Raw genomic sequence first — 57,205 nt, forward strand, 5'->3', positions numbered from 1 at the left:
AGCGACGAGGAGTTCAAGCCGGTCGCCAACAGCGATCAGTTCGAGCAGGAAAACCTGGCACTGATCCGTGGTGTGCGCGACACCTTGCAGCAGCGCGGCGTGCAACTGGTGTTGGCCATCGTGCCGGCCAAGGCACGCCTGTACAGCGAATACCTGGGCGAGCAGACCCCGGCCAGCCTGCACGGTGACCTGTACAACGAGTTCCATGCTCAGGCCCGTCAAGCTGGCGTGTTTGCCCCGGACCTGCTGGCGCCACTAACGACAGCCAAAACCCGTGGCCAGTTGTTCCTGCGCACCGACACCCACTGGACGCCAATGGGTGCCGAGGTGGTTGCCCAGCACCTGGCCGAAGCCGTCAACCGCCAGAACCTGCTCAGCGGCGAGCCGCAGCAGTTCATCACCGAGCAGCGTCAGAGCGCACCGTACAAGGGTGACCTGACCAACTTCCTGCCGCTCGACCCACTGTTCAGCAACCTGCTGCCAGCACCGGACACCTTGCAGCAACGCAGCACCCGACCGGCCCAAGCGCCAGCAGAAAGTGGCGATGCGCTGTTCGCCGACAACGAAATCCCGGTGGCGCTGGTCGGTACCAGCTACAGCGCCAACCCCAACTGGAACTTCCTCGGCGCCCTGCAGCAGGCCTTGCGCAGCGACGTGGTCAATTACGCCGAAGACGGCCATGGCCCGCTGTTGCCGATGCTCAAGTACCTCAAGAGCGACGCCTTCAAAGACAGCGCCCCACAGGTGCTGATCTGGGAGTTCCCGGAACGCTATCTGCCAATGAAGAACGACCTCAGCGACTTCGACCCGCAGTGGATCGCTGAACTGAAGAAAACCCGAACTGCCAACCAAGACCTGGCTCTGTCGTCCACCCGGACGCAAAACTGAAGAGGAAACATCCATGACCTTGCACACTACCAAGCACCGCATCGCCAAAGCCTGCGCCCTGGCCGCAGGTCTGAGTCTGCTCTCCCTGCAGGCCTTCGCCGGCGCCGACGCCGCACTGTATGGCCCCAGCGCGCCGAAAGGTTCGAGCTTCGTGCGCATTTACAACGCCAGCAACCAAACGGTCAGCGCCAGCGTCGGTAACACCCAGATCACCGACGTGGCGGCTCAGGCCAGCAGCGACTTCAGCTTCATGCCGCAGGGCGACTACAGCGCCAAGCTCGGCAGCCAGAGCGTGCCGGTCAAGCTCGCCTCCGATCACTACTACACCCTGGTCAACAACGCCTCGGGCCAGCCGCAACTGGTCGAGGAGCCGCCGTTCAAGAACAAACAGAAATCCCTGGTGCGGGTGCAGAACCTCAGCGACCAGGCCCTGACCCTGAAAACCGCCGACGGCAAGACCGAAGTGGTCAAGCCGGTAGCCGCCAAGGCCCGTGGCGAGCGTGAGATCAACCCGGTCAAGGTCAGCCTGGCCCTGTATGAAGGCGACAAAAAAGTCAGCGATCTGAAGCCGGTGGCTCTGGAGCGCGGCGAAGCAGCGGTGCTTTACGTCACCGGATCCGGCAGCAACCTGTCGCCGGTCTGGGTCAAGCGCCCGGTATCGACCCGTTAATCAACTGCCTCTTTCAATCTTCGGAGAACACTCATGATTCCAGTCATCCTGTCCGGCGGTAGCGGTTCGCGTCTGTGGCCCTTGTCGCGCAAACAGTTCCCTAAACAGTTCCTGGCCCTGACCGGTGAACACACCTTGTTCCAACAAACCATTGAGCGCCTGGTGTTCGAAGGCATGGACACGCCACTGGTGGTCTGCAACAAGGACCACAAGTTCATCGTCAACGAGCAACTGAGCAACCTGAAGCTACAAACCCAGGGCATCCTGCTCGAACCTTTCGGTCGCAATACCGCTCCGGCGGTGGCACTGGCGGCAATGAAACTGGTCAATGAAGGCCGTGACGAGCTGATGCTGGTGCTCCCGGCCGACCATGTGATCGACGACCAGAAAGCCCTGCAACGTGCCCTGGCCCTGGCCACCGTGGCGGCCGAACGTGGCGAGATGGTGCTGTTCGGCGTGCCGGCGACCAAACCGGAAACCGGTTATGGCTACATCAAATCAAGCCAGGACGCACTGCTGCCCGAAGGTGTCAGCCGGGTTGCCCAGTTCGTTGAAAAGCCCGATGAGAAGCGCGCCAAGGAGTTCGTCCAGGCCGGTGGTTACTTCTGGAACAGCGGCATGTTCCTGTTCCGTGCCAGCCGCTTCCTCGAAGAGCTGAAAAAGCATGATCCGGACATCTACGACACCTGCCTGCTGACCCTGGAACGCAGCGTCGAAGATGGCGACAGCCTGAGCATCGACGATGCCACCTTCGCCTGCTGCCCGGACAACTCCATCGACTACGCGGTGATGGAAAAGACCCAGCGCGCCTGCGTGGTGCCGCTGAGTGCCGGCTGGAGCGATGTCGGTTGCTGGTCGTCGCTGTGGGACGTGCACGAAAAAGACACCAACGGCAACGTCACCAAAGGTGATGTAGTGGTCCAGGACAGCCGCAACTGCATGATCCATGGCAACGGCAAACTGGTGTCGGTGATTGGTCTTGAGAACATCGTTGTGGTCGAGACCAAAGACGCCATGATGATTGCCCACAAGGACAAGGTCCAGGGCGTCAAGCAACTGGTCAACACCCTCAACGAACAGGGCCGCAGTGAAACCCAGAACCACTGTGAAGTGTACCGGCCGTGGGGCTCCTACGACTCGGTGGACATGGGGGGGCGCTTCCAGGTCAAACACATCACGGTCAAGCCGGGCGCCTGCCTGTCGCTGCAGATGCACCACCACCGTGCCGAGCACTGGATCGTGGTGTCGGGCACCGCCGAAGTGACCTGCGACGAGAACGTGTTCCTGCTCACCGAAAACCAGTCCACCTACATCCCGATCGCCTCGGTGCACCGCCTGCGCAACCCGGGCAAGATCCCGCTGGAGATCATCGAAGTGCAGTCGGGTAGCTACCTGGGTGAAGACGATATCGAGCGTTTCGAAGATATCTATGGCCGCTCGACGCCGCTTGAGCGTGGGATTTCGATCAAAACCATCGCGCAGTAACCCCGGGGCTGGTTTAAAGCCCTTCGCCGGCAAGGCCGGCTCCTACAAATTCTGTGTCCGGTTCAGCATTTGAGTCTGACAAAGATCACTGTAGGGGCCGGCCTTGCCGGCGATGTTTTTTGAGGGCAGGCATTTTTACGGTTAGGATGAAAACACACCCGCACACAAGGCTGTGTTCATGCTTATCGGCGCTTTTCTCGTCCTCACCTGGCTGGTCCTGCTACTGCGCTACCCGGCCAAAGCCCTGCCCATTTCCCTGTCGGCACTCTTCGGCCTGGGACTGGTGGCGCTCTGGGTGATCTGGCAAGACAACCGCGAAACCCGCCAACTGGCCCGCCTGGACCTGCGTCTAACCTACGCTCCTGACAGTTGCCCGGCCGATCGCCCCCTGCACGTGCACATGAAAAACGGCAACGACGTGCCCTTGCAAACATTGCGCTGGCGTGTAGCGGCTTATGCGCCAGGCGATAGCGTCAACCTCAGCGAAAATACCTACGGTGCACCGCGCTATCGTGGCCCAGGTGATCTGCAACCTGGAACCGAATGGAGTGATTGCCTGCCCTTACCTCCCTTGCGCTCGGGTTATCGCCCGCAATCCCTGGAGTTCAGGGCCGAACAGCTGCGCGGCAACTTTTCCAACTAACGAAGGATCGTCCATGCCCATCGTCCTCATCACAGGTTGTTCCAGCGGTATTGGCCGCGCCCTGGCCGACTGTTTCAAACAGGCCGGCCATGAGGTCTGGGCCACAGCGCGTAAAGCCGAAGATGTAGCGCGCCTGCAGTCGGCCGGTTTTACCGGACGACAGCTGGACGTCAACGACGCCCAGGCCCTGCAACGCTTGAGTGCGCAAATCGAATCGGCCCATGGTGGCCTCGACATCCTCATCAACAACGCCGGCTACGGCGCCATGGGCCCACTGCTCGATGGTGGCGTCGAGGCCATGCAGCGCCAGTTCGAAACCAACGTATTTGCCCTGGTCGGGGTCACTCGTGCGCTGTTCCCGGCGTTGCGTCGCAATAAGGGCTTGGTGGTGAACATCGGCAGCGTTTCCGGTGTGCTGGTCACGCCATTTGCCGGGGCTTACTGCGCCTCGAAAGCCGCCGTGCATGCCCTGAGCGATGCCCTGCGTCTGGAGCTGGCGCCGATGGGCATCCGCGTCATGGAGGTGCAACCGGGCGCCATTGCCACGCAGTTTGCCGACAATGCCCAGACTCAGGCGGAACAGGTGCTGGCCGCCGACTCACCGTGGTGGCCGTTGCGCGAACAGATTCACGCCCGTGCTCGCGCCTCTCAAGATCGCCCAACGTCGGCTACGGATTTCGCCCAAGGCCTGCTCGCCGCTGTGCAAAAACAGCCTACGCCAGCATTGGTGCGCCTGGGCAACGGCAGCCGTGCGCTGCCGTTGATGGCCCGCTGGCTGCCGCGCATGCTCCTGGACAGCGTGCTGAAAAAGCGCTTCGGCCTTAGTCGCCCGTTGTAACGGCTGCGGTCATTGCCGGATCGAAGGCCTGCCAGCCACCGCCCAGCGCCTTGTACAAACCCACCAAGGCCTGGGACACGCTCGCGGAGCTCTCCACCCATTGCTCCTCGCTGGCCAGCAAGGCGCCCTGGACGCTGAGTACATTGAGGAAATCCACTGCGCCTTCAACGTATTGTTGCTGCGCCGTCTGCAGGGCAATGCGGTTTTGCCGCACGGCTTCGGCCAACAGGTCGCGGCGCAACTGACTGGCGTTATACAGACGCAGCACATCGTCGATTTCATGCCAGGCGCGCAGTACCACCTGCTGATAGTGCAAGGCCGCTTCCTGCTGCTGCGCTTCACGTAACTGGAGCACGCCACGCAGTCGTCCACCGTCGAAGATCGGCAGGCTCAACTGCGGCCCGATGCCGAAACGGCGCGAATCCCACCCACCAAAGTCGGACAACTGCAGCGCTTGAAAGCCAACGTTGCCTGACAGCCGAATGCTCGGATAGAAATCCGCCTTGGCCACACCGATGCTGGCGGTGGCTGCGTGCAATTGGGCGGCAGCCTGAAGGATGTCCGGACGGCGCTCGGCCAGTTCCGAGGGCACACCAATAGCAAAGCGTCGCTGCGGCGCTGGCATGGCACCCGGCGCCAACAGTTCAGCCTGCAAGCTACGCGGCGGTTCGGCCAGCAACAGGCTCAAGGCGTTGATCAATTGCGCCTGGCGTTCCTCCAAGGTGGGCTGGCGTGCTTCGATCGAAGCCACTTGCGCACTGGCCTGGGCCACGTCCAGGGCCGTGGCGACACCATCGCGCAAACGCATTTGTGACAGGCGCAAACTATGGCGCGAGACCTCAAGGTTTTCCTGCGTCACCGCCAGGGTACTCTGCACCGCACGCAGCTGAATGTAATTGCCCGCCGTCTCGGCCAGCAACGACAACAGCACGCCCCGACGGTCATTCTCGGCGACCTCCACTACTGCGTCGGCGGCTTCGACTTGCCGCCTTACCCGCCCCCACAAATCCAGCTCCCAGCTGGCAGTCAGATCCCCTTGCCACAAGTTGAAGGCTGACTTGCCGCCCTCACCGGACGGATCATTGAGGCCTTGCGCGCTGTTGCGGGCGCGGCTGTAGCCGGTGCCGAGATCGACGGCTGGGGTCTGCTCTGAGGCGATGCTGCTGCGCAAGGCTCGGCTTTGCAGTAGACGTGCACTGGCGATCTGCAAGTCGAGGTTGCGCTGACTGGCACGCTCGATCAGCGCACTGAGCTTGGCGTCATGAAAGTCCTCCCACCAGCGTTGCTGCAGCGGTTCGGCCAGGGCCTGGCTTGGCGCGGGTTTCTCCTGCAGGGGTGCCCAACTGGCAGGTGCCTGGCTGGAAGGTTGGTGAAAATCCGGGCCCAGGGTACAACCGGCCAACACGCTCAACAGCAAGGGGCATAAAGCGAACGCAGGTTTCATCGGCTGCTGACCTCGTTGCCCGCGGCCAATTTGGCACGCGTGTCGATGGTTGCCACCACCGACATGCCCACGCGCAGTCGCTGGAGCAAAGGCTGATCGGCATCGAAGACGATCTTCACCGGAATGCGCTGCACGACCTTGGTGAAATTACCGGTGGCATTGTCCGGTTTGACCGCAGCAAAGGTGACGCCCGTCGCCGGAGCGATACTTTCAACGTGCCCCTTCAGGTACTCATCGGCAAAGGTATCAACACGGATCTGCACCGGTTGCCCAGGCTGTACATGAGTCAGCTGGGTTTCCTGGAAATTACCGAGCACATAAGCGTGTGCCAACGGCACCACCGATAGCAGTTTCGCCCCCGGATTGACGTAGGCGCCGACCCGCAGCGCGCGCTCGCCGACCATGCCGTCGATGGGTGCCACAATGCGGGTGTAAGACAGGTCCAGATGCGCCCGTTCCAGGCTCGCCTGGGCATGCTTCAAACCGCCTTCGGCACTGTCCACTTGCGCGCTGAGAATATCCACTTGCTTGCGCGCAGCAGCCAGCGCCGCGTGTGAATTGCTCAGCCGCGCGCTGGCCTGATCAACCCGGCTGCGTGCCTGCTGAGCGTTTTGCACAGTACCGGCGCCCTGCTCGGCCAAGCGGCTGTGGCGTGTCAACTCATGGTTGGCGAACGCCAATTCAGCCTGATTGGCGTTTACCGCCGCCTGCGCCTGGGCGATCAGCGAGGCCTGCCGTTCGAGGGTAGCCCGGGCATTGTGCTGCTGCGCAGTGGACATCAACAGTTGCGCCTGCGCCGCCGCCAGGGCGGCCTGATAGTCACGGTCGTCAATCAGCGCCAGCACTTGCCCGGCCTTGACCTGCTGGTTGTCGTCGACCAGCACTTGTTTGATGAAGCCCGCCACCTTCGGCGCAACCACCGTGTAGTCAGCTGAAACATAGGCATCGTTGGTGCTCTGCTCGCTGGTGCCACCCAGCAACAGCGGTACACAGAGGCCAGCCAGGCCGGCAAGCACCAGCGCGGCCACGATCAAGGCGGTTTTTCGATGAGTCGTTATTGTCGTCATGTGTATCTCTCAGAACAGGTACCTAGGCCACCGCACGTGGTGGATAGATTCGGGTAGGGACAAAAGGAATCAGCAGGATCAAGGCGCCGGCGAGCACCGCCATGCACAGGTAGAGGTCAGCCGAGGTCAGCACCAGGGCTTGCTCGTGAATGCGTTTGGCCAGGCCGGGCGCCGCGCTGTCGGCCAACGGCGAGTTGCCCAGGTTGTCGACCAGCACGTTGGAATGAAAATGGCGACGCAGCGTAGTCAGGGCTTCAAGTAAACCGGTGGCAACCACCGAGGCCAGGCCTTTGACGGTGTTGAACCAGGCGGAAGCGAACGGGCCGTCCTGCGGGCTCATGCCGCCAGTGGCAAGCATCAGCAACGGCAACACGGCCATCGGTTGACCGAAGATATGCAGCATCTGCAGCAGGTAGAAGTTGTCGCGAATCCACACGCTGGTGAGCTGACTGCCGAGCGCGCAGGACAGCGCCAACATGCCCAGGCCGATGGCCAGGACCCAACGGCAATCCACTGCCCGGATGTTGCACAAGGCGGCGGTCAGTGGCAGCGCGAGCAACTGTGGCAGCGCCACCAGCAGCATCAGCGGCGCGGTCTGCGCCGGGCGATAACCCTGGATCTGGGCAAGGTAACTGGAGGGAATGAGGATCGCCGCAGTCAGCACGATCAACACCCCGAACAGCGTCACCAACGCGTGGGTAAGGTTGCGGGTCTTGAGCATCTGCAGCTTGAAGAACGGCAGTGGCTCGGACCATTCGTTGCACAGGAACACCACCAGCAGCACCAGACCACCGCCCAGCAACCAACAAATCAGCGGCGAGTCGAACCAACCCAGGCGATCGCCCAGGGTCAGGCCGATCACCAGCGAGCAGATCGCCGGTAAACCGAACAGCACGCCACGCCAGTCGAACTGCTTGAAACGCTCCAGGCGCAGCGGGTCCTGCGGCAGGCCCCAGGCCACGCAGGCCATGGCCAGCAACGACGGCACAATGATCTGCCAGAATGCCCATTGCCAACCGACGTACTCCGTCCACAAACCTGCCAACGGCGTGCCCAGGTTGGGCCCGAAGGTGGCCGTCAGGGCATAGCCGGCGAGGCCATAGACCTTGATCCCCGGCGGTAGAAAACGCAGGGCGACACTCATCAGCATCGGTGGCAACGCGCCCGACGCCAGGCCCTGCAAAATGCGCAGCAGCATCAGGCTGGAAAGATTCGGAGCATAGGGTTGCAACAGCCCCAACAGGGCAAAGGCACTGATCGCGCAGAGGGTGAAGCGGCGCAGGGAAAAGGTCACTGCCAGCCACGGCGAGAAGGCCATGGCCGAGACCGAGGCGGCGGCATACACGGCAATCAGCCAGGCGCCTTCATCGGCACCAATGAACATGGCGCCACGGATGTCGGCCAGCGAAGCCTTGGTGACCATCTCATTAAGGCCGGCACAAAGCACCGCCAGCAACACCCCCAATAACCCGACCACGATCCGCAGGCCAAATACTGCAGGCGTTGCGGGGCTGGCCACAGGCACGGGCGCGACAGCAGAGGGCTGCGCGGTTAACGAACTCATTGAAGACATCTCCGGGGGGAACAACTACCGGCAGAAGTCTATGAAGCGGCAATGATGACGAAAACTGACATATTGGCAGTTTACGAGTGCAGCAAACGCAATCCTGGCGTCAAAGGCTCTCGCTACAGCAGGCCTTGAGTGTCTGGCGCAGCCAGCGGTGGGCCGGATCGTTGTCAAAACGCGGGTGCCAGGCCTGCATCACCGTCACCCGCTCCATCGGCAGCGGAATACGGAACGAACGCAGCGGCAGGCCGAGCTTGGTCACACTGGTAAGAATGTTGGCCGGCATTGGCAGCAACAGGTCGGAGTCGGGCAGGGAAAACATCGCCGAGTGAAAGCTTGGGGTGATCAACGCGACGTGGCGTTGCACCTTGTAGTTGGCCAGTTCCAGATCGATTGGGCCATTGGCGCGGCCGCGGCGCGACACGCTGATCTGCGGGTAGGCGGCAAAGCGCTCTGGGGTGATAGGCTCGTCGAAAATCGGGTGATCCTGGCGCGCCAAGCCGACATAGATAGTGTTGAACAGGCTCTGCACCTTGATTTCCGGCCCCAGGTCGATGGTCGAGCTGACAATCAGGTCGTTGCGCCCATCGCGCAAAATCGAGTCGTCATCACCGCCACTTTCCGGCACGAAGCGCAGCACCGTACGTGGTGCTTGCTCATGCATGGTGCGCAGCAACTGCGCGCCATACAGGGCAATAAACAGGTCATTGGTGCGAATGCTGAAGGTCCGCTCCAGGGTGGCCAACTCCACTTCCTCACGGCTGCGAAACACCAGCCCGGCCTGCTCGACCAGCGCCCGCACCTGCTCGTGCAAGGCCAGCGCCCGTGGCGTCGGCACCAGGCCGCGACCGGCGCGGACCAGGATCGGATCACCGATGGCCTCGCGGATACGCCCCAAAGTCCGGCTCATGGCTGCCGGGCTCAGGTTCATGCGCCGCGCGGCGCCGACCACACTGCCTTCATCGAGCAAAGCGTCGAGGGCGACCAACAGGTTCATATCCGGGATCTGCATTGCCAGGTATCCAAGGGGTCAGAAAGGATAATGTTACCAGCTTGGCAGCCACGTCCACGTTGCGCCAGACACAACTACACAGTGCATGGCAGGCCATTTATCTGCGCCGAGCGTTGGCCAACAATGCTCGGCTCGACTTCGTTTTCGTGGAGCCCTGCATGCTCAGCCCCGTCTTGATCGCCATTGATGGCTCCAGCGCCTCGGAAGGTTTGCTGGAGCTTGCACAGCAATACTGTCAACCGGCCAATCACCGCTTGCATGTGGTGCTGGCCATCGACAGCGCGTTTGCCTTGGACCGTGTGACAGCCTTTGAACAGCAGGAGTACCCGGCGGCTACTGACGAACAGCGCCATGCCAGCCAAGCCATGCAGCAAGCCCTGCAACGGTTGGTGACGCTGGGTTTCGAGAGTGAGGGCAAACTGCTTCAGGGCGAACCGGTGGCGGTGATTGTCAGTGAAGCCCGCAGGCTTGATTGTGCCTTGATCATCATGGGCCACCGCCACCTGAACCGCCTGGGGCGCTTGCTGGATCCGTCGATCAGCAACAAAGTCATCGATCAGATGAGCTGCCCTGTGTTGGTCGATTCCCGGCACGTCTGAAGCACATCGCCGGCAAGGCCGGCTACAGTGGCCCCCCTACCCCTGATCTTTTGCTGGCTTGACCACCACGGTGCAGGTCGTCCCCGCTGCCAGCAAAAAGCCTTCCGGCACTTCATCGATATGAATGCGCACCGGCACCCGCTGAGCCAGGCGCACCCAGTTGAAGGTCGGGTTGACGTCGGCAATCAGCTCGCGGCTTTGCGGGTTGTCGCGGTCGTAGATGCCGCGGGAAATACTCTCCACATGCCCCTTGAGCACCTCGCCGCTCATCATCTGCAGGTCCGCCTGATCGCCGACTTTCACATGCGGCAGCTTGGTCTCTTCGAAAAAGCCGTAGACCCAGAAGGAATCCTTGTCGACTACCGCCATCTTCGGCTCACCGGTGCGCGCGTAGTCCCCCCGATGGACGTTGAGGTTGGTCACATAGCCGTCAACGGTGGCAAGAATTCGGGTGCGCTTAAGATCAAGCTCGGCAGCGGCCAGTTGCGCCTGAGCATGCTGATAATCCGCCAGGGCCGAATTGGCAATGTTGCTGGCGTCGTCGCGGTTCTCGCGGGAGATCACCAGGTTGTCCATGTCGGCGCGCCGATGGGCGTTGACCTTACGCATTTCCCAGGTGGCCTTGCGTGAAGCGACCAGAGCCTGGGCCTGTTTGACCGCCACTTCATAATGCTCAGGATCGATCTGCAGCAGCACATCGCCCTTCTTCACCAACTGGTTATCGCGTACCGGCACATCAACCACATAGCCCGGTACATCGGCGGCAACGTTGATGATGTCTGCGCGCACCCGCCCGTCCCGGGTCCAGGGCGTGTTCATGTAGTGCACCCAGAGCTGGCGGCCGATCACCACGGCAGCAGCCAGCACGAGCAAGGTGGCGATCAGGCTGAAAAACTTTTTCATCAACAGGGGTCTCAACGGTAGAGAGTCAGGGCCATGGAACCGAACAGGCAAATAAACAGACACAGGCGCAACAGCGCCGGATGCCAGAAAAACCGGTAGCCGTCATAGCTTGCGATGAATCGGTCCAGGCCCCAGGCGAGCCCGGCGGCGAACAGGAACATCAAGGTCATGGTCGGCATGTAGACGCCGTGGAAGGCGATTTCACGAGGCATGGGGCTGTCCTTGAGCCGGGGCCAGGGCGGCCAGCGGCGACTGGGGGTCGAGCAGCGAAGTACGGATGAAGTGCAGGTAGCTCTGCACACGACGCAGGGCTGAGGTATCGAAGTGCCGGGCAAAAGGTTCGTCGGTGGCCAGCACGCGGCTGATGGCATGGTCTACGGCTACCAAAGCACGCTCGTGGTTGCTCGCACTCGGTTGCAGGAACAGGCGCGTCAGCGCTCGGCCCATGACCCGGATTGCCTGGCGCCAGGGCTGCGACTCGGCGTAACACGGATGCACCGGCAAAATCGCCTGCTCCTTACGCAGTTCAATGATCGCGTGCCCCACCTCAAGCACCAGCAACATCCAGCGCAGCAGGTTGCTCTGCACCATCGGTTTACCGGCAGCCAAGCCATAGGCCTGGTGCAGCAAGTCACGGGTGCGGCTTTCGAAGGCCGAACCGAGACCCCGCAGGCGACCGCTGATGGCGAACAGTACCTGGCTGCGCAAATCCTGCTCCAGGCGACTCCACAACCAGCGGCTGTTGGGCGGCAGAATGATCGCCCCGGCCGCGGCGCACACCAGCATGCCGATGACCATGGCGATGTAGTCGTTGATGAAGTTGTAGGGGTTGTAGACGGTCAGGTTGTCCGGCACGGAGCCGGTGGCAAAGAAGATCAGCAGCCCCAAGCCAACGCCGGCGTAGGCAGGGCGCGAAGCGAGGAAGGCACCGAACACGAACACCGGCGCCAGGACCAGGCACAGCAAGGGAAAGCCATCGATCCAGGGGAACACGAAGAAGGTTTCAAAAAAGCCGACGAAGGCGCCGAACAAGGTCCCACAGGCCATTTGAAAAGACATTCGCTTGGGGTTTGGCGAGGCCGCCGACAGCCCTACAGTGGCGGCCGCAATCAGGGTCATCATCGCCCCGCTCGGCCAAGCTGTAGCGATCCAGAAGCTGCCCAGCACCAGCAAAATGAACGAGGCCCGCACTCCCGCCGCCAACGACACCATCCAGTTGGTCTGCGCTACATAGGGCTCGTCCCACTGCTCGCGGGCATGGTTGTGCTCGGCCAGCGAAGCGTGAGTCAGCGCATAGCTGGACAGGTCATCGACAAAGCGATAAAGCAGTTCGTAAGCGGTGTGAAAGTCCAGCAGGTCAGCATCGCTCGGTCCACTCTCGACATAAGCGGCACGCAAGCTGCGCACCCGCTCCGGCAAGCCTTCCTTGTAGGCGGCCAGTTGCTCGGCCAAGCGTGCGGCATCGGCGCTGGTCAACGCCCGACCAGCATAGCCTTCGAGTAGATCGGCCAGCGCGTTGAGGCCCGGTTCGATCGCCGGGACGATCTGCAACGGACCGCGCAGGCGCAAGCGCTCAAGCAACTGGTGCAAGGCGTTGAAGCGCGTGGTGATGGCCATGAACTCGCTGTTCATGCGCCCCAGCCGGCCATTGCGGCGGCGCATGTGCGGATCTTCGAAGGCGGTGACGTTGCGCAGGCTTTCCAGGCCCACTGCTTCGGCGATGAAACGCACGTTGCTGCTTTCAAAGCGGTCGCGCTGGCTGTCGCCGCGCAAGCCTTCGATAACGAATCCGGCGAACACACCGAAGCGCTGATACAGGGCATTGCGCATCGCCGCGCCCGCTGACTGAGGCAGGATCGCGGCGCTGACCAGGGTTGACACCAGAATCCCCAGAGAGATTTCCAGCACCCGCCAGACCGCCGCCATAAACGCCCCATCGGGGTGTTGCAAGGCCGGCAGGCCGACCATCGCGGCGGTGTAACCGGCAAGTACAAAGCCGTAGGCCTGGAAGGTCCGATAGCGCATGGCACCGGCTGAACACAGGCCCACCCAGATCGCCAGGCTCGGCAGGAACAGTTCGGTGTTCTGTGGAAACAATGCAATCAGCGCGACCATCATCGACGAGCCGGCCAGCGTCCCCAGCAGTCGCCAAAAGCTCTTGGCAAAGACATGCCCGCTCTGCGGTTGCATGACGATGAACACAGTGATCATCGCCGTGCGCGGCTGCGGCAACTCCAGGCGCATGGCCAGCCACAACGTCAGAAACGCCGCGCTGAGGACTTTGAAGATGTAGACCCAGGTCACCCCGTCTGTGCGCGCCCACTCAAAGAAACCACGGCGCCACTCAAGGGTTGCCAGCCAGCGAAACGGTAGTGTCAGTGCGCTCATTCGGCGTGGCTCGGTTTATCGAAAATCGCCAGGGTTGCCGGGGTTTTCGGCGCCTGCTGTTTATCTTCGCCCGGTACGTCCTCACCGGCGCCCAAACCGCCACCCAAGGCGGTGACCAGTTCGGCATGCGCCGTCAAACGCGCGGCCTGCACTTGCTGCTGGATTTGTTGCTGGCGAAACAGCAGGGTTTGCGCATTGAGCACGTTGAGATAATCGGTCAGCCCGCGCTGGAAGGCGATCATGGCGATGTCATAAGTCTTCTGCGCCGAGGCCACCGACTCGGCGGCAAAGTGCTGTTGCTCGTTCATCGACTCACGGCGAATCAACTGATCGGAAATGCCCTTGAGCGCCTCGACCACGGTCTGGTTGTAGCGCGCCACGGCAATGTCATAACCGGCCGAAGCGACGCCCAGTTGCGAGCGCAGGCGACCGCCGTCGAACACCGGCAGGCTGATGGCCGGGCCGACGTTGTAGTTGAATTTGCGCCCAGTGAGAAATTCCAGTGGACCACCGCCAGTGGCCATGAAGCCAAGCCCGCCAACCAGGTCGACGTTGGGGAAAAACCCGGCATGGGCAACGTCGATACCGCGCGCTTGGGCGGCGACTTGCCAACGGCTGGCGACCACATCAGGACGCTGGCCGACCAGCTCGGCAGGCAAGGCCGAGGGTAATTTCAAAGCGGCACCGAGGGCCAGTTGTGGACGCTGCAGTTGCGCCCCCTGCCCTGGGCCTTTGCCCGCCAGGGCCGCCAACTGGTTACGCGCCAGAGCAATTTCTTCGTTCAGGGCATCGAGCTGGCGATGGGTTTCCGGCAGCGGGGTCTGCGCCTGACTGACTTCAAAATGAGTGCCAATGCCACCGGCCAGACGGCGTTCGGCAAGGGCCAGGATCTGCTCCTGCTGCTCAAGCTCAGCCTTGACAATATCGCGCTGGGCAAAGTGCAGGGACAGCTGGATATACACCTTGACGATGTTGTTCTGCAGCTCCAGCTGCGCCTGGCGCAATTGCGCCGCGCTCATGTGGGCCATGTCCACGGCCTGCTCGCTGGCATTGCGTTCGCGGCCCCAAAGGTCCAGGGCATAACTGAAGCCAAGGGCGGCGTTGTTGTCCCAAGTGTTAGCCCCCGACAACGCGCCCGGCCCATAGAACTGATCTTCAGGCCAGTTGTGGCGCTTGAGTGTCGACTCGCCGTTGACCTGCAGTTTCTCGGCCGATTCGACCACCCCGGCCATGGCCTTGGCCTCGCGTACACGAGCGGCGGCCATGGCCATGCTCGGGCTGTTGCTGACGGCCAGGGCGATCCAGCGATCGAGTTGTGGATCGCCATAGGCGCGCCACCACTGCTGCTCAGGCCAGTGGGCATCACGGGCGGCCTCGCGGATCGCCTCGTCGGTAGTCAGGGTATTGGCTTGCAGCGTCTTGCTTTGCGGGGTGATGCCCCAAGTTCCGATACAGCCGCTCAAGGTCAAGCTAAAGGCACAGGCACTGAGCGCATTGAGCGCTCTGATGATGCGACGCGGCACAGCTGCGAATTCCCGACGTAAAAGGTGGATGACGCTTGGAGACGCAATTCTAGGGGGCAGCTGCACTGGCGATAAGCGTGTATTACTGCGAATCTTTGTTACGAAAACAGCGATAATCCGGCTTTAGTCTGAAGACCGCCTCGGTTACTTCATGTCACAATTTGTCGTCTACTTTGAGAGCGACCCATGGACACCCTGCAAAACATGCGTGCTTTTAGTTGCGTGGCGCAAGTCGGCAGCTTTACTGCCGCCGCTGTGCAACTGGATACGACCACCGCCAACGTCTCGCGGGCGGTTTCCAATCTTGAAGCCCATCTGCAAACGCGCCTGCTCAACCGCACCACCCGCCGCATTGCCCTGACCGAAGCCGGTAAGCGTTACCTGATGCGCTGCGAACAGATCCTCACCTATGTCGAGGAAGCCGAAGCCGAGGCCAGCGACGCTCATGCCCGCCCCGCCGGACAGTTGAAGGTGCACTCGATGACGGGTGTCGGCCAGCATTTCGTCATTGATGCCATCGCCCGGTACCGCGAAACCCACCCGGACGTAACCTTCGACCTAACCATGGCCAACCGCGTGCCGGACCTGCTCGACGAGGGATATGACGTGTCCATCGTGCTGGCCAGCGAACTGCCGGACTCGGGCTTTGTTTCCCAGCGTTTGGGGATTACCTACAGCATCGTCTGCGCCTCGCCTGACTACGTCAGTCGCCATGGTGTTGCGCACAAGCCCAGCGACCTGCTCAACCACGCCTGCCTGCGCATGGTCAGCCCAGTGATCCCCCTGGAAAAGTGGCTGTTCGACGGGCCGGAAGGCCAGGAGGTGGTCAACATTACCCAGGCACCGTTCCAGGTGAACTCGGCCGATGCGATGAAAACCGCGATCCGCAGTGGTATGGGTGTCGGTGTTTTGCCGATCTATTCGGCCATAGAAGGGCTGCGCGATGGCTCGTTGGTACGGGTGATGCCCGATTACCGTTTGCAGGAACTGAACCTGTACGCGATCTACCCGTCACGCCAGTACCTGGATGCCAAGATCAAGACCTGGGTCGAGTACTTGCGCAACTCGTTGCCGGAAATCCTCGCCGCCCACGAGGCCGACCTCAAGACCCACGAATTGCTCATCGCCAACTGAAATCTTGCTGCACAGAGGCGGTGGAGAATGATAGCGTGCTACCCATTCTCCACCGCCCGCAGAGATTTCGCCGATGAAAAAGACTGTCCTTGCCTTCAGCCGCATCACCCCGGCGATGGTCGAACGCCTGCAGCAAGACTTCAATGTGATCGTGCCGAACCCCAAGCTCGGCGATATCAGTGCGCAGTTCAATGAAGCGTTGCCCGAGGCCCATGGCCTGATCGGCGTTGGTCGCAAGCTTGGCGAGGCGCAGCTGGCCAATGCCAGTAAGTTGGAGGTGGTATCGAGTGTGTCGGTGGGCTATGACAACTACGACCTGAACTACTTCAATGAGCGCGGCATTGCCCTGACCAATACCCCTGACGTGCTCACTGAAAGCACCGCCGACCTTGGCTTCGCCCTACTCATGGGCTGCGCCCGGCGCGTCGCCGAACTCGATGCCTGGACTAAGGCTGGGCAATGGCAAGGCACCGTCGGCCCGGCGCAGTTTGGCAGCGATGTGCATGGTAAAACCCTGGGTATCGTCGGTTTGGGCAACATCGGTGCGGCCATTGCCCGTCGTGGTCGCTTTGGCTTTAACATGCCGATTATCTACAGCGGCAACACGCGCAAGACAGCGCTGGAACAGGAGCTCGGTGCCCAGTTCCGCAGCCTCGACCAACTGCTCGCTGAAGCTGACTTCGTTTGCCTGGTGGTACCGTTGGGTGCGCAAACCAAACACCTGATCAGCAGCCGTGAGTTGAAGCTGATGAAATCCAGCGCGTTTCTGATCAACGTTTCGCGCGGCCCGGTGGTCGATGAAGCTGCTCTGGTTGAAGCGCTGCGCGATGGCACCCTTCGCGGTGCCGGGCTGGACGTCTACGAGAAAGAGCCGCTGGCCGAATCGCCACTGTTCCAGCTGCCCAATGCCCTGACCCTGCCCCACGTTGGCTCAGCCACCGCCGAAACCCGTGATGACATGGCCAATCGGGCGATGGATAACCTGCGCAGTGCCCTGCTCGGCGAGCGCCCGCGCGACCTGGTCAACCCGCAGGTATGGAAGTAAACACTCCCTTGTAGGAGCCGGCCTTGCCGGCGATGAGGCCCCACAGCCGACAGTTACCTCAAGGCCACCGCAGGTGTAACAACCTTGGCCTTGGGTTTCCTGAACACCAGCACATTGCCCAGCATCACCAGCACCAGGCCAAACAGTGCCGGCGCTGTCCACTGATAGCCCTCATAGAACGCCGAGACATTCAACGCCACCAACGGGAACAGCACGGTGCAATAAGCCGCCCGCTCCGGCCCCATGCGCCCAACCAACGTCAGGTAGGCGGTAAAGCCGATCACCGACCCCGGAACCACCAGATACAGCAACGACCCGATGTAGCGCGAATTCCACTCCATTTCGAAAGGAATGCCGATGAATAAGCAGTACATCGCGAGCATTCCGGCACCGTAAAGCATGCCCCAGGCATTGGTGGTCATCGGCCGCAAGCCGGCCTTCTGTTGCAAGCTGGAGAGCATGTTGCCTGCCGAGAAGCACAGGGTGCCCAACAGCGCCAAGGCCAAGCCAATCAGCGTTTCACGGCTCGCCGCGTGTCCCGACAGTTCCGGCCAGAACAGCAAGCCTAGCCCGCCCAACCCTAACGCGCCGCCACCAAGAACATTGGCGGCGATCTTTTGGCCGAAAAACACCCGAGCATTAAGCGCATTCCACAAAGTCGCCGTGGAGAACACCACCGCGATCAGACCGCTGGGAATCCATTGGCTGGCAGTCAGAAAACACATGAAGTTGACGCAAAACAGACACAAGCCCTGCGCCAGGCAGATGCCATGGCCGCGCCGGTTCATCGGCTGCAGGCGACGACTGAGCAGGAGGATGGCGAACAAAATCAATCCGGCCAAGGCAAAACGGTAGACGATCGACACGGGGATGGCGACCACACCCAATTGTAGTTTCAGGGCGATCCAGGTGGTGCCCCAGATCAATACAGTCAGCAGGTACAACGACAGGTTCATGGCAGCGCTCCTCGCATCCAGGCCACCAGTCTCCTGCCGGTTGGGCGGTATGCGCTTGCACATTCTTGCGCTTTTGCGTTGCCCGCTACTGCCAGGCATTGTCCAGCGGAGTAGGATGACCACCAGAGGTATCGATCATGAATCCGTTGGACCAGCTGCACGTTTTCAAAGCCATGCACGACTCGCCCCATGCTCGCCTGGAACACAGCGCGCACCTGGGTGACGGCCTGGCCGCAGCCCTATGGAACAACCGCCACGATGCCCGCGACTACGAAGCGCCAAGCCATCACACCCTGTCCTGCTACATTGCCGACGGCACCGGCACCTTCCGCCGCGAGCAACCCGCGCACAAAGGCGCGCCGAACAAGCTGTGCATCATGCCGGCCGGCTCGGCGTCCAACTGGGTGGTCAACGGCTCGATTCGCCTGGCGCACCTGTACATCAGCCAGGAGCAATTCGCTCTCGGTTGCGTCAACCTGCTCGACCGCGAACCGCGTGAACTGCAATTGCAGGAAGCGACCTTCCTTGACGATCCCGAGCAAGCCCGGCGTTTTCGTCAACTGATCGCGCTGAACTGGGACGAACCGGGCGAGCGCCTGTTGACCAGCACCCTGGCCCACGAAATTCTCGATCACGCCGTGCTCAGCCAGGTCGGGCTGCGCCAGGGCTTACGCCTCAAAGGTGGTTTGGCCGCACATCAGCGCCGGCAGTTGAGTGATTACATCGAAGGGCGTCTGGACCAGCCCTTGAGCCTGGGTCAGTTGGCGGCGTTGTGTAACCTGTCCGAATACCACTTTGCGCGGATGTTCCGCGAAAGCTTCGGCCTACCGCCACATCAGTACCTGTTGGCCCGGCGCCTGGCCATGGCCCGTCAGTTGCTGCGTTATGGCGAGCTGCCCTTGGGTGAAGTCGCGCTGCAGTGCGGCTTTGCCAGCGCCAGCCACTTCAGCAACCGCTTCCGCCAGGCCCTGGGGGCCACACCTGGCGCCTATCGCGCAGCCTTCAGGCGCTAGCACCGCTTACGCAGCGAGCACCAACACTGGCCCCAGCACCAGGCTAAGCCCCAACAACCCCAACAACACACGCGGTTGATAGGGCAACAAGAACACCCAAAGGGTGACGCCTGCCATCAACACCGCAAACAGCTCGACCAGGCCCATGGCCCAGCCACTGTGGCGCACGGCCAAGCTCAGCGCTGCCAGCAGCAACAACCAACCGCCAATGCGCAGGGTGCGCAAGCGCAACGCGCTGGGCGCCGCACCGAGCAGTTCCTTGTAGTGCTTTTCCATCGCCAGACACAGGCAGGCAAAGCCGGCAAAACCGAACAGGGCAATGGCCAACATCAGCTCACCTCGCTTTCAATCAGCTTGGCACTCGGCGCTTTTGCCGCCTTGGCCGCGCGCTTGGCCGGCACGGGTGGACGCCACATTTTTTTAGCCCCCCAGGCCAGGAACACACCGCAGCCCAAGGCGGTCAGGTCGAACCCGGCCATCGCCCAGTCACCCGCCGAGATCGAATGCACCAGCCCCTGGCCGGTGGTCAATTGATTGAGCAGCGGCAAGCCGGCCCACAGCAGCGCCGCCAGGCCCAACTGCTCGGCCCATGCTCGGCGCCCCGGGCGCAGCATGGCGTGCAACAACGACAACGCCCAGAGCAGGAAGAAACTATTGACCTCCCAGCCAGCACGCCCTTCAAGGCCCACCGGCAACAAGCGGTTGGCCCAGAAGAATGCCGCCGTTCCCAGCAGCAAGCCGCTCATGCTGGCAATGTTCAGCACTTCCACCAGACGCAGCTCGAAGGGTTGCGTACCGCTCTTGGCATGCTTGAGTTGACGCTTGCCCAGCCACAGGACCAGGCCAGTGCCGATCACCGCCGTACCGGCCACCCCGAAGAAGAAGTACAGCCAACGCAACCAGGGGCCAGCAAACATGCCCATGTGCAGGCCGTACATGCCCCCGGATATCAACACCGGTGTCGCTTCATTGCTACTGCTCGTTTGCAGCGTGCCGCGAACCCCATCAAACACCCAGCCACCACCACGCTGGTAGGCAATGCGCTCACCGCCATGGCGAGAGAAGCGTACCCGAGCGTTCTGGTCACCGGGGTTCTGCACCTCGATCCAGCCCGGGCGACTGCCCGGTGCTTGCTCCTGGAACTTCTGGTACAGCGTCGGCAGCGCCAGCAATGGCGCGGCCACACCGGCCACCTTGATTTGCTCTTGGGTACCGAACAGGTCATTGAAATAGTCGCGGGTGTTGTCGCCATAGCTGGCGATGATGCTCGCCGGCATCACCAGCGACATGAAAATCACCAGGCTGCTGTAGCTGATCATCAGGTGAAACGGCAGCACCAGCACGCCGATGGCGTTGTGGCCATCGAGCCAGGAACGCTGGCCTTTGCCTGGGCGGAAGGTGAAGAACTCCTTGAAGATCTTTTTGTGGGTAATGATGCCGGTCACCAGGCCCAAGAGCATGATGAATGCAGCAAAGGTCGACAACCAGCGACCCCAGGGGTGAGGCATTTCCAACTGGAAATGGAAGCGATAGAAGAAGTCGCCGCCACGTGTTTCCCGGGTCTGGATTTCGGCACCCGTAGCAGGGTCCAGGGTTTTCTCGATGAAGCCACGGCGCCCGGCGCCTTCGGCACGCCAGCCGACACTCAGCGCCGGCTCACGCGCTTCAGGCAGGCGGATGAACCAGCTGCCGGCCTTGGGCGCATTTTTCTCCAGGTAATCCTGAGCCAGGACCAGGCTGGTCATCGGGTCTAGCGGGCGGACCTGCACCTCGGGCTGAGCCCAATGATTAATCTCTTCCTTGAAATAGGACATCGTCCCGGTGAGGAAAATCGCGAACAACAGCCAGCCGAAGATCAAGCCGGTCCAGGTATGCAACCAGGCCATGGCCTGGCGAAAGCCCTCTTTCATCCGTTTTTCATCCAGTAGGCCAAGCCATTGATGGCACCCAGTACCAGGCTCGGCAGCAGCACACCCAGCCAGGCCCGCCAGGCGCTCCGACAGGCGAAGCACCAGAGAAAGGCCACCAGGTAGAAGAGGAACGACAGCATCATGCCGCTGATCACCGCTTCTGCTTTGGGCAGCGGCGCCAGCAGGCTGATGCAGACGCTGGCCATGGCCGCCAACAGATAGCCACCGAACACTGCAGCCAGGCAGCGGGAGGTCACGGCCAGGCGATAACTAAACGCCAGCCCGGCAGCTTTGCTTTTCATGGCATCCATCCATTGTGAAGGGCCAGTAATAGTAATGATTTATATTCTCATAAGCAAAACCACCGGACAGCGCCTTAGAACGACAAGTCCATACCCACGGTGTAGCGGCGACCATCAAGCACGGTCTGGTAGTCCTCGTAATCGACTTCCTTGTTGAACACGTTGTACACACCCGCCAGCAGCTTGAGGTTCTTGGTTACCCGGTAGGTGCCGCCCAGATCGACAAAGGTGTACGACGGCGTGCCATCGGACATGGTGGTGCGCCCCAAATAGTCGGAGGTCTTGCCGCGGTAGTTGACCCGCGCCCAGGTACCCAGCTGATCGGTGGTCTGCCAGTCGAGGGTGGCGTTGAACATATGCCGTGGCATCTGGTTCAGTGGCTTGCCCTTCTGCGGCCCGCTCTTTTGCTCGGAGTCGGTGAAGGTGTAGTTGCTGGCCAACTTCAGACTCTGGGTGATCTCCCAATCCAGCGTCGCTTCGATGCCTTGCATCGTCGCCTCGTCAACGTTCACTCGGTCGCTGATGAACTTGTACGAGGTACCGCCAATCTGGCACTGGCCCGAGGCATTTCCGGTGCTGTCGGTGCAGCGGCGGGTTTCGGTGATCTTGTCCTTGAAGTCAGTGTTGAACACGGTAAGGCCGGTAGAGACCCCTTCCAGGCTGTCCCAGACCACGCCGATTTCCTGGCTCAGGCTCTTTTCAGGCTTGAGGTTGGAGTTGCCGACGATGATTGCTGGATCGCCGCCGCCACCGGTGATCTGACCCCAGTCATCCACTGCGGCACGGATATCTGGCGAGCGATAACCGCTGGATACACCGCCCTTGACGGTCCAGTGGTCGGTAAAGTGGTACACCCCGTACAAGCGTGGCGACCAATGCGTGCCGTAGTTTTCGTCACGGTCCATGCGCAGGCCGGCAGTCAGTGCGAAGGCTTCGGTGAGGCGCCATTCGTCTTCGGCAAACAGCGCCCAGGACCAGCGCGTGAGCTGGTTGACGCTGGACGCCGATGCCAGCTGATTGCCTTCGTCAGTGAGGTCTTCGTACTTGTACTGGCCGCCAAAGGTGGTGATGTGCGACTCGCTGAAGTACGACATCTGTGTGTTGAGCACAGTGTTTTCCAGCTCCATGCGCCGGGCCGGGTTTTCGATCTTCTCGCGCTGCAGATAGCTGTCAGTGGTGATGCTTTCCCAACGCCCGGAGTGGGAAATCGAGAAATTGGTGCGATCATAATCCTGTTGGCTGTCGGAAGACCGCGCCGAACGCCCTACGTTGGCATAACGCTCCTGCTCGGATTTTCCGGCTTCGAAGGTGATGTCATTGTGTTCGTCGGGGGTGAACGACAGCTTGGCAGTGCCGCTGTCGGTGCTCTGTTCGTTAAAACCGTTGACGATGTGGTCTTCGTCACGGTGGGAGGTTAGCCCGTACAACTGCAAGCCGACCAGGTTAGGGATCAGCGGCCCGGAAACGAAGGCACTGGTGCTGTTGTAGTCACCCGAATCGGAACGGTCCTGGAAGGTGGCTTCAGTGCGCACACCGCCGTACCAGTTCGGCGTCACCTTGCGGGTGATGATGTTGATCACCCCGCCCATGGCGTCAGAACCATACAGCGACGACATTGGCCCACGTACCACTTCGATGCGCTCGATTGCCTCGAGCGGCGGCATCCAGCCTTGCTCGATACCGGCACCGTCACTGTTGGGCCGGGTCGCCCGCGAATCCTGGCGCTTGCCGTCGACCAGCATCAGTGTGTATTTGGAGGCCATGCCACGAATGCTGATGTCGCTCGAACTGGCACCACCGGTGATCACTACACCTGGGACATCACGCAAGGCGTCGGTGACATCACGATAGGATTTGTTCTCGATCTGCTCGCGGGTAATCACCGAAATCGACGCCGGCGCGTCCTTGATCTGCTGGGAGAAGCCGGAGGCGGTGACCACCACGTTGTCCAGTTCCATAGGCTTTTGGCCTTCGGCACTGGCCTGGCTGGTGTAAAGCGAGCAGAGGGTAAGCGCAAGGCAGGATCGGGTGAAAAGCGGGGCCACGTGAAGCTCTCCCTGAGAAATGTAAAGGTTCGGTAAACCCATCAGGGGGTGAATGCTATTTATTCTCAAATGAGAGTAAAGATTATTTACGTTATTTACATTTTCCGGTCTGAACTTTTCCCGCTAATCAGGCGCTGATTGCCGAGCGGCCTGTGAACACACTACAATGAGAACAATTCTTATTCTGTTGCGCATTCTGGCGCCGGAGTGTTCACGGTGCCCGGTGCCCCCTCTTCCCCACTCGAAGGCCTCTACCACGCCCATCACAACTGGTTGACCGGTTGGCTGCGCCAGCGCCTGGGCTGCCCGGACAACGCTGCAGACCTGGCTCAGGACACTTTCATGCGCCTGCTGCAGGCACGCGAGACACCCGTGCTCCACGAGCCACGGGCGTTCCTTACCACCGTGGCCAAGCGCGTGCTGTTCAACCACTACCGGCGTCAGGATCTGGAGCGCGCCTACTACCAGGCGCTGGCGCAGTTGCCGGAGGCAATGGCGCCCTCGGAGGAACACCGGGCAATCATCTTTGAAACCCTGCTGGAGCTGGACCGCCTGCTCGACGGTTTGGCACCGCTGGTCAAGCGCGCGTTTCTGTTGGCTCAGGTCGACGGGTTGAGCTACGGCGAGATCGCTGCGCAACTGAACATCTCCTTGGCCACGGTCAAGCGCTACCTGAACAAGGCAGCCCTGCGCTGTTACTTTGCCCTGTGAAGGCGTTCTCGCCGCAGGTAGCCGAGCAGGCCGTGCACTGGTTGATCGAGATGCAAGGGGATACCCTTGATCCGCGCCAACAGCAAGCCATGCAACAATGGTTGCAGGCTCATGAAGAGCATCGTCGGGCCTGGGAGCATATTCAGCGAGTCAATCAACGCCTGCGCGGGCTGTCTTCACCTCTGGCCCATGCCGCGCTGCAGGCACCGCGTTCGGCCAGTCGTCGGCGGGCACTCAAAGCCCTGTTGATTCTTGGTGTAGGCGGCGCCGCCGGATTGACCCTGCAACAGCACAACCCGCTGCCGACCTTGCTTGCCGACTATCGCAGCGCGGTGGGCGAGCGCCGCCGCCAACCACTCGCCGACGGCAGCGTGCTGCAGCTGAACACCCGCAGCGCCGCCGATGTGCGCTTCGATTCCAAGCAGCGCCTGGTGCGCCTGCTCGAAGGCGAAATACAGCTCACCGTCGCCGGCGATATGCGCCCCCTGCAGCTACTTACCGATTTCGGCCTGCTGCAACTGAGCAGCGGCCAGTACAACCTGCGCCAATACCCACACTACAGCCACCTTGCGGTCTATCAGGGCGATGCCAGCCTGGCCGGCAATAAACTGGACGCCGGTCGACAAGCTCGTTTCAACGGCCCGCAATGGCAAGCCCAGCAGGCCCTGGACCACAACGCCGGAGCCTGGGCCGACGGCATGCTGGTGGCGGCGCATATGCGCCTGGGCGACTTTCTCGACGAGTTGGGGCGCTATCGCCGTGGTCAGCTCAACTGCGCTCCTGAGGCGGCCGAGCTGCTGATTTCCGGCAGTTATCCACTGGCTGACAGCGAGCGCATTCTCGACCTGCTGGAAGTCGCCTTGCCCGTACGCGTACGGCGTTTTACTCGCTATTGGGTGACGGTCGAAGCTCGCGTCTGAAAGTTTATTGAAATCGCCTGAGCCGTTTTTGCATCTCGCGTGACAGAGAAGGCAGAACCCTTTGCTTTGACCTTCTCAAGGACCCCTTGCATGCCTCCTCGCCCGAGCCCACTCGCCCACTCCCTTCGCGCCCTGCTGTTCGGTGCAAGCTTGAGCGCTGTCGCCGTTCCCACCCTGGCCGAAAACGCCGCCGCGCGCACCTATCGCATTGCTCCGATGTCGCTGGAAAGCGCCTTGAATCAATTCGGCCGGGAAAGCGGCGTGCTGATCTCGTTCGGCTCGCAGGTCACCCGCGGCGTGCAAAGCCAGGGCCTCGACGGCGAGTACAGCGCGCAACAGGCACTGGACATTCTGCTCCAGGGTAGCGGCCTGCAAGCCCGTGCCGAGGGTGAAAACGCCTTTAGCCTGCAACCGCAGGCAGCCACCCATGCCCCTCTCGAGCTCGGCACTTCGACCGTGGTTGGGGACTGGCTGGGTGTGGCCGAGCAAGACAATGTTTTCGAACACCCTGGCGCCCGTGATGTGATTCGCCGCGAGGCGTTCGAACGCCAAGGTGCCATTACCGCGCGAGAAGTACTCAACCGCATCCCTGGCGTCAACGCCCCGGAAAATAACGGCACCGGCAGCCATGACATGGCGCTGAACTTCGGCATTCGTGGGCTCAATCCGCGCCTGGCATCACGGTCCACGGTGCTGATGGACGGCATTCCTGTGCCCTTCGCCCCGTACGGCCAACCACAACTGTCGTTCGCCCCGATCAGCATGGGCAACATGGATGCCGTAGACGTCGTACGGGGTGGCGGCGCTGTACGTTACGGGCCACAGAACGTCGGCGGTATCGTTAACTTCGTGACTCGGGCGATCCCGGATGAACCAACGGTCAAAGCCGGCTTCCAAACCCAGACCAGCCCTTCTTCCAGCCACGATGGTTTCAAGACCAGCGCCAATTTGCTCGCTGGCGGCACCAACGACAATGGTCTCGGTGGTGCCCTGCTCTACTCCGGCACACGTGGCGGCGACTGGCGCGAACACAGCGACACGCAAATCGATGATCTGATCCTCAAAGGCAAGCTGCAGCTCGACGACGCCAACAGCCTGCACGCCATGGCTCAGTACTACGAGGGGGAAGCGCAGATGCCCGGCGGTTTGAACGTGGCCGACTATGATGCCGACCCGTACCAGTCGACGCGTCCGCAGGACAAGTTCTGGGGGCGCCGGACGATGTTCAATTTCGGCTACGACTACAAGGAAGACGCCCGTCAGTTCAGCGTCAACAGCTTCTTCACCAAGACCTTGCGCAGCGGCTATCTGGATCAAGGCAGCTTTGTTTCACTGTCGCCACGCGAGTACTGGGTGCGCGGTATCGAAACGCGCTTCTCCCAGGGCTTTGCCTTGGGTCAAAGCTGGCATGAAGTGGGCGTCGGCTACCGCTACATCAACGAAGCCGGGCACGAATTACGCTACCGCGAACCCATCAGCGCCAACCAGCTACCGACCACCGCCAGCCGCAACGACCGCGACACCCGCGGCGGCACCGAAGCCCACGCGATATTCCTCGATGACCGCATCGACATCGGCCGCTGGACCATTACCCCAGGCATCCGCTACGAGATGATCGACTCCGAACAGAGCAACAAGCTCACGGGCCAGCACTACCAGGGCGACTACAACACCGCATTGCCGGCGCTGAACGTGATGTACCACCTGACCGACAGCTGGAACTTGTATGGCAATACCGAAGGCTCGTTCGGCAGCGTGCAGTACAGCCAGATGCCCAACCGCGTCAGCAGCGGCGAAGTCAAACCGGAAAAGGCCCGCACCTGGGAGCTGGGAACCCGATACGACGATGGCCTGTTCCAGGCCGAGGTCGGCGCCTTCCTGATCAACTTCGACAACCAGTACGAAAGCAACCAGACCAACGACTCGGTGATCGCCCGTGGCGAAACCCGCCACCAGGGAATCGAGACCAGCGTGAAGTACGCACTCGAAGGCCTGAACCCGGCATTGGCAGGGTTTGACGTGTATGCAACCTACGCCTTTGTCGATGCGAAAATCCGCGAAGATGGGCCGAACAAAGGCAATCGCGTGCCGTTCTCCTCTCGTCACAAAGGCACGCTGGGCGTTGGCTACACCGAAGGTCAATGGCAACTGAACCTGGACAGCACTTACCAGAGCGACCAGTTCGCCGACAACGCCAACACCTCCAGCGAAAGTGCCGATGGCAGCAACGGGCGCATCCCTGGCTACATGCTGTTCAGCAGCCGTGCGGCCTATGATTTCGGCCCGCAACTAGCGAACCTGAACGTTGCTGTCGGGGTGAAGAATATCTTCAATCACCAGTACTACACGCGCTCCTTTGATGACAACAACAAAGGTAAGTATGTCGGTGAACCTCGTACGGTATACCTGCAGACCTCTGTCGCGTTTTGATCCAAGGCATGCAAAAGCCCGGCCGACACCGGGCTTTTTGCAACAAGAAATTTATCTTTGCAAAGGGGTTGAAATCTCGCGCCAAGTGCCTGACCTTGTAGTCAAGAGGCGATGATTCTCACAGGCCGCAAAGGCCCCATCGATTCTCTTGCGAGCTAGCTGAATAAGGGATTGAACTATGCAAATCCAAGTCAATAGCGACAACCATATTCAAGGCAACATTCGACTGGAAGAGTGGGTCCGCAGCACCGTAGAAAGCACGCTCGAACGTTTTGACGAAGACCTCACCCGCGTTGAGGTCCACCTGCGCGACGAGAATGGCGACAAGCCAGGTCCGCACGACAAACGCTGCCAGATGGAGGCACGCCCAAAAGGCCATCAACCGATTTCCGTGAGTCATAAATCCGCATCGCTCGACCAGGCTGTCGAGGGTGCTGCCATCAAGCTCAATCATGCCCTGGAGCACTTCTACGGCAAACTGCGCAGCAAACGCGCGGTTGCCCAGCAAACCGCTGACGACGCCCAGAATGACGGCCTGCTACAGGAAGAGTTCCTGGAAAACGAGCAAGCTCGCAGTATTAGTTGAATGACATAACGCAGACGGTAAAAAGGCGGGCCTCAGGGCTCGCTTTTTTTATGGTTGTTCACCGAGCACAACAGCACTTACTGCAGTCGCTGCCGAGGCGCGAGGCTGTGATCGACTGCAAGGCAGTCGCAACGCGTTGGGCCTGACAAATCGCGGTGACCCAGTTTTGCGGCCGTTTCAACGAATGCCTCCGTGTCACGGCGAAACGTCAGGCCGGAAAGGTCATTTGCCTTCCTCAATCTCCTTGCCACTCGCATCAATCGCCTTGGTCGACGGGTACTGGTACGAGGCATAGCGCACTACCAGAATGGCAAACGCCAACAGCAGGATGCCGCCACACACGTACAGCAAGCCGACATCCGGCGCCTTGTGGTGCGAGACGTCGCCGATCAACAGGCGGGTCAGCGCGGTAATCGCCACATAGAGCAGGAAGCGGATCGGCATGTGGTTGGTCTTGAAGTAGATCCCCACCATCGCCCCAAGCTCGAGGTAAATGAACAGCAGTAGGATGTCATCGACGCTGATACCGCCCTTGCTGAGCATATCGATGAAGGTCGCCACTGCCGCATAGGCGGTGATCGCACCAATACCGAACAGGGCCAGGTAGTGAAACGCTTCGACGCAGAGGTTGCCCAGCGAATCCGCCGAGCCATGCAGGCCCTTGCGCAGTTTGTCAGCCCATTTGATGTTCACGATTTCGGTTTCCTTGATACGGCTGGAAGGATGATGCGGCATGCGCATGACGCTTTGTCTGCATGCAGTAAAAAGGCCAGGCACCCTGTTTGAGAAGGCGACCAAATGCCGCAAGGCACAGCCATTGCTGGCTGTGCCTTGTCCTATTCAGCATAACGCGGGAAAAACGCGTTATTCGAGGGCTGACGCTGGGCCGAAGAACTCGTAGCGGCTTTGCTTCTCAGGTACTCCCAAGCCCTTGAGGTGGCGCTTGATCGTCGCCATGAAGCCTTTAGGGCCAAGGAAGTAGGCATCCACATCACGCTCTTGTGGCAACCACTCACCCAGTTGCTCGGCGCTGAGCAGGCCGACGGCATCGGCAGGCTCACTGACGCCATCGTCTTCGGCGTAGCAGTAGAAACGCTGGACTTGCGGATGACGCGCCGCCAATTCATCGACCCAGTCGCGGAAGGCATGCACCGCGCCATTGCGCGCGCAGTGGATAAAGTGCACCAGGCGCCCACTCTCCAGTGCGGCCTCGAGCATCGGCAGGGTCGGGGTGATGCCGACGCCGCCACTGATCAATACCAGCGGTTTGTCGCTAGCGCTCAAGGTGAACTCGCCCGCTGGCGGGAACAGCTTGATAGTGTCGCCTTCGTCCAACTGCTCGTGCAAGTAGTTGGAGACTTTGCCACCCGCTTCGCGCTTGACGCTGATGCGGTACTGACCGGCATCGCTCAGGGCCGACAACGAATAGTTACGACGCTGCTCCTCACCATCAATGAACAGTTGCAGGCCAATGTACTGGCCCGGTAGCGCCTTGAGAATCGCGCCACCGTCGACCGGGACAAAGTAGAAGGAGGTGATTTCACTGCTTTCTTCGACGCGCTGCACCAGTTTGAAATCGCGCGCACCACGCCAGCCGCCAGGGGCAGCAGCTTTTTGATCGTACATATCGCCTTCAGCACCGATGAGGATATCGGCCAATTGCTGATAGGCAGCGCCCCAGGCCGCGATCACCTCGGGCGTGGCGATTTCCTTGCCGAGGACTTCTTCGATGGCGCGCAGCAGGCAGCTACCAACGATCGGGTAATGTTCCGGAAGGATCTGCAAGGCCACATGCTTGTTGATGATCTGACCGACCAGACCGCCCAGCTGTTCGAGCTGGTCGATGTGCCGGGCGTACATCAGTACACCGTTGGCCAGAGCCCGTGGCTGGTCACCGCTGGCCTGGTGCGCCTGGTTGAACAGCGGACGCACCTCGGGGTATTCGCTGAGCATCAGCTTGTAGAAATGAGTCGTCAGCGCTTCACCGCCGCTTTCCAGCAGGGGAACAGTGGCTTTGACGATCGCACGATCCTGGGCATTGAGCATGGATGACTCCTGAGCCTGTGGCTTCTTGATGAATGCCTTTGCTATTACAGTTTCCATGCCAACTTTAAATACCTTATAAATCAATAAGTTATAAATTAGTGAGTCATAAAGACAACAGCTGATATATAGTCAAATAGACCAATTGGAGTCTTTATGACCACAAAACCTCTACTCACTGCCTTGCTGCCACTGGTCAGCGACCTGGCCCGCGATTTGCCCGAGCGCGAGCGCTACCGCCGCTTGCTCGAAGCCATGCGCAGCCTGTTGCCCTGTGATGCGGCTGCCTTACTGCGCCTGGACGGTGAGTGGCTTGTGCCACTGGCAGTTGACGGCCTGAGTACCGACACCCTTGGCCGGCGCTTCAAGGTTAATGAACACCCGCGCTTCGCGGCGATTCTGGGCAACGACGCGCCCACCCGTTTTGCCAGCGACAGTGAACTGCCCGACCCCTACGACGGCTTGGTCGAAGGCCTGCACCAACATCTGGAAGTCCATGACTGCATGGGCTGCCCGCTGTTCGTCGATGAGCAGCCATGGGGCCTGATCACCCTTGACGCCCTGGACCCTGAGCAATTCCAGCAGGTCGAACTCGATGCCCTGCAAGCCTTTGCCAGCCTGGCGGCGGCCACGGTCAATGTTGCCGAACGCATCGAACGCCTGGCCTTGCGCGTTGAAGATGAGCATGAACGGGCCGAGTTGTATCGCCAGGCCAGCGGCCAGCAACACAAGGAACTGATCGGTCAGAGTAAAGCGCATAAACGTCTGCTGGAGGAAATCCAGCTGGTTGGCAGCAGTGACCTGACGGTGCTGATCACCGGGGAAACTGGCGTCGGCAAGGAACTGGTCGCCCAGGCCATCCATCAGACCTCGAGCCGCGCCGACAAGCCGATGATCAGCCTCAATTGCGCCGCCTTGCCCGATACCCTGGTGGAGAGCGAGCTGTTTGGTCATGTCCGGGGGGCCTTTACCGGCGCTGTCGGCGAGCGACGCGGCAAGTTTGAGCTGGCCAACGGTGGCACACTGTTTCTCGACGAAGTCGGCGAGTTGTCTCTGACAGTACAGGCCAAGCTGCTGCGGGTATTGCAGAGCGGGCAGTTACAACGCCTGGGTTCGGACCAGGAGCACCGCGTTGATGTGCGTCTGATCGCTGCCACTAACCGCGACCTGGCCGATGAAGTACGGGCCGGACGCTATCGCGCTGATTTCTACCACCGCCTGAGTGTCTACCCGTTGCTGGTGCCGCCCCTGCGCGAACGCGGGCGTGATGTGTTGCTGCTCAGCGGCTACTTTCTCGAACAGAATCGCTCGCGTATGGGCCTGGGCAGCCTGCGCCTGAGCAACGAAGCGCAAGCCGCCTTGCTGGCCTATGACTGGCCGGGCAACGTGCGTGAACTTGAGCACTTGATTGGTCGCTCGGCGCTCAAGGCGCTTGGTCAGCACCGCCAACGCCCGAAAATCTTGACTCTGGACGCCACTGACCTGGACCTTAAACCACTCGAACCGGTACTCCACCACGCCCCTGCGGCGTTGCCTGCCGATGCAACGCTGCCTGGCGGCGACCTGCGTCAGGCCCTGGATGACTACCAGCGTCAGCTGATCCAGGCGTGCCTTGAACGTCATCAACACAATTGGGCCAGCACCGCCCGCGAATTGGGCCTGGACCGGGCCAACCTCGGTCGCCTGGCCAAGCGCTTGGGTCTACGCTGATTTGAGATTAAAGCCAGGGGGTGGTGGGTCGATAACCTGGCATCTCCCGCTAATTCAACCTGTCCTGAAGGTGCCTATGGCCTCGCACAATGCCCGCGCCGACTCGCTGTCGCTGCTGCTGTTCACCCTGCGCAGCGGAAAGCTGATGGCAATCAACCTGCTCAAGGTCAGTGAAATCATCCCCTGCCCGGCGCTGACCAAACTGCCGGAGTCGCACCCGCACGTCAAAGGCGTGGCCAGCCTGCGCGGCAACACCCTATCGGTAATCGACCTGTCCCGCGCCATCGGCGAACGGCCGCTGGAAGATCCTCAGGGCGGCTGCCTGATCGTTACCGATATCAGCCGTTCCAAACAGGGCCTGCACGTTCAGGCGGTGAGCAAGATCGTCCATTGCCTGAGCACTGATATCAAGCCGCCGCCCTATGGCTCGGGAAACAAATCGTTCATCACCGGGGTCACCCGGGTCGACAACACGCTGGTACAAGTCCTGGATATCGAAAAGGTCATCCATGGCATCGCCCCGCCTGCCCACGAAGTGGTCAACAGCGAGTTGAGTGCGGATGACGCCGCAGTGCTTGCCGCCACCAATATCCTCGTGGTCGATGACAGCCAGGTTGCCCTGCAGCAATCGGTGCACACCCTGCGCAACCTTGGTATCGAATGCCATACCGCACGCAGCGCCAAGGATGCGATCAACACCTTGCTGGAGCTGCAAGGCACCGATCAGGAGATCAATGTGGTGGTCTCGGACATCGAAATGTCCGAAATGGACGGCTACGCCTTCACCCGCACCCTGCGTGACACGCCTGACTTCAAGCACCTCTATGTACTGCTGCACACCTCGCTGGACAGCGCGATGAACAGTGAGAAAGCCAGACTCGCCGGGGCCAATGCCGTGCTGACCAAGTTCTCCTCGCCAGAACTGACCGATTGCCTGATCGTCGCCGCACGAGCGGTGGCGTTCGAAGAGACCTGACACACAACCGATGCGTGCGGTGCTTGAATGTGCCTGAACCTCAGGCACAATCGAGCCCAATGTCTATCGGGTCACTGCCATGAAAGCTTTTGGTTTCATCCTGCTCGGCTGCGCTGCATTCACGTCCCTCGCCCAGGCCTCCAGCGAACAGGCCTGGGATGACTACTACGCGCAGATGAACGAGCACTGCATCGCCGCCAGCGGACTGAAAAACGTCAATGTTCTGGGTAAGCCCGCCGAATTCGACGACCGTGTCGGCTACAGCGCGCTACTGCTCGAGGGCCACTACCCGCAGAAGCATATGAACAACCGCAAGGGCACCGAGCTGTGCCTGTACGAACGGCAGCGAAAAGCCGCCTTCGTCACCGAATGGGCCCCCGCCAATCCGTGAACACTGTCCAAACCAGCGATATCCGTTTTGACTGCACCGGCTGCGGCAAATGCTGCACCGGCCATCATGTGCCTCTGACCCTGAGCGAGGCCCGTCAGTGGGCCGGTTCCGGTGGCCAGGTCATCATCCTCATCGAAGCCTTCCTGGCCAATGGCCTGGGCTTGCCTGCCGACCAACGTGAGCACGCTATGCGTCGCTCCTGGCCGGTCCCTTGCGGCAGCACCGAGGCCCATGTGGCAATCACCTTCGCTGCCTTCAACCCGGAGCGCTGCCGCAACCTGGATGCTGACGACCGCTGCACCATCTACGAAATCCGGCCATTGGTCTGTCGCATCTACCCGATGGAGATCAACCCACATATTCCCTTGCGCCCTGAAGCCAAGGATTGCCCCAGCGAAGCCTGGCAAAGCGGCCCGCCGCTGATTCATGGCCAGCAGTTGGTCGACCGGCGCCTGGCCGAGCTGATTGAACGCTCGCGCCAGGCGGACCGTGACGATATCCGCGGCAAGGTCGCCATCTGCCAGGCCCTGGGCATCGACACCAGTGCCCTGAAGGGCAACGGCTTCACCGCCTACCTGCCCGATACCCAGGCCTTGACCCAGGCTCTGCAACAGCTGCAGACAGACGCGCCGATCAGCCCCTGGACCCTGCATGTGCTTGACCCACAGTTGTGGGAGCAACTGACGGCATGCGGCGCCCAGGTGCGCAGCGAAGCAGCCGACTACTACAGTTTCATCGGCTTCTGATTACCCTCAGTGACAGCGCCGCCAAAACTCGGCGGCCAGCCGTCGCAGATCTTCGGCCAATGCCGCCACGTCGCTGGCACTGAGGTGGCTCTGTTGGCCGACCTGCACCGTTGACTCACTGGCCTGGCGAATACTGATGATGTTGCGGTTAATGTTGTCGCTGACCTGGCTCTGCTGCTCTACGGCTGCCGCAATCTGCAAGCTCATCTCGCTGATCTGATTGACCCGCAGGCTGATGCCATCCAATGCGCTGGCAGCTCGCCGGGCTTGATCGACACTGTGCCCGGCGTGTTCGCTACTCTGCTGCATCACTTGCACCGCCTCGCCTGTAGCGCTCTGCAGAACGCTGATCATGCGCTGGATCTCATGGGTCGATTGCGCCGTGCGCTGCGCCAAGCCGCGCACTTCATCGGCGACCACAGCAAAACCGCGGCCCTGATCACCGGCGCGAGCGGCCTCGATGGCGGCGTTCAGTGCCAACAGGTTGGTCTGTTCGGCAATCCCGCGGATCACCTCCACCACCCCGGTGATCTCGCTGCTGTGATTTTGCAGGGTGTGGATAACCTCGGTGGCGGCATTCAGCGAGTTGGCCAGTTCCTGAATCGCACTGCGGTTGAGGTCAACCAACTGATGACCAGCACGGGTTTCCCCTTCGGCTTGATCGGCCGCTTGCGAGGCTTGCTGGGCGTTGCTGGCGACCTGAGCAACGCTGGCCGCCATCTGATTGATAGCAGTGGCAATCTGCTCGGCTTCGCCTTGCTGCTCCAGGTTATTGCTGTGACTGCTGTGCAGTGATTGCGCCAGCGAGCCGCTGTGCCCGGCCAGACGTCGGGACGTATCACCGATACGACCGACCACCGCACCGAGCTGGCCCTTGAGCATGCGCAGGGCAAAATCAATCTGGCCGATGCCATCGCGGCGCCCGCTGTACAGTTGCTGACTGAGTGGGTTGTCAGCGATCGCCACAGCCTCGGCACACAAGCGCTGAAACGGCTTGAGGACAGCCAGGATAACCAAGGCGCTGAGGCCACTGGCCAGCAGTACTTCCAGCACACCTTGCCACGGCATCACCGGCGGCAACAGCCGGCTGAGCGTCGACACCAGCACCAGGCCAACGGTCACCCCAGCCCACAGTTGCCAGCCCAGCCCGAGCACCGGCAAGCGTTGCCACCAGGGCTGTCGACCGCTGCGCAGTTGCGCATAACAGCGCTCGGCAGCTTCGATCTGCTCGGTAGTGGGCTTGGTTCTGATTGACTGGTACTCCACCGTCTGGCCTTGGCTGGCGATCGGCGAAACAAAGGCACTGACCCAGTAATGGTCGCCGTTCTTGCAACGGTTCTTCACCAGGCCCATCCACGACTGGCCGCTTTTGAGGGTGTGCCACATCTGTTCGAATGCCTGTGGCGGCATGTCCGGATGACGGACGATATGGTGCGCACTACCCACCAGCTCTTCACGGCTGAAACCACTGATCTTGACGAAGTCGTCATTGGCGTAGGTGATCGCACTGGAGAGGTCAGTGGTGGAAAGGATATTGGCGTCACCGGGATAATCCACATTGCGACCGGTCACAGGCAAATTGCTCTTCATCGGAGGCACTCGTTGTTGTTTGGAGAATCGGCAGGGCGTACGACTCTAGTGGCAAATTGCCTTGATTCCTTGATCCAGCTCAGGATATTGGCAATTGGCCATTACCTGAGTTTGAGCGGTGGGGATGTTGTGGGCGTTGGTCGATTTCATCACCGACAAGGCCGGCTACATAGTTCCTGCAGGTTTGAAGGCTTTAGCTGACAGCGCTGTCAGCTAGCGGTCACCCTACCGACCCGATCTGCCAGCTATATACTAGGCATCGCCCTGAGATCTCACCTATGCGTATCCAACCCCGCTCTCTCGTGGTCTGCCTTGTATTGTTTGCACTGGCAGGCACCGCCGTCTGGTTGTTCGGCCGCTCAGGCGAGGAAAAAGCCGTGCGTACCAGCGTCACTCCTGTACGGGTTGTGGCGGTCAAACAGCAGAACGTGCCGCGCTATGTCTCAGGCATCGGTTCGGTGTTGTCACTGCACAGCGTGGTGATCCGCCCGCAAGTCGAAGGCGTGCTGACACGCTTGCTGGTCAAGGAAGGTCAGTGGGTCAAACAAGGTGATCTGCTGACCACCATCGACGACCGGGCGATCCGCGCCAGCCTCGAGCAAGCCAAAGCGCAGTTGGGTCAGAGCCAGGCGCAGCTGAAGGTCGCCGGGGTCGACCTCAAGCGTTACCAACTGCTCAGCACCGACAACGGCGTATCGCGCCAGACCCTGGACCAACAGCAGGCACTGTTCAATCAGTTGCAAGCCACCGTGCTGGGCAATCAGGCAGCGATTGCCGCCGCACAGGTGCAATTGTCCTATACCCGGATCCTCTCGCCGGTGACCGGCAGGGTCGGTATCCGCAATGTCGATGAGGGCAATTTTCTTCGCGTAGCCGATGCCCAAGGGCTGTTCAGCGTCACCCAGATCGACCCGATCGGGGTCGAGTTCTCGTTGCCACAAAACATGCTGCCAACCTTGCAAGGGCTGCTCAAAGCGCAACCCGCAGCCGTGGTTCAGGCCTACCTGGAAGGGGACGGCGACAACAGCGGGACCTTGTTGGCTGAAGGTCATCTGACCCTGATCGACAACCAGGTGGCGGCCAACACCGGCACCATTCGGGTCAAAGCTGAATTTGCCAATGCCGACGCACGCCTCTGGCCTGGCCAACTGGTTACCTTGAAGTTGCAAACGGCCCTTGAGCAGAATGCGTTGGTGGTACCCCCACAAGTGGTGCAGCGCGGCATCGATGGCCACTACGTCTACCGCCTGGTCGACAACACAGTCGAAAGCGTGCCGGTCAACGTGGTGTATCAGGACAGCACCCTGAACATCATTGCCGGGGTCCGCAAGGGTGACAAACTGGTCTCCGATGGTCAGTCGCGGCTCAAACCGGGCGCCACCGTTGAAGTGGCGGCTGAAACCGCCGCCCCCGAAGAAGTTGCCAAGCGCCGGGAGCAGCCATGAACGCTCGCGGCTCGATCTCGGCCTGGTGCATCGACCGCCCAATCGCCACCCTGCTGCTGACCTTCGCTCTGGTTCTGCTCGGCGTCATTGCCTTTGCGCGCCTGCCGGTCGCGCCCTTGCCCGAGGCTGACTTTCCGACGATTCAGGTCACCGCCCAACTGCCAGGGGCCAGCCCGGAAACCATGGCCTCCTCGGTGGCGACACCGCTGGAGGTGCAGTTCAGCGCCATTCCCGGCATGAGCCAGATGACCTCCAGCAGTGCTTTGGGTTCAACCAACCTGATCTTGCAGTTCACCCTGGAAAAAAGCATCGACACCGCTGCCCAGGAAGTTCAGGCAGCGATCAACACCGCCACTGCGCGCCTACCCCAAGACATGCCCAGTCCGCCTACCTGGCGCAAGGTCAATCCGGCTGACAGCCCGGTGCTGATCCTCACGGTCAGCTCGAACCAGATGCCGGCCAACGAGCTGAGCGACTACGCCGAAACGCTGCTGGCCAGGCAATTGAGCCAGATCAATGGCGTCGGCCTGATCAACATTACCGGCCAATTGCGCCCAGCGATCCGCGTCCAGGCCCAGCCGGAAAAACTCGCCGCCCTCGGCCTGACCCTGGCCGACCTGCGCCAGTCGATCCAGCAGACCAGCCTGAACCTGGCCAAAGGCGCGCTGTATGGTGAAAACAGCGTTTCGACCCTGGCCACCAATGACCAGCTGTTTCACCCCGACGAATATGCCCAACTGATCGTTTCCTACCGTGACGGTGCGCCCGTCCACCTCAAGGACGTCGCCAAGGTCATCAACGGTGCCGAAAACGCCTACGTCAAAGCCTGGTCCGGCGACCAGCAGGGCCTGAACCTGGTGGTGTTCCGCCAACCCGGGGCGAACATCGTCGAGACGGTGGACGGCATCATGGAGGCCTTGCCACGGCTGGAGCAGATGCTCCCGGCGGCGGTTCAGGTCTCGGTACTCAATGACCGCACCCAAACCATCCGCGCCTCATTGCACGAGGTGGAAATCACCCTGATGATCGCGGTGATGCTGGTAATCGGGGTGATGGCGCTGTTCCTGCGCCAGTGGTCGGCAACCTTGATCGTCTCCAGCGTGCTCGGTGTCTCCCTGATTGCCACCTTCGCCCTGATGTACCTGTTCGGTTTCAGCCTGAACAACCTGACCCTGGTGGCCATCGTCATTGCCGTGGGCTTTGTCGTCGATGACGCGATTGTGGTGGTGGAGAACATTCACCGGCACCTGGAAGCCGGCGACAGCAAGCGCGAGGCGGCAATCAAGGGCTCCGGCGAGATCGGCTTCACCGTGGTCTCGATCAGTTTCTCCCTGGTTGCAGCGTTTATTCCGCTGCTGTTCATGGGCGGTGTGGTCGGTCGTCTGTTCAAGGAGTTCGCCCTCACCGCCACGTCGACCATCCTGATTTCAGTGGTGGTCTCGCTGACCCTGGCGCCAACCCTGTGCGCCTTGTTCATGGAGCGGCCCGTCCACCATGAACAACACAAGGTCACCTTTGGCGATCGCTTGCTGGCCTGGTACGAGCGCATTCTGGTCAAGGCGCTAGCTCACCAGCGCCTGATGATGAGCATCTTCGGCGTCACCCTGGCCTTGGCTGTAGCCGGTTATGTCGCCATTCCCAAGGGCTTTTTCCCGGTGCAAGACACCGGCTTCATCCTCGGCACCTCGGAAGGCGCTGCGGATATCTCCTACCCCGACATGATCAAAAAGCACCAAGCATTGGCCAAAGTCATCGAAGCCGATCCGGCAGTGCGGGCTTTTTCTCATGCAGTGGGGGTTACCGGCAGCAACCAGACCATCGCCAACGGCCGATTCTGGATCGCCCTGAAAGACCGCAGCGAACGGGACGTCTCCGCCAGTGAGTTTATCGACCGCCTGCGGCCGAAACTGGCCAAGGTACCTGGCGTGGTCCTTTATCTGCGCGCCGGCCAGGACATCAACCTCAGTTCCGGCCCCACCCGCAGCCAGTACCAGTACGTGCTAAAGAGCAACGACGGTGCTGCCCTGAACCTCTGGACCCAGCGCCTGACCGAACGCCTGAAAGACAGCCCGGCCTTTCGCGATTTGTCCAACGACCTGCAACTGGGCGCCAGCGTCACCCATATCGAGATTGATCGCCGCGCCGCAGCACGTTTCGGCCTGACCACCACCGATATCGACCAGGCACTGTATGACGCCTTCGGCCAGCGCCAGATCAGCGAGTTCCAGACCGAAACCAACCAGTACAAGGTGATCCTCGAACTCGACGCCCGCCAGCGCGGCAAGGCCGAAAGCCTCAACTACTTCTACCTGCGCTCACCGTTGACCGGCGAAATGGTGCCGTTGTCGGTGCTGGCCAAGGTCGCGCCGCCAAGTACCGGGCCGCTGTCGATCAGCCATGATGGCCTGTTCCCGGCAGCCAACCTGTCATTCAACCTGGCCCCTGGCGTGGCACTGGGTGACGCCGTGCAGATCCTTGAACGCACTCAACGGGAACTGGGCATGCCCGATTCGATCATCGGCAACTTCCAGGGCGCCGCCCAGGCGTTCCAGAGTTCGCTGTCGAGCCAGCCGTGGTTAATCCTCGCGGCATTGGTGGCGGTGTACATCATCCTCGGCGTGCTCTATGAGAGCTTCGTCCATCCGCTGACCATCATCTCCACCCTGCCTTCCGCCGGGCTCGGGGCGCTGGCGCTGCTGTGGTTCAGTGGGCAGGACTTCAGCATCATGGGCCTGATCGGCATCGTGCTGCTGATCGGTATCGTCAAGAAGAACGGCATCCTGTTGATCGACTTCGCCCTGGATGCTCAGCGCACCCTCGGCTTGAGCCCTGAGCAGGCCATCCATCAAGCCTGCCTGACGCGTTTTCGGCCGATCATGATGACCACCCTCGCCGCCTTGCTCGGCGCCGTGCCGTTGATGTTCGGCATGGGCGCCGGAGCCGAACTGCGCCAGCCATTGGGCATCGCCGTGGTCGGTGGATTGCTGGTCAGCCAGGCGCTGACACTGTTCACCACGCCAATCATATACTTGGCCCTGGAACGTCTGTTCCATCGGCGCCAGGCGCCGCAAAGCGTGGCGCAGCCCACTGCCAGTTGAGAAGCAATCATGCGTGTGCTGATTATCGAAGATGAACAAAAGACCGCCGACTACCTGCATCGCGGTTTGAGCGAACAGGGTTTTACCGTCGACCTGGCGCGTGACGGCATCGATGGCCTGCACCTGGCCCTGGAAGGTGACTACGCGGTGATCGTGCTCGACGTCATGCTCCCCGGCCTGGACGGTTATGGCGTGCTGCGCGCACTGCGGGCACGCAAGCAGACGCCAGTGATCATGCTCACCGCGCGTGAACGGGTCGAAGACCGCATTCATGGCTTGCGCGAAGGCGCCGATGACTACCTGGGCAAGCCCTTCTCGTTTCTCGAACTGGTCGCTCGCCTGCAAGCCCTGACCCGCCGCAGTGCCAATCAGGAACCGGTGCAAATCCAGGTTGCCGACCTCTGGGTCGACCTGATCAGCCGCAAAGCCACTCGCGCCGGCCAACGCTTGGATCTAACGGCCAAGGAATTCTCACTGCTCAGTGTGCTGGCCCGCCGTCATGGCGAAATCCTCTCCAAGACCGCCATCGCCGAACTGGTCTGGGACATCAATTTTGACAGCGACGCCAACGTCGTCGAAGTGGCGATCAAACGCTTGCGCGCCAAACTCGACGGTCCCTTCGATACCAAGTTGCTGCATACCATCCGAGGCATGGGCTATGTTCTGGAAAACCGTGCTGATTAACTCCATCGCCCTACGCCTGAGCGCCCTTTTTACCTTGGTGGCACTGGCGGTGTTCCTGCTGATTGGCAGCGCGCTGTACAAGCAGGTCGACCGTAGCCTGGACTTGCTGCCAGTGGCGGAACTGGAAGCACGCTTCAGCGTCCTGGAGTCGTCGCTCACCCGTTATGACACCACCGAGCACTGGGCCAAGATCAGCAACAAGCTCAACCTGCTCAGCGAAGAAGACCGACGCATTCGCTTCTGGGTAGTCAGCGGCCAGCAGCCTTTTGAGTACGGTCATCCCGGTGCCAGCATCCGTGCCTTCGCCCAAGGCCCGTTGGGCATGCGTGATCTGCGCCTGGCCGACAGCCCCTACCCGTTCAAAGTGCTGGTCAGTGAATTGCCAGCCATGGGTGCGCGCCCGGCGCTGCGCTTCTTGATCGCTATCGACACCGAAACCTTCTGGCAGACCCAACATACCCTGCTGGTGGCAATTATCAGCTTGTCGGTGTTTGGTGTGGTGCTCGCCTCGTTGCTCGGCTACTGGGTCGCACGGGTTGGCTTGCGGCCGCTGCGCAGGCTGTCCGCCGAAGCCCAGAAACTGGCCCCCCCTCGCTTGAGCGGGCGCTTGCAGCTCGCGGACCTGCCACCGGAAGTAGCGCAATTTGCCAGTGCCTTCAACTCCACCCTGGAGCGCGTCGACCTGGCCTATAGCCGCCTGGAGGCCTTCAATGCCGATGTTGCCCATGAGTTGCGTTCGCCGCTGACCAACCTGATCGGCCAGACCCAGGTGGCCCTGACTCGCGGACGCAGCGCCGAGCATTACTTCGAAGTGCTGCAGTCGAACCTTGAAGAGCTGGAACGCCTGCGTACTATCATCAACGACATGTTGTTCCTGGCCAGCGCCGACCAAGGCAGCAAGGCCACGGCACTGACCTGCAGTTCGCTGGCCGAAGAAGTGGCGGCGACCCTCGATTATCTGGATTACATCCTTGAGGACGCACAAGTGCGTGTCGAGGTCAGTGGCGACGCGCAGGCACACATTGAAAAAGCCCAACTGCGCCGGGCCTTGATCAACCTGATCAACAACGCCGTGCAGCACACTGACGCCCAGCAGGTTATCCAGGTGCGCATCGAACAACACGACGGACAAATCAGCATCGCCGTGAGCAACCCCGGGCCGGCGATTGATGAAGAGCACCTGCCGATGCTGTTCGAACGCTTCTACCGGGTCGATGCGGCGCGCACCAGCGGCAGTGGCAACCATGGCCTGGGCCTGGCCATCGTCAAGGCCATTGCCCTGATGCATGGCGGCAGCGTGTTTGTGCGCAGTCAGGCCGGGGCCAATACCTTCGGGATTGTATTGCCCGCTTGATCATTGCTTCTGACGCAACAGTACTTCTCGAAAATGTAACTTTTTCTAGCGGACATTTCCGACTAATTTAGTCAAACCTACTTAACACTTGCACCGCAAGAAGGTTGTTGTAAATGTCCAATAGTATGGGTGTGGCCAGCGTATTCGTCCTGTCTTCCCTGTTATTGTCACCGCTGGCCATGGCCGAGGAATCATCGGCGTTTGTCGCGCGCAATGCAGAACTTTCCGCCGTTCATGATCAGGCGCGCCAGGCCTTCGCCGCGCAGTCTGATAAGTCATCAGAAGCCGCAGAACAGACAGCTTCCCAGGTTATTTCGAGTGACGCTGCAGAGAGCTGACCGCCCCTGCGTTTCTCCCTTCGACTCCTTTGGCTCCCACACAGGTGACTTGTGCGCTTGTGCGGTTGTCTTTCAAAGCCGCTGATCATCAGCGGCTTTTTTTTCGTGTGTCGAAAAGTGCCAGTGCACTGGCCCATTTGTTCATAAAAAGATCAGCTTTCGCACAATAAAAATTGCCTTACCTTCACCTCAAGGAGTCCACACCGGTGAACACCGCTTTACGCATCACCCCCCTGTTCGTTGCATTGACTGCAACGATCCCGCTCAACGCCCAGGCTGATGAGGACAAAGCCGAAGGCTTTATCAACGGCTCCAGCTTGAACGTGCATGCACGCAACTACTACCTCAACCGCAATCAGCTGGATCGCGGTGTGCGTGACAACCGGGAATGGGGACAGGGTTTTCTCGGCAAATTCGAATCAGGCTACACCGGGGGCACCATTGGCTTCGGCCTGGACGCTCATGCCATGCTGGGGCTGAAACTCGATGGCGGCGCGGGCACCTCCGGCACCAGCATCCTGCCGATCAACACCCAAGGCGATGGCGAGCCGGGCAAAGCCCCTGATTCGTTCTCGACTGCCGGTGCCGCGCTCAAACTCAAGGCCTTCGACACCGAACTCAAGGCTGGCGACCTGTTTCTGACCAACCCGGTGATCGCCGGCGGTGAGTCGCGCATGCTGCCGCAGACGTTCCGCGGCGTCAGCCTGACCAACAACAGCTTCGCAGGCCTGATGCTCGAAGCTGGCCAGGCGAGTTTCACCAAGCCTTACAACCAGAGCGGCCACCGCCGTATCGACACCTACTACGGCGCCTTACCGGACGACCGCGAGAGCCGTCACCTGAACTGGGCCGGCATGGCCTGGAGCGGCGTGCCGAACCTGACCTCGAGCCTGTATGCCTCAGAACTCAAGGACATCTGGAACCAGTACTACTTCGATCTCGACTACACCTATGAGGTCAATGACCTGGTCAGCCTCAACCCAGGCCTGCACTTCTATCACACCCAGGACACCGGCCAGGCGCTGCTGGGCAATATCGACAACAACACCTACAGCCTGCACTTCACTGTCAATGTCGGCTACAACAGCCTCACCGCGGTGTACCAGCGGGTCAACGGCAACACCCCGTTCGACTACATCAACCAGGGCGACAGCATTTACCTGGACAACTCGAACATGTACTCGGACTTCAACGGCCCCAACGAGCGCTCGTGGAAGCTGAAGTACGCCTATGACTTCACCGGTCAGGGGATTCCCGGGTTGACCTCGGTCATTTCCTACTCCAGCGGCGAACTGGACCTGACCAAGGTCGACCCCAACAGCGTCGGCTACGGTGAACACTGGTACAACCCAGAAGGCAAAAATGCCCGTCACTGGGAGCGCGACTTCGACCTGCAGTACGTGTTCCAGCAAGGCAACCTCAAAGACCTCTCGGTGCTGCTGCGCTGGGCCAGCCACCGCGGCAGCCAGGGCTACTCGCAGATCGACAACGATGTCGACGAGTACCGGGTAATCATCGACTACCCGCTGAACATCTTCTGATCCCTCCACGCCCACAAGAGCTGGCGCTCTAGCCAGCTCTTTCCGTCGGTTCGCAGCCAAAGTTTCTTGTTCGCCAATCGCCCGGCACCTAGAATACCGCCGCCGCGTGACCACGCCGCGACTCTTCTGACGGTCTTCGCCTGTTGCGACCATGACTTTGCCTTCCCGATCCCAGCGATCCGCCCTGTACAAGTCTCATCCTGAGCTGTTCCTGAATCTGGGCAGTTGCCTCGCCGTGCTCGCAATCGTCGCCATCGTCAGCTACCTGGTGGCGCGTGAACGCAGCAACATCGAACAGAGCGCCGCACGCTCGGCGAGCAACATCGTCCAGCTGATCGAAAGCGACATCGTGCGCAACGTCGAACTCTATGACCTGTCCTTGCAAGGCTTGATCTGGGCGGTGAAGCAGCCGCAACTGCGCACGCTACCTGCCCAAGTGCGCCAGCAGGTATTGTTCAACCAAGCCTTTACCACACCGGTACGCGGCGACATCCTTTGGCTCGACGCTCAGGGTAATGTGACGGCCGACTCCACCAGCGTGGTCCCGCGCCAAGCCAATTTCGCTGACAGCAAGGTATTCCAGGCCCATCGCCAGAATGCCGACCTGGGCTTGGTGATCAGCCCGCCCTTCAAAGCACGCCTGGGTACCCCGGACTGGTGCATTAGTTTCAGCCGACGCATTTCCGGGCCCCACGGCGAGTTTGCCGGAGTGGCGGCCGGTGCCTTACGCCTGTCGTACTTCACCGAGCTGTTCAAGCGCTTGGATATTGGCCATGACAGCAGCATCAACCTGATCAACACCGACGGTGTTCTGCTGGCACGCCAGTCGGCGAGTCCGGACGATTTGCTAATCGGCGCCAACTTCGCCGAGCGCCCGAACTTCAAACGCTTGCTGGCCGATGGCAACGGCAGCTTCAGCGCTCATTCCGGGATCAATGGCAAAACACGGCTGTACACCTTTGCCCGAGTTGCCGAGCTGCCACTGATCGTGGTGGTGACACATTCGGGTGATGAGGTGTTCGCCTCCTGGCGGCGCACGGCGTTGCTGGTCAGCTGCGCAACCGGCGTGCTGTGTGTCGGTATCCTCTGGCTGACCTTGTTGCTCGGACGCGAACTGCGTCGTCGCCACTGCGCCGAACAAGACCTGGCGGAACTGGCGGCCACCGACAGCCTCACTGGCCTTGCCAACCGCCGCCAGCTCGATCAGGTGCTGCGCCGCGAATGGTCACGGGCACAGCGCAATCACCGTGCGCTGGCGGTGCTGATGGTCGATGTCGATCACTTCAAGGCCTTCAATGAGCGTCATGGTCACCAGGGCGGTGACCAAGCCTTGCGCGCAGTCGCCGCCGCCATTGCCCACAGTATCCGCCGACCGGCGGACTTGGCAGCACGCTACGGTGGCGAAGAGTTTCTGGTGGTCTTGCCTGAAACCGAACGCCATGGTGCCCAGGTGCTGGCTGAACGCATTCGCCGCAGTGTCGAAGCGCTGCCAGCGTTTGCTGATGACACCACGCCGGTGACGGTGAGTATTGGTATCGGCTGCTACACGCCAGGCACCCAGCAAGATCTGGCGACCTTGCTGGGCAGTGCTGACGATGCGCTCTATTGCGCCAAGCGCAATGGCCGCAACCAGGTGGTTAGCGCGCCTTAAGCACGGGCCCTTGCTTCGTTGCGCAGGGCCTTGACCTGGTCATGATTGCGCTGCACGCCATGGTACTGACGTTCGACCAGGGCATAGGCCTCACTGCCTGGAGCCATGGTCAGTTTGCTGAGTTTTTCCAGGGCGTCCTTGTAAGCTTTCAAGGCATGGTCTTCGCCGCGTTCTACTTCATTGAGCACAGCAACTTCATCCTTGCTCGTGAACATCGACTTAAGGTCGACCCACTTACGGTGCAGGTCACCGCTGACGCTGGTGGAGTCTTCCGGATCACCGCCCAGTGCCCGCACTTGATGCTGTAGCTCGGACGCTGCGGTGCCACACTCTCCGGCGCGCTGCAGGAAGTAGGTTTTCAGCTGGGAATTTTTCACATCTTCGGCAGAGGTTTTGAAACCCTTTTCACCGTCCTTGCTGAACTCGATCAGTTCGTTGAGAACCGAAATAACGTCTTTGTTTGGGCTGGTCATGACACGACTCCTTTGCATGATGAAAGAAAGATGCAAAGAAACGGAGCAGTGTTCGTGCCAGGTCAGAATTAAAAAATATTTTCTTATTTTTCAATTAGTTATGATTAATTGAACTCTCATGAGGCAAGCGTTCTGCATGAACTGTCCTTTGGCCTTCATGCAGATTGCATGTATGTTCGAACCTTCTCCTTAAGAACCACCCTCGATGAATCCGGAAACACTCGAACTGCTGGTCACCCGGGAAATGCCCTTTGGTAAATACCAGGGCCGACTGATCGCCGATTTGCCCGGCCATTACCTGGCCTGGTTTGCTCGCCAGGGCTTTCCCAAGGGCGAGCTCGGTGGGATGTTGGCGCTGATGCACGAGATCGACCATAACGGCCTCGGCGAGCTGCTGGTGCCGCTGCGCAAGAAGCACCGACGGTAGGCAGGCGCGAACCTGCAGTTACCCACAGGCTCTGTGCTCAAGCCTTGACCGGTTGCACCGTCAGCTCAACCCCTTCGCTGCGCTTGACCAGCGCATACACCACCGCCGTCAACAGGCTACCTGCGAGGATCGCCAGCAGGTACAGCAAGGCATGGTTGATGGCGTTGGGAATCAGCATGACGAACAGCCCGCCGTGCGGCGCCATCAATTTGCAGCCGAAGTACATCGACAACGCCCCGGTCAGTGCGCCACCGGCAATGCTCGCCGGAATCACCCGCAACGGGTCTTTGGCGGCAAACGGAATCGCCCCCTCCGAGATAAAACACAAGCCCAGCACAAACGCCGCCTTGCCGGCTTCGCGCTCGCTTTGGGCAAATTTGCGCCGAGCGATGAAGCTGGCGATCCCCAGTCCAATCGGTGGCACCATCCCAGCGGCCATGGTCGCCGCCATCGGGGCGTAGCTCTGCGATGCCAGCAAGCCCACGGAAAAGGCGTAAGCGGCCTTGTTGATCGGCCCGCCCAGGTCCACACACATCATCGCGCCGAGTAACACACCGAGCAGAATCGCGTTGGTGGTGCCCATGCTGTCGAGAAAGTGGGTCAGGCCTTCGAGCATCCCCGCTACCGGCTTACCGACCACATAGATCATCACTAAACCGGTGAACAAGCTGGCCAGCAAGGGAATGATCAGAATCGGCTTGAGTGCATCCAGGCTACTGGGCAAGCGCACCCAGCGGCTGATCGCCTTGGCGCTGTATCCGGCGAGAAAACCCGCAACGATGCCGCCGATAAAACCTGCACCGAGGGTGCTGGCCAGCAGGCCGCCGATCATTCCCGGCGCCAGCCCCGGACGGTCGGCAATCGAGTAGGCGATGTAACCGGCCAGGAGCGGCACCATCAATTTGAATGCCGCCTCGCCACCGATCTGCATCAGCGCTGCGGGCAAGGTGCCGGGCTCTTTGTAGGCTTCGATGCCAAACACAAAAGACAGGGCGATCAACAACCCGCCGGCCACCACCATCGGCAACATGAACGAGACACCGGTAAGCAGATGCTTGTACACCCCGGTTTTCTCGCTTTTGCTCGTACTGGCATCAGCGCTTTGCCCGGCAGCCTCTTCGCGACCTTCCGCCAGGGCTTTGTTCAAGGTGTTCTGGGCCTGTTTCAAGGCAATGCCAGTGCCACAGCGATAGATACGCTTGCCGACAAAACGCTCGGTGGGCACCTCGATATCGGCAGCCAGAAGCACCACATCAGCCTCGGCAATGGCCGCAGGTGGCAAGGGATTGCGCGCCCCCACGGAACCTTGGGTCTCGACCGTCAACTGATAGCCCAGTTGCTGCGCAGCTTGCTGCAAGGCTTCGGCGGCCATGAAGGTGTGGGCAACACCTGTCGGGCAGGCAGTAATGGCGACGATTTTTGCGCTGCGCTCGACAGGCGCTGATTGCGCCTCACTGACCGGCTGATACACCTGGGCCTTTTCTGCCGCCTCAGCGAGAAAATGCTGAGCATCCACCAAAGCCTTGGCCGGGGTGCTCTGGAACAGACGCTTAGCGGCAAAGCGCTGCAAGTCCAGCGGGCCGGTGCTGACCACCAGCACCCAGTCGGCAGCAGCAATCACCGCCTCGGACAATTGCCCCAGCGGCTGCTGCGGGTCATGCACTTCTACGCTGGTGTTCCAGCCCAACCGCTGCGCGGCGGCTTCCAGCAAGCGGGCACTGAGCACACTGGACACCTGGCCATTGGGGCAGGCGGTGACGATGGCAATGTTCATCTGCAGCCCTCTTGTTGTTCTTCACTCAGGCGCACGTCGCGCTCAAGTTGCGCCAGCTGGGTGCGGTCATTGATACCAAAACCGATCTGGGTCACCGCCTGCGCGGCAATCGCGGTGGCCAGGCGCAAGGTCTGCTGCCCGGTAGCGCTGCTGAGCAAACCATGCACCATGCCGGCCAGTAGCGAGTCACCGGCGCCGACCGTGCTGGCCACCTTGACCCGCGGAGGCACGGCAGTCAGCGCGCGCTGTTGGTGGAACCAATTGACCCCCTGCTCACCCTGGGACACCACCACATGCTCGACGCCTTGGGCGATCAGCTGACGCGCCGCCGCTTGCTGTTCGGCAAAGCTGTGTACCGGGCTACCGAGCACTTCGCCCAGTTCATCGGTGTTGGGCTTGACCAGCCAAGGAGCCGATTGCAGCCCGGCGCGCAGGGCTTCACCGCTGCTGTCCAAGGCGACCTTCAGGCCCATGGCCTTGAAGCGCTCAAGGAGCTGCTGCAGCCATTGCGGGCTGATGCCACGCGGTAGGCTGCCGGCCACCACTACCGCGTCATGACCAGGGGCGATTCGGCTCAGCCTGGCGAGCAATTGCGCACAGGCCTGCTCATCGACCTGCGGGCCGGGGCCGTTGATGTCGGTGACACGGCCATCGGCTTCCACCAGTTTGATGTTGCAGCGGGTTTCACCTGGCACGCGAACAAAGCAATCGGCAAAGCCACGGCGGGCAATCAGCGCTTCGAACGGCTGCAGGTTGTCCGCACCGAGGAAGCCGGCGACGGTAACGCTATGACCAAGGTCGGCGAGCACCTGCGCAACGTTCAGGCCCTTGCCTGCGGCGTGGCTGTGCTGGGACAGACTGCGGTTGACCTGGCCGCTGTGCAAGGCGTCCAGGCTGACGGTCAGGTCCAGCGCCGGGTTGAGGGTCAGGGTGAGTATCTTGGCCATTCAATCGTTCTCCACCAGCGCCCGTACGGCGCTGGCACTGCCCTGCAGCAACGCTTGCTGGGCAAGCTGCCGGGCGTGTTCATAATTCAGTTCGCGGACCTGCGCCTTGACCTCGGCAATGCTGCGCGCCGCCACGCTCAGTTCGTCGACGCCCAGCCCCAGCAGCACGGCAACCGCTTGCGGATCTGCCGCCAATTCGCCGCATACCCCCACCCATTTGCCATGGGCATGGGCGGCGCGCACGGTCATGTCGATCAGCTGCAACACTGCCGGGTGCAGGCCATCGGCCTGCGCCGACAGGCTTGGGTGACCACGGTCGATGGCCAGGGTGTATTGGGTCAGGTCATTGGTGCCAATGCTGAAAAAATCCACTTCGCGGGCCAGCACTGGCGCCAGCAAGGCCGCCGAAGGCACCTCGATCATGATCCCCAGTTGTAGGTCGCTAACGCTGATTTCTTCGCGCAGGCGCTCGACCATGGCCCGCGCCTGCTGCCACTCTTCAAGCTGACCGACCATGGGAAACATGATCCGCAGCGGTCGGTCATCCGCCGCACGCAACAAGGCGCGCAACTGGCTCTCCAGCACCTGTGGGCGTTGCAAGGTCAGGCGAATGCCACGCACGCCGAGGAACGGGTTTTCTTCCTTGGCAATCGGCCAATACGGCAGCGGCTTGTCACCGCCGACATCCAGGGTACGAACCACCAATGGCCGCCCGGCGAGGCCATCGAGAACACGACGGTACTCGGCCTCCTGCAGCGCTTCGTCCGGAGCCTGTTGATGGGCCATGAAAATCAGTTCCGTGCGCAGCAAGCCGACGCCTTCGGCGCCATGATCGACCACCGCGTCGATACCCTTGCTGTCGCCGATGTTGGCGAACACTTCAATGGCATGCCCATCGCAGGTCACCGCGGGCTCCAATCGATGTTCGCGGGCCAACTGCAGACGCTGCTCACGACGCTCACGTTCAGCCAGGGCACGCTGCAGCTCATCGGCGCGCGGCGCCACGTGCAGGCGGCCACGCTGGCCATCGAGCAACAGCGAAGTGCCCGCAACAATCAACAGCACTGCATCGCCGGCGCCAACCACCGCCGGAATGCCCAGGGCGCGAGCGACAATGGCGCTGTGCGCGGTAGCGCCACCACGAGCGGTGAGAATTCCGGCGACGCGGGCTGGATCCAGGCGTGCGACATCCGACGGGCCGACCTCTGCCATCACCAGCACGTAAGGTTGCTCGGGCGCCGGGGTGTCAGCTTCGCCACACAGTTGCGCCAGCACGCGGCGGCCAATGTCACGCAGGTCAGCGGCGCGCTCGGCAAGCAAGGCATCCTGCAGAGCCTCCTGCTGGCGCGCCGCGTTGTCGATCACCGCCATCCACGCTGCCGGAGCACTTTGGCCCTGACGCAAACGCTGGTCGACTTCGTCAGCCAGGTCGGGATCGGCAAGCATTTCCTGGTGGGTGATGAAGATTTCGCCGATGGCCTTGGCCTGGCTACGCTGGATCAGTGCTTCGATCTCGGCATTGACCGTCGCCAGTGCCTGCTGCAAACGCTGACGCTCCATCGGTAGCGACTCACCGCGCAGCGGATAGTCGAACTCGCGCAGCACCTGAATATGCGCCGGACCGCTGGCAATCCCTGGTGCGGCAGCCACGCCCTGAATCACCGCGCCGTCCAGCGGGGCAACCAACTCCGGCTCCGCGAGCATTGCAGGTGCGGTATCTACCGTTGTCGCCAGCGCCTCGACTTCTTCGCCCAAACCCTCTTCGATCGCCGCCAGCAAGGCCGGTAACGCATCGGCGGCGACACTGGGTTCGGCAATGATTTCCAGCACCTGACCACGGCGGGCACCGAGGCTGAGTAACTTGCTCAGACTCTTGGCGGAAACGGCTGCCAGACCACTGTCGACCAGACGCAAACGAATTTCACCGTCAAAGACCTTGGCCAACTGTGCCAACACCTTGGCCGGGCGCGCATGCAGGCCATGGGCATTGGCCAGACCGATACGCGCACTGGGCCAATCGGCCGGCACCTCGCCGCCCAGCACTTCAAGCACCGCACGGCGGCTGGTGGCGCGGCACAGTTCCTGGCCTCGGCCTTCAATCAACAGCGTGCACAAACGTTCGAGCAAAGCCTGATGGGCCGCGCCAAGGCTGGCCAGACAGAACACACCCTGCACAGGCTGCTCGTTAAAGCGCAGAGGTTGCTGCGGGGTGACAAACGCCAGCCCCGGTTGACGCACCGCCTGCTCGCTGTGCAGCCACCACAGGCCTTCGCCCAGTGGCAGGGGCTCAACCTGTTGCAGCACCCCGGCAAAAGCGCCGCTGACACAATCAGCACGGTGCAACAAGCGTGCTGCACGCCAGACCAACTCGTCAAAATCCTCGGCCGGCACACCTAAACCAATCATCTGCGCATCCAGCGCCAACTCTTGTGGCGCACCTTGCAGCAGCTTCAGCAGCGCTTCGCCAGAGCTGGCCCGGCGTAGCGCTTCGGCCAAATCGGTTTCGCCCAAGGCACGGGTCAACAACTGCAACAGGCGCAAATGCTCATCGGAACGTGCGGCAATACCAATGGCCAAATACACCCGCTGGCCATCACCCCAATCCACACCTTCAGGAAACTGCAGCAGACGCACGCCAGTGGTAAACACCTGATCGCGGGTTTGCGGCGTGCCGTGCGGAATGGCAATACCTTGGCCAAGAAAGGTCGAGCCCTGCGCCTCACGCGCTTGCAGGCCCGCCAGGTAGCCGTCGGCAACCAGGCCATCACGCACCAGGTGCTCGGCCAGAAGCTGCAGCGCCGCCGACTTATCCACAGCCGACTGGCCCATGGATATCTGCTCTACAGTGAGCTCGAGCATGACCTTCTCCTTTGCAGCACCAGGCGGGTGCTGAGGTATTGTTGTGAATTTTTCAACATAGGGCCAGCTACTGGCAGCCCTCAGCAAGCGTTGGTTCGGCAGAAAAGTCGCCTGCTGAAACGATTAATCTGGAATTGTGAGCACGTTACTCGATAATCTGCGATCAATGAAGCCCCATCTTGTCGGACACTTGCGACAATGGTCGTCTGCGCGTTGATCTCAGGATCGGCGACAATTCCCGGTCAGGCTGCGCAAGCAGCCGCGGTATAACAAGGAATTTGCGGTGAAACTCAGCGATATCGCCCGTCTGGCCGGTGTGTCCGTGACCACTGCCAGCTATGTCATCAATGGCAAGGCCGAACAGCAGCGCATCAGCAGCAGCACGGTGGAGCGTGTGCGTTCGGTCGTCGACGCCCATGGCTTCACCCCCAACCCACAGGCTGCGGGCTTGCGTAGCCGCCACACCAAGACCCTGGGGTTCATTCTCCCGGACCTGGAAAACCCCAGCTACGCACGCATTGCCAAACAACTGGAACAAGGCGCCCGGGCCAAAGGCTACCAACTGCTGATTGCCAGTAGCGACGACCAGCCCGAAAGCGAGCGCCAGTTGCAGCAGCTGTTCCGTGCCCGCCGCTGCGATGCGCTGTTTGTCGCCAGTTGCTTGCCGGCCGGTGATGACAGCTATCGCCAGTTGCAAGCCAAAGGCCTGCCGATCATCGCCATCGACCGTAGCCTGGACCCGGCGCATTTCTGCTCGGTGGTCAGTGATGACCGCAACGCCAGCCTGCAACTGACCCGCAGCCTGCTCGACAGCGCGCCCCAACACATCGCCCTGATCGGTGCACGCCCGGAACTGAGCGTCAGTCAGGCCCGTGCCGGTGGTTTCGACGAAGCCTTGCAAGGGTTCAGCGGCAAAATCAGCCGCTACCAGGGCGAAGCCTTCAGCCGTGAATGCGGCCAGCGCCTGATGCACGAACTGATCGCCGAGCTCGGTGGCCTGCCCGATGCCCTGGTCACCACTTCCTACGTACTGCTGCAAGGGGTGTTCGACGTGCTTCAGGCACGCCCGGCCGACTCGCGCAGCCTGCGCCTGGGCACCTTCGGTGACAACCAGTTGCTCGACTTCCTGCCGCTGCCGGTCAACGCCATGGCCCAGCAGCATGGGGTAATGGCCGAAACCGCCTTGAAGCTGGCCCTGGCTGCCGTTGAAGAAAAGCACTACGAACCTGGAGTACATGCCGTAGGTCGTACCTTCAAACAGCGAATCAACAAGGCCTGAACATGCGCCTGATCGACACCCACACCCATCTGGATTTTCCAGATTTCGACCTCGACCGCTCGGCCTTGCTAGCCAATGCACGGGCCGCGGGTGTCGAGCGCATGGTGGTGTTGGGGGTGTATCAGAACAACTGGCAGCGTGTGTGGGACCTGGTATGCAGCGATCCTCAGCTGTACGCCGCCTTTGGCTTGCACCCGGTTTACCTCGAGCAACATCGCCCAGAGCACGTGCGTGAGCTGGGCGACTGGCTCAGCCGCCTGCGCGGCGAACGCCAATTGTGTGCCGTCGGCGAGTTCGGCCTGGATTACTATTTGCCTGAGCTCGACCGCGAGCGCCAGCAACAACTGTTCGAGGCGCAACTGCAACTGGCCGTCGACTTCAACCTGCCTGCCCTGCTCCATGTGCGCCGTAGTCATGCGGCGGTGATTGCCACGCTCAAGCGCTTCAAGCTGCAACGCGGCGGCATCATCCATGCGTTCGCGGGCAGCTATGAAGAAGCCCGCGAGTACCACAAGCTCGGTTTCAAACTCGGTCTAGGTGGTGCGGCCACCTGGCCACAAGCCCTGCGCCTGCACAAAGTGCTGCCGCAGTTGCCGCTGGACAGCCTGGTGCTGGAAACCGATGCCCCAGACATGGCCCCGGCAATGTTCCCAGGGGTGCGAAACAGCCCCGAGCACTTACCGCAGATTGCTGAGGCACTGGCACAGGTGATTGGCATTGGGGTGGAGCGGTTGGCCGAGGTGAGTACGCGCAATGCGTGTGAAGTGTTTGGGTGGTAGCTCACAGACTGCCACACCGACCGTAACCAGGCGAGGTTCAAAGCGTCGTCGCCTGCCCCTTGCGATCCAGCTCAAACACCTTGTTGCCCTGCAACCGTTCTTTCAGCCAGCGCTGCGCTTTGTCCAACGAGCGTTGCCGGGTCCACAGCAAGTCGACACCTACGTGCCAATCGGTAAAGGGATAGGCCGACAACTGCAGTTCCACCAACTCGCCTCGGGCCAGCTCATTCTGAATCAACTGTTGAGGCAAGGTGGTCCAGCCAAGGCCAGCACGAACCATTTCCAGCAACGCCAGGTAGCTTTCCGCTTGCCAGATCTGCGTCGAACGCAGGTATTCACTGCTGGGCAACTTACTGGCATGGGCACTGAAAGCCAGGCGCCGATGTACATGCAGGTCGTCAAAGGTCACCTGGGCTTTCTGCGCCAGCGGGTGGTTGGCGTGGCAGACGTGCAGCATGATCAGCTTGCCCAACTGCTGAAACGCCAGTTCCTTGGGGTATCCAGGCTGGGAAAACGCCACCCCGAGTACCGCCTCGCCCCTGGCCACTAATTCGCTTACGTCACCATGAACCGGGTGACGGATGATCAAGTCCACGTAGGGAAAGGTCTGTTCAAACGCTTTGAGTACCGGCATGAGCGGACCGAAGGGCGTTTCGATCGCCAGGGTCAGGCTCGGCTCGACGGCGTCAGACAAGCAATCCGCATGCGCCTCCAGCGTCAGGCAGCGCTCAAGGATAGCTTCGGCCTGCACCAACATTTTGTAGCCACTGGCGGTCAGCGTCGGGCTGCGGCTGGCCCGGTCGAACAGTTCAACGCCAAGGTCGGCTTCCAGGTTGGCAATAGCGGCACTGATCGTTGACTGCGTCTTGCCCAACTTGCGCCCGGCAGCCGAGAACGAACCGCTTTTTACTGCTTCGACAAACATCAGCAACTGATCCAGTGAAAAACGCAAGGTGCCCGCTCCTGAAGCCGAAAGTGAAAATGCCCACCGTTCCGGCGATCCTGCCTTTGGCCAAGCCTATGTGCAAGGGACTCTTCCATCGACCCAGCCGATGGTTACTAACTTGTCTCATCGCCCTCGGCGTTCAACTATAGCCACGACGTCAGTAGTTCCTGCCCGCACGCCCCAACAACAATAAAGCTGCACCCTCAGGAGACATAGGACATGAGCACAAAACGCGTTCATCCAGTGGACGAGGTCTTGCCCCTGCGCCAGCTGTTCACCTTCGGCCTGCAACATGTGCTGGTGATGTATGCCGGCGCGGTGGCGGTACCGCTGATTCTCGGCAGCGCGTTGGGCCTGAGCTCGGCGCAGGTGATTCTGCTGATCAATGCCAACCTGCTGACTTCCGGCGTCGCGACGCTGATTCAGACCATCGGCTTCTGGAAATTCGGCGCGCGCCTGCCGATGATCCAGGGCTGTTCATTCATCGCACTGGCGCCGATGATCATGATCGGCAAGGAGTTCGGCCTCAGCCAGATCTTCGGCGCGGTGATCGCCGCGGGCTTTATCACCATTGCCCTGGCGCCAATCTTCAGCCGTCTGCTGCGCTTCTTCCCGCCCGTGGTGATCGGCAGTTTGATCACCATTATCGGTATCTCGTTGATGCCCGCCGCGGCAATCTGGTTGGGCGGCGGCAACCCTGGCGCCGAGGACTTCGGCAAACCCGCCAACCTGCTGCTGGGCCTGGTGACCGTGGCCATTACCCTGGTGATCTACGCCAAGTTTTCCGGCTTTATCGGCAACCTCAGCGTGCTCATCGGTTTGTTCGCCGGCAGTTTGATTGCCGCCGCTTTCGGCATGACCAACTTCAGCCGGGTCGGTGATGCAGCCTGGTTCGAACTAAGCCCACCGATGGCCTTCGGCGCGCCAGAGTTCTCGCTGATGCCCATTTTGATCATGACCTTGGCGATGCTGGTGATCATGGCCGAGACCACCGGCAACTGCCTGGCGATCGGCAAGCTGACCGGCAAGCCGACTACCCAACAGACGCTGGGCAACGCTTTTCGCGCCGATGGCCTGTCGACCATGCTCGGCGGCTTGTTCAACAGTTTCCCCTACAACGCCTTTACCCAGAACACCGGTTTGATTGCGCTCTCCAACGTCAAGAGCCGCTTTGTGGTTGCCGCTGCGGGCGCGATCATGGTGCTGATGGGCTTGTTCCCCAAACTCGGCGCCTTGATTGCTGCCGTGCCTACCCCGGTGCTCGGCGGTTGCGCAATCGTCATGTTCGGCATGACCACCGTCGCCGGCATTCAAGAGCTGTCGCGCGTGCAATTCGAAGGCACCCGCAACGGCATCATCGTCGCCGTTTCGGTGAGCGTCGGCGTGCTGCCGATGTCCTTCCCTGCCCTGTTCGAACACGCCAACGGCACCCTCAAACTGATCCTTGAGAGCGGCATCTTCCTCGGTGCGATCACCGCCATCGTGCTCAACGTACTGCTCAACAACGACAAGAAATCCACCGTCGACGTCAACGCCGATGCCGTGGAACTGACGGACTGATAGACCCCATTAGACTGCCAAGGAGTTACCTATGACCCACTTCACTCAGCTCATCCCCGCAGGCGTTTCCGAGCTCGACCTGCTGTTGCTGCGCCGCAGCATTACCCTGTCTACCGCCGCCCGCGAGCGCGGCCGCCACCCTTTTGCGGCACTGGTTGCCGACCGCGACGGCAATGTAATTGCCGAAGCCGGCAACAACTCCATGCCCCCTGAAGGTGACCCGACCCAGCATGCGGAACTGGCGGCTGCAGCACTGGCGGCCAAAAAGCTTTCGCCACAAGCACTGGCCGACTGCACCCTGTACACCAGCGCCGAGCCGTGCTGCATGTGTGCTGGCGCGGTGTACTGGACCGGTATTGGCCGGGTGGTCTATGCCCTGTCTGAGCATGCGCTGCTGGGCCTGACCGGCGATCACCCGGAAAACCCGACCTTCTCCCTGCCCTGCCGTGAAGTGTTCGCCAAAGGCCAGCGCACAATCAATGTGCTAGGCCCGCTGCTGGAGGAGGAAGCGGCCG

The 57,205-nt window shown here is 61.0% G+C and carries 50 protein-coding genes and 1 pseudogene (2 of these 51 running past the window's edge); 29 read left to right on the top strand and 22 right to left on the bottom strand.

What is annotated here, in order from left to right; translation table 11 throughout:
- The 5 genes from ACQRAX_RS12910 to ACQRAX_RS12930 form a co-directional block, all read left to right on the top strand.
- Positions 1-888 carry the 3' portion of an alginate O-acetyltransferase gene (locus tag ACQRAX_RS12910; protein ID WP_412039848.1) on the top strand. The gene continues 270 nt to the left of window position 1, outside the view, so the window shows 888 of its 1,158 coding nt (coding positions 271-1,158); the start codon falls outside the window, past its left edge; the stop codon is at positions 886-888.
- 13 nt (positions 889-901) lie between these two features.
- Positions 902-1,558 carry an alginate O-acetyltransferase AlgF gene (locus tag ACQRAX_RS12915; protein ID WP_412039849.1) on the top strand — a complete coding sequence of 219 codons (657 nt, stop codon included), beginning with the start codon at positions 902-904 and terminating at the stop codon, positions 1,556-1,558.
- A 33-nt stretch (positions 1,559-1,591) separates the two neighbouring features.
- Positions 1,592-3,043 carry a mannose-1-phosphate guanylyltransferase/mannose-6-phosphate isomerase gene (locus tag ACQRAX_RS12920; protein ID WP_412039850.1) on the top strand — a complete coding sequence of 484 codons (1,452 nt, stop codon included), beginning with the start codon at positions 1,592-1,594 and terminating at the stop codon, positions 3,041-3,043.
- 178 nt (positions 3,044-3,221) lie between these two features.
- On the top strand, positions 3,222-3,686 hold the full coding sequence (locus ACQRAX_RS12925) for a multidrug transporter (protein WP_412039851.1): 465 nt from the start codon (positions 3,222-3,224) through the stop codon (positions 3,684-3,686).
- 13 nt (positions 3,687-3,699) lie between these two features.
- Positions 3,700-4,524, top strand: a complete 825-nt coding sequence (locus ACQRAX_RS12930; RefSeq protein WP_412039852.1) for an SDR family oxidoreductase — start codon at positions 3,700-3,702, stop codon at positions 4,522-4,524.
- On the opposite strand, the gene ACQRAX_RS12935 is transcribed toward ACQRAX_RS12930, so the two are convergent.
- From ACQRAX_RS12935 to ACQRAX_RS12950, 4 genes are all read right to left on the bottom strand, one after another.
- Positions 4,508-5,968 (bottom strand): efflux transporter outer membrane subunit, encoded by a 1,461-nt coding sequence (locus ACQRAX_RS12935; protein ID WP_412039853.1) that lies wholly within the window; start codon positions 5,966-5,968, stop codon positions 4,508-4,510. The two genes, ACQRAX_RS12930 and ACQRAX_RS12935, sit on opposite strands and share 17 nt — an antisense overlap.
- Positions 5,965-7,026: an HlyD family secretion protein gene (locus ACQRAX_RS12940; RefSeq protein WP_412039911.1), complete on the bottom strand. Its 1,062-nt coding sequence runs from the start codon at positions 7,024-7,026 to the stop codon at positions 5,965-5,967. Before ACQRAX_RS12940 ends, ACQRAX_RS12935 begins: the two co-directional genes overlap by 4 nt.
- Positions 7,027-7,057: 31 nt before the next feature.
- Positions 7,058-8,599, bottom strand: coding sequence for an MFS transporter (locus ACQRAX_RS12945; RefSeq protein ID WP_412039854.1), 1,542 nt, complete (start codon positions 8,597-8,599; stop codon positions 7,058-7,060).
- Positions 8,600-8,708: 109 nt separating this feature from the next.
- Positions 8,709-9,614, bottom strand: coding sequence for a LysR family transcriptional regulator (locus ACQRAX_RS12950; RefSeq protein ID WP_412039855.1), 906 nt, complete (start codon positions 9,612-9,614; stop codon positions 8,709-8,711).
- A gap of 158 nt (positions 9,615-9,772) precedes the next feature.
- On the opposite strand from ACQRAX_RS12950, the gene ACQRAX_RS12955 reads away from it, so the two are divergent.
- Positions 9,773-10,213 carry a universal stress protein gene (locus tag ACQRAX_RS12955; protein ID WP_412039856.1) on the top strand — a complete coding sequence of 147 codons (441 nt, stop codon included), beginning with the start codon at positions 9,773-9,775 and terminating at the stop codon, positions 10,211-10,213.
- A 36-nt stretch (positions 10,214-10,249) separates the two neighbouring features.
- On the opposite strand, the gene ACQRAX_RS12960 is transcribed toward ACQRAX_RS12955, so the two are convergent.
- From ACQRAX_RS12960 to ACQRAX_RS12975, 4 genes are read right to left on the bottom strand one after another with little or no spacing between them, the layout of a single operon-like run.
- The gene (locus ACQRAX_RS12960) at positions 10,250-11,116 is read right to left on the bottom strand and encodes an efflux RND transporter periplasmic adaptor subunit (RefSeq protein WP_412039857.1); all 867 of its coding nucleotides are present in this window, start codon (positions 11,114-11,116) and stop codon (positions 10,250-10,252) included.
- An 11-nt stretch (positions 11,117-11,127) separates the two neighbouring features.
- A complete protein-coding gene (locus ACQRAX_RS12965) occupies positions 11,128-11,328 on the bottom strand; it encodes a DUF1656 domain-containing protein (RefSeq protein WP_038607063.1) in 201 nt (66 codons plus the stop codon).
- Positions 11,318-13,504 (bottom strand): FUSC family protein, encoded by a 2,187-nt coding sequence (locus ACQRAX_RS12970; protein WP_412039858.1) that lies wholly within the window; start codon positions 13,502-13,504, stop codon positions 11,318-11,320. Before ACQRAX_RS12970 ends, ACQRAX_RS12965 begins: the two co-directional genes overlap by 11 nt.
- Complete coding sequence (locus ACQRAX_RS12975; protein ID WP_412039859.1) at positions 13,501-15,027, bottom strand: efflux transporter outer membrane subunit; 1,527 nt, start codon at positions 15,025-15,027, stop codon at positions 13,501-13,503. Before ACQRAX_RS12975 ends, ACQRAX_RS12970 begins: the two co-directional genes overlap by 4 nt.
- A 186-nt stretch (positions 15,028-15,213) precedes the next feature.
- On the opposite strand from ACQRAX_RS12975, the gene ACQRAX_RS12980 reads away from it, so the two are divergent.
- The gene (locus ACQRAX_RS12980) at positions 15,214-16,161 is read left to right on the top strand and encodes a LysR family transcriptional regulator (RefSeq protein WP_412039860.1); all 948 of its coding nucleotides are present in this window, start codon (positions 15,214-15,216) and stop codon (positions 16,159-16,161) included.
- 73 nt (positions 16,162-16,234) lie between these two features.
- On the top strand, positions 16,235-17,206 hold the full coding sequence (locus tag ACQRAX_RS12985) for a 2-hydroxyacid dehydrogenase (RefSeq protein ID WP_412039861.1): 972 nt from the start codon (positions 16,235-16,237) through the stop codon (positions 17,204-17,206).
- Positions 17,207-17,259: 53 nt separating this feature from the next.
- On the opposite strand, the gene ACQRAX_RS12990 is transcribed toward ACQRAX_RS12985, so the two are convergent.
- A complete protein-coding gene (locus ACQRAX_RS12990) occupies positions 17,260-18,162 on the bottom strand; it encodes a DMT family transporter (RefSeq protein ID WP_412039862.1) in 903 nt (300 codons plus the stop codon).
- Positions 18,163-18,299: 137 nt separating this feature from the next.
- On the opposite strand from ACQRAX_RS12990, the gene ACQRAX_RS12995 reads away from it, so the two are divergent.
- A complete protein-coding gene (locus ACQRAX_RS12995) occupies positions 18,300-19,175 on the top strand; it encodes a helix-turn-helix domain-containing protein (protein ID WP_412039863.1) in 876 nt (291 codons plus the stop codon).
- Positions 19,176-19,181: 6 nt separating this feature from the next.
- Here ACQRAX_RS12995 and ACQRAX_RS13000 read toward each other — a convergent pair whose 3' ends face one another.
- The 4 genes from ACQRAX_RS13000 to ACQRAX_RS13015 all read right to left on the bottom strand — a co-directional run bounded on the left by ACQRAX_RS13000 (position 19,182) and on the right by ACQRAX_RS13015 (position 23,432).
- Positions 19,182-19,505, bottom strand: a complete 324-nt coding sequence (locus ACQRAX_RS13000) for a DUF3325 domain-containing protein (RefSeq protein WP_412039864.1) — start codon at positions 19,503-19,505, stop codon at positions 19,182-19,184.
- On the bottom strand, positions 19,505-21,085 hold the full coding sequence (locus ACQRAX_RS13005; protein ID WP_412039865.1) for a PepSY-associated TM helix domain-containing protein: 1,581 nt from the start codon (positions 21,083-21,085) through the stop codon (positions 19,505-19,507). The genes ACQRAX_RS13000 and ACQRAX_RS13005 overlap by 1 nt, the downstream gene beginning before the upstream one ends.
- Entirely contained in the window at positions 21,082-21,387 is a 306-nt protein-coding gene (locus ACQRAX_RS13010) for a DUF3649 domain-containing protein (protein ID WP_412039866.1), read from the bottom strand. Before ACQRAX_RS13010 ends, ACQRAX_RS13005 begins: the two co-directional genes overlap by 4 nt.
- Positions 21,388-21,461: 74 nt before the next feature.
- Entirely contained in the window at positions 21,462-23,432 is a 1,971-nt protein-coding gene (locus ACQRAX_RS13015; protein ID WP_412039867.1) for a ligand-gated channel protein, read from the bottom strand.
- 216 nt (positions 23,433-23,648) lie between these two features.
- Between ACQRAX_RS13015 and ACQRAX_RS13020 the strand changes: the two genes are divergently transcribed.
- The 4 genes from ACQRAX_RS13020 to ACQRAX_RS13035 all read left to right on the top strand — a co-directional run bounded on the left by ACQRAX_RS13020 (position 23,649) and on the right by ACQRAX_RS13035 (position 28,079).
- Entirely contained in the window at positions 23,649-24,143 is a 495-nt protein-coding gene (locus tag ACQRAX_RS13020; protein WP_412039868.1) for a sigma-70 family RNA polymerase sigma factor, read from the top strand.
- A 32-nt stretch (positions 24,144-24,175) separates the two neighbouring features.
- Positions 24,176-25,063, top strand: coding sequence for a FecR domain-containing protein (locus ACQRAX_RS13025; protein ID WP_412039869.1), 888 nt, complete (start codon positions 24,176-24,178; stop codon positions 25,061-25,063).
- A gap of 90 nt (positions 25,064-25,153) precedes the next feature.
- Complete coding sequence (gene fecA / locus ACQRAX_RS13030) at positions 25,154-27,493, top strand: TonB-dependent Fe(3+) dicitrate receptor FecA (RefSeq protein ID WP_412039870.1); 2,340 nt, start codon at positions 25,154-25,156, stop codon at positions 27,491-27,493.
- Positions 27,494-27,671: 178 nt separating this feature from the next.
- On the top strand, positions 27,672-28,079 hold the full coding sequence (locus tag ACQRAX_RS13035; RefSeq protein WP_045183690.1) for an HPF/RaiA family ribosome-associated protein: 408 nt from the start codon (positions 27,672-27,674) through the stop codon (positions 28,077-28,079).
- Between the two features lie 222 nt (positions 28,080-28,301).
- Here the strand turns inward: ACQRAX_RS13035 and ACQRAX_RS13040 are convergent, their stop codons facing one another.
- Together ACQRAX_RS13040 and hmpA are read right to left on the bottom strand one after the other, a co-directional pair.
- Complete coding sequence (locus ACQRAX_RS13040) at positions 28,302-28,772, bottom strand: phosphate-starvation-inducible protein PsiE (RefSeq protein ID WP_045183769.1); 471 nt, start codon at positions 28,770-28,772, stop codon at positions 28,302-28,304.
- A 171-nt stretch (positions 28,773-28,943) separates the two neighbouring features.
- Complete coding sequence (gene hmpA / locus ACQRAX_RS13045) at positions 28,944-30,125, bottom strand: NO-inducible flavohemoprotein (RefSeq protein ID WP_412039871.1); 1,182 nt, start codon at positions 30,123-30,125, stop codon at positions 28,944-28,946.
- 153 nt (positions 30,126-30,278) lie between these two features.
- On the opposite strand from hmpA, the gene norR reads away from it, so the two are divergent.
- The 4 genes from norR (at position 30,279) to ACQRAX_RS13065 (ending at position 33,945) form a co-directional block, all read left to right on the top strand.
- Positions 30,279-31,832 carry a nitric oxide reductase transcriptional regulator NorR gene (norR, locus tag ACQRAX_RS13050; protein WP_412039872.1) on the top strand — a complete coding sequence of 518 codons (1,554 nt, stop codon included), beginning with the start codon at positions 30,279-30,281 and terminating at the stop codon, positions 31,830-31,832.
- A gap of 76 nt (positions 31,833-31,908) precedes the next feature.
- Positions 31,909-32,808: a chemotaxis protein gene (locus tag ACQRAX_RS13055; RefSeq protein ID WP_412039873.1), complete on the top strand. Its 900-nt coding sequence runs from the start codon at positions 31,909-31,911 to the stop codon at positions 32,806-32,808.
- 79 nt (positions 32,809-32,887) lie between these two features.
- Complete coding sequence (locus ACQRAX_RS13060; protein ID WP_412039874.1) at positions 32,888-33,199, top strand: hypothetical protein; 312 nt, start codon at positions 32,888-32,890, stop codon at positions 33,197-33,199.
- Positions 33,178-33,945 (top strand): YkgJ family cysteine cluster protein, encoded by a 768-nt coding sequence (locus ACQRAX_RS13065; RefSeq protein ID WP_412039875.1) that lies wholly within the window; start codon positions 33,178-33,180, stop codon positions 33,943-33,945. The genes ACQRAX_RS13060 and ACQRAX_RS13065 overlap by 22 nt, the downstream gene beginning before the upstream one ends.
- Before the next feature lie 6 nt (positions 33,946-33,951).
- Here ACQRAX_RS13065 and ACQRAX_RS13070 read toward each other — a convergent pair whose 3' ends face one another.
- Both ACQRAX_RS13070 and ACQRAX_RS13075 read right to left on the bottom strand, forming a co-directional pair.
- Entirely contained in the window at positions 33,952-35,013 is a 1,062-nt protein-coding gene (locus ACQRAX_RS13070; protein WP_412039912.1) for a methyl-accepting chemotaxis protein, read from the bottom strand.
- Positions 35,014-35,217: 204 nt separating this feature from the next.
- Positions 35,218-35,535: pseudogene (locus ACQRAX_RS13075) on the bottom strand (PAS domain-containing protein); the annotation flags it as partial.
- Between the two features lie 278 nt (positions 35,536-35,813).
- Between ACQRAX_RS13075 and ACQRAX_RS13080 the strand changes: the two are divergent.
- From ACQRAX_RS13080 to ACQRAX_RS13110, 7 genes are all read left to right on the top strand, one after another.
- Complete coding sequence (locus ACQRAX_RS13080) at positions 35,814-36,980, top strand: efflux RND transporter periplasmic adaptor subunit (protein WP_412039876.1); 1,167 nt, start codon at positions 35,814-35,816, stop codon at positions 36,978-36,980.
- A complete protein-coding gene (locus tag ACQRAX_RS13085) occupies positions 36,977-40,078 on the top strand; it encodes a multidrug efflux RND transporter permease subunit (protein WP_412039877.1) in 3,102 nt (1,033 codons plus the stop codon). The genes ACQRAX_RS13080 and ACQRAX_RS13085 overlap by 4 nt, the downstream gene beginning before the upstream one ends.
- A 9-nt stretch (positions 40,079-40,087) precedes the next feature.
- Positions 40,088-40,762, top strand: a complete 675-nt coding sequence (locus ACQRAX_RS13090; RefSeq protein ID WP_412039878.1) for a heavy metal response regulator transcription factor — start codon at positions 40,088-40,090, stop codon at positions 40,760-40,762.
- Positions 40,737-42,116, top strand: coding sequence for a heavy metal sensor histidine kinase (locus tag ACQRAX_RS13095; RefSeq protein WP_412039879.1), 1,380 nt, complete (start codon positions 40,737-40,739; stop codon positions 42,114-42,116). Before ACQRAX_RS13090 ends, ACQRAX_RS13095 begins: the two co-directional genes overlap by 26 nt.
- 113 nt (positions 42,117-42,229) lie before the next feature.
- Complete coding sequence (locus ACQRAX_RS13100) at positions 42,230-42,454, top strand: hypothetical protein (protein ID WP_412039880.1); 225 nt, start codon at positions 42,230-42,232, stop codon at positions 42,452-42,454.
- 206 nt (positions 42,455-42,660) lie between these two features.
- Positions 42,661-43,995 (top strand): OprD family porin, encoded by a 1,335-nt coding sequence (locus ACQRAX_RS13105; protein WP_412039881.1) that lies wholly within the window; start codon positions 42,661-42,663, stop codon positions 43,993-43,995.
- 157 nt (positions 43,996-44,152) lie between these two features.
- Positions 44,153-45,646, top strand: a complete 1,494-nt coding sequence (locus ACQRAX_RS13110) for a GGDEF domain-containing protein (RefSeq protein ID WP_412039913.1) — start codon at positions 44,153-44,155, stop codon at positions 45,644-45,646.
- Here ACQRAX_RS13110 and ACQRAX_RS13115 read toward each other — a convergent pair.
- Positions 45,643-46,119 (bottom strand): PA2169 family four-helix-bundle protein, encoded by a 477-nt coding sequence (locus ACQRAX_RS13115; RefSeq protein WP_412039882.1) that lies wholly within the window; start codon positions 46,117-46,119, stop codon positions 45,643-45,645. The two genes, ACQRAX_RS13110 and ACQRAX_RS13115, sit on opposite strands and share 4 nt — an antisense overlap.
- A 205-nt stretch (positions 46,120-46,324) precedes the next feature.
- On the opposite strand from ACQRAX_RS13115, the gene ACQRAX_RS13120 reads away from it, so the two are divergent.
- Complete coding sequence (locus ACQRAX_RS13120; RefSeq protein ID WP_045183717.1) at positions 46,325-46,546, top strand: DUF3820 family protein; 222 nt, start codon at positions 46,325-46,327, stop codon at positions 46,544-46,546.
- A 37-nt stretch (positions 46,547-46,583) separates the two neighbouring features.
- On the opposite strand, the gene ACQRAX_RS13125 is transcribed toward ACQRAX_RS13120, so the two are convergent.
- From ACQRAX_RS13125 to ptsP, 3 genes are read right to left on the bottom strand one after another with little or no spacing between them, the layout of a single operon-like run.
- A complete protein-coding gene (locus ACQRAX_RS13125; protein WP_412039883.1) occupies positions 46,584-48,320 on the bottom strand; it encodes a fructose-specific PTS transporter subunit EIIC in 1,737 nt (578 codons plus the stop codon).
- Complete coding sequence (pfkB, locus tag ACQRAX_RS13130; RefSeq protein ID WP_412039884.1) at positions 48,317-49,267, bottom strand: 1-phosphofructokinase; 951 nt, start codon at positions 49,265-49,267, stop codon at positions 48,317-48,319. The genes ACQRAX_RS13125 and pfkB overlap by 4 nt, the downstream gene beginning before the upstream one ends.
- Positions 49,268-52,126 (bottom strand): phosphoenolpyruvate--protein phosphotransferase, encoded by a 2,859-nt coding sequence (gene ptsP / locus ACQRAX_RS13135; protein WP_412039885.1) that lies wholly within the window; start codon positions 52,124-52,126, stop codon positions 49,268-49,270.
- Between the two features lie 283 nt (positions 52,127-52,409).
- Here ptsP and cra point away from each other — a divergent pair, with 283 nt between their 5' ends.
- Complete coding sequence (cra, locus tag ACQRAX_RS13140; RefSeq protein WP_412039886.1) at positions 52,410-53,405, top strand: catabolite repressor/activator; 996 nt, start codon at positions 52,410-52,412, stop codon at positions 53,403-53,405.
- Positions 53,406-53,407: 2 nt separating this feature from the next.
- Positions 53,408-54,184 carry a TatD family hydrolase gene (locus tag ACQRAX_RS13145; protein WP_412039887.1) on the top strand — a complete coding sequence of 259 codons (777 nt, stop codon included), beginning with the start codon at positions 53,408-53,410 and terminating at the stop codon, positions 54,182-54,184.
- A gap of 37 nt (positions 54,185-54,221) precedes the next feature.
- On the opposite strand, the gene ACQRAX_RS13150 is transcribed toward ACQRAX_RS13145, so the two are convergent.
- On the bottom strand, positions 54,222-55,136 hold the full coding sequence (locus tag ACQRAX_RS13150) for a LysR family transcriptional regulator (RefSeq protein WP_412039888.1): 915 nt from the start codon (positions 55,134-55,136) through the stop codon (positions 54,222-54,224).
- Positions 55,137-55,349: 213 nt separating this feature from the next.
- Here ACQRAX_RS13150 and ACQRAX_RS13155 point away from each other — a divergent pair, with 213 nt between their 5' ends.
- Together ACQRAX_RS13155 and ACQRAX_RS13160 are read left to right on the top strand one after the other, a co-directional pair.
- On the top strand, positions 55,350-56,690 hold the full coding sequence (locus tag ACQRAX_RS13155; protein WP_412039889.1) for a nucleobase:cation symporter-2 family protein: 1,341 nt from the start codon (positions 55,350-55,352) through the stop codon (positions 56,688-56,690).
- A 31-nt stretch (positions 56,691-56,721) separates the two neighbouring features.
- On the top strand, positions 56,722-57,205 hold the 5' portion of the coding sequence (locus tag ACQRAX_RS13160) for a deaminase (RefSeq protein ID WP_412039890.1). Its footprint extends 26 nt past the window's final position; 484 of the gene's 510 nt are visible here — the first part of the coding sequence; it begins with the start codon at positions 56,722-56,724; the stop codon falls past the right edge of the window.

It is taken from the genome of Pseudomonas sp. UM16, assembly GCF_050312595.1.
Taxonomy (GTDB): Bacteria; Pseudomonadota; Gammaproteobacteria; order Pseudomonadales; family Pseudomonadaceae; genus Aquipseudomonas.

Excerpts from the sequence above, each read along its gene's own strand:
- ACQRAX_RS12915 (WP_412039849.1), top strand. The coding sequence starts at position 902 with ATGACCTTGCACACTACCAAGCACCGCATCGCCAAAGCCTGCGCCCTG.
- ACQRAX_RS12920 (WP_412039850.1), top strand. The coding sequence starts at position 1,592 with ATGATTCCAGTCATCCTGTCCGGCGGTAGCGGTTCGCGTCTGTGGCCC.
- ACQRAX_RS12925 (WP_412039851.1), top strand. The coding sequence starts at position 3,222 with ATGCTTATCGGCGCTTTTCTCGTCCTCACCTGGCTGGTCCTGCTACTG.
- ACQRAX_RS12930 (WP_412039852.1), top strand. The coding sequence starts at position 3,700 with ATGCCCATCGTCCTCATCACAGGTTGTTCCAGCGGTATTGGCCGCGCC.
- ACQRAX_RS12935 (WP_412039853.1), bottom strand. The coding sequence starts at position 5,968 with ATGAAACCTGCGTTCGCTTTATGCCCCTTGCTGTTGAGCGTGTTGGCC.
- ACQRAX_RS12945 (WP_412039854.1), bottom strand. The coding sequence starts at position 8,599 with ATGAGTTCGTTAACCGCGCAGCCCTCTGCTGTCGCGCCCGTGCCTGTG.
- ACQRAX_RS12950 (WP_412039855.1), bottom strand. The coding sequence starts at position 9,614 with ATGCAGATCCCGGATATGAACCTGTTGGTCGCCCTCGACGCTTTGCTC.
- ACQRAX_RS12955 (WP_412039856.1), top strand. The coding sequence starts at position 9,773 with ATGCTCAGCCCCGTCTTGATCGCCATTGATGGCTCCAGCGCCTCGGAA.
- ACQRAX_RS12960 (WP_412039857.1), bottom strand. The coding sequence starts at position 11,116 with ATGAAAAAGTTTTTCAGCCTGATCGCCACCTTGCTCGTGCTGGCTGCT.
- ACQRAX_RS12965 (WP_038607063.1), bottom strand. The coding sequence starts at position 11,328 with ATGCCTCGTGAAATCGCCTTCCACGGCGTCTACATGCCGACCATGACC.
- ACQRAX_RS12970 (WP_412039858.1), bottom strand. The coding sequence starts at position 13,504 with ATGAGCGCACTGACACTACCGTTTCGCTGGCTGGCAACCCTTGAGTGG.
- ACQRAX_RS12980 (WP_412039860.1), top strand. The coding sequence starts at position 15,214 with ATGGACACCCTGCAAAACATGCGTGCTTTTAGTTGCGTGGCGCAAGTC.
- ACQRAX_RS12985 (WP_412039861.1), top strand. The coding sequence starts at position 16,235 with ATGAAAAAGACTGTCCTTGCCTTCAGCCGCATCACCCCGGCGATGGTC.
- ACQRAX_RS12990 (WP_412039862.1), bottom strand. The coding sequence starts at position 18,162 with ATGAACCTGTCGTTGTACCTGCTGACTGTATTGATCTGGGGCACCACC.
- ACQRAX_RS12995 (WP_412039863.1), top strand. The coding sequence starts at position 18,300 with ATGAATCCGTTGGACCAGCTGCACGTTTTCAAAGCCATGCACGACTCG.
- ACQRAX_RS13000 (WP_412039864.1), bottom strand. The coding sequence starts at position 19,505 with ATGTTGGCCATTGCCCTGTTCGGTTTTGCCGGCTTTGCCTGCCTGTGT.
- ACQRAX_RS13005 (WP_412039865.1), bottom strand. The coding sequence starts at position 21,085 with ATGAAAGAGGGCTTTCGCCAGGCCATGGCCTGGTTGCATACCTGGACC.
- ACQRAX_RS13010 (WP_412039866.1), bottom strand. The coding sequence starts at position 21,387 with ATGAAAAGCAAAGCTGCCGGGCTGGCGTTTAGTTATCGCCTGGCCGTG.
- fecA (WP_412039870.1), top strand. The coding sequence starts at position 25,154 with ATGCCTCCTCGCCCGAGCCCACTCGCCCACTCCCTTCGCGCCCTGCTG.
- ACQRAX_RS13035 (WP_045183690.1), top strand. The coding sequence starts at position 27,672 with ATGCAAATCCAAGTCAATAGCGACAACCATATTCAAGGCAACATTCGA.
- hmpA (WP_412039871.1), bottom strand. The coding sequence starts at position 30,125 with ATGCTCAATGCCCAGGATCGTGCGATCGTCAAAGCCACTGTTCCCCTG.
- norR (WP_412039872.1), top strand. The coding sequence starts at position 30,279 with ATGACCACAAAACCTCTACTCACTGCCTTGCTGCCACTGGTCAGCGAC.
- ACQRAX_RS13055 (WP_412039873.1), top strand. The coding sequence starts at position 31,909 with ATGGCCTCGCACAATGCCCGCGCCGACTCGCTGTCGCTGCTGCTGTTC.
- ACQRAX_RS13060 (WP_412039874.1), top strand. The coding sequence starts at position 32,888 with ATGAAAGCTTTTGGTTTCATCCTGCTCGGCTGCGCTGCATTCACGTCC.
- ACQRAX_RS13065 (WP_412039875.1), top strand. The coding sequence starts at position 33,178 with ATGGGCCCCCGCCAATCCGTGAACACTGTCCAAACCAGCGATATCCGT.
- ACQRAX_RS13070 (WP_412039912.1), bottom strand. The coding sequence starts at position 35,013 with ATGCCGTGGCAAGGTGTGCTGGAAGTACTGCTGGCCAGTGGCCTCAGC.
- ACQRAX_RS13080 (WP_412039876.1), top strand. The coding sequence starts at position 35,814 with ATGCGTATCCAACCCCGCTCTCTCGTGGTCTGCCTTGTATTGTTTGCA.
- ACQRAX_RS13085 (WP_412039877.1), top strand. The coding sequence starts at position 36,977 with ATGAACGCTCGCGGCTCGATCTCGGCCTGGTGCATCGACCGCCCAATC.
- ACQRAX_RS13090 (WP_412039878.1), top strand. The coding sequence starts at position 40,088 with ATGCGTGTGCTGATTATCGAAGATGAACAAAAGACCGCCGACTACCTG.
- ACQRAX_RS13095 (WP_412039879.1), top strand. The coding sequence starts at position 40,737 with ATGTTCTGGAAAACCGTGCTGATTAACTCCATCGCCCTACGCCTGAGC.
- ACQRAX_RS13100 (WP_412039880.1), top strand. The coding sequence starts at position 42,230 with ATGTCCAATAGTATGGGTGTGGCCAGCGTATTCGTCCTGTCTTCCCTG.
- ACQRAX_RS13115 (WP_412039882.1), bottom strand. The coding sequence starts at position 46,119 with ATGACCAGCCCAAACAAAGACGTTATTTCGGTTCTCAACGAACTGATC.
- ACQRAX_RS13120 (WP_045183717.1), top strand. The coding sequence starts at position 46,325 with ATGAATCCGGAAACACTCGAACTGCTGGTCACCCGGGAAATGCCCTTT.
- ACQRAX_RS13125 (WP_412039883.1), bottom strand. The coding sequence starts at position 48,320 with ATGAACATTGCCATCGTCACCGCCTGCCCCAATGGCCAGGTGTCCAGT.
- pfkB (WP_412039884.1), bottom strand. The coding sequence starts at position 49,267 with ATGGCCAAGATACTCACCCTGACCCTCAACCCGGCGCTGGACCTGACC.
- ptsP (WP_412039885.1), bottom strand. The coding sequence starts at position 52,126 with ATGCTCGAGCTCACTGTAGAGCAGATATCCATGGGCCAGTCGGCTGTG.
- ACQRAX_RS13145 (WP_412039887.1), top strand. The coding sequence starts at position 53,408 with ATGCGCCTGATCGACACCCACACCCATCTGGATTTTCCAGATTTCGAC.
- ACQRAX_RS13155 (WP_412039889.1), top strand. The coding sequence starts at position 55,350 with ATGAGCACAAAACGCGTTCATCCAGTGGACGAGGTCTTGCCCCTGCGC.